General features: G+C 46.4%; 43 protein-coding genes. 22 read left to right on the top strand and 21 right to left on the bottom strand.

The window, feature by feature from the left end; genetic code table 11:
• Positions 1-125 (top strand): photosystem II protein D1 (locus QUA03_RS18310; RefSeq protein WP_333041841.1); only part of this gene is annotated, 125 nt, incomplete at its 5' end.
• A gap of 135 nt (positions 126-260) precedes the next feature.
• Here QUA03_RS18310 and QUA03_RS18305 read toward each other — a convergent pair.
• The 4 genes from QUA03_RS18305 to acpP form a co-directional block, all read right to left on the bottom strand.
• On the bottom strand, positions 261-986 hold the full coding sequence (locus tag QUA03_RS18305; RefSeq protein ID WP_333213720.1) for a DUF4276 family protein: 726 nt from the start codon (positions 984-986) through the stop codon (positions 261-263).
• Positions 974-2,281, bottom strand: a complete 1,308-nt coding sequence (locus tag QUA03_RS18300; RefSeq protein ID WP_333213718.1) for an AAA family ATPase — start codon at positions 2,279-2,281, stop codon at positions 974-976. Before QUA03_RS18300 ends, QUA03_RS18305 begins: the two co-directional genes overlap by 13 nt.
• Positions 2,282-2,454: 173 nt before the next feature.
• Positions 2,455-3,708, bottom strand: a complete 1,254-nt coding sequence (fabF, locus tag QUA03_RS18295; RefSeq protein WP_333213717.1) for a beta-ketoacyl-ACP synthase II — start codon at positions 3,706-3,708, stop codon at positions 2,455-2,457.
• 97 nt (positions 3,709-3,805) lie between these two features.
• Positions 3,806-4,060 (bottom strand): acyl carrier protein, encoded by a 255-nt coding sequence (gene acpP / locus QUA03_RS18290; protein WP_333082619.1) that lies wholly within the window; start codon positions 4,058-4,060, stop codon positions 3,806-3,808.
• A 383-nt stretch (positions 4,061-4,443) separates the two neighbouring features.
• Here acpP and QUA03_RS18285 point away from each other — a divergent pair, with 383 nt between their 5' ends.
• The 4 genes from QUA03_RS18285 (at position 4,444) to glmS (ending at position 10,216) form a co-directional block, all read left to right on the top strand.
• Positions 4,444-5,349, top strand: a complete 906-nt coding sequence (locus QUA03_RS18285; protein ID WP_333213714.1) for a CoB--CoM heterodisulfide reductase iron-sulfur subunit B family protein — start codon at positions 4,444-4,446, stop codon at positions 5,347-5,349.
• Between the two features lie 730 nt (positions 5,350-6,079).
• The gene (locus QUA03_RS18280; protein WP_333213712.1) at positions 6,080-7,291 is read left to right on the top strand and encodes a chloride channel protein; all 1,212 of its coding nucleotides are present in this window, start codon (positions 6,080-6,082) and stop codon (positions 7,289-7,291) included.
• A gap of 597 nt (positions 7,292-7,888) precedes the next feature.
• The gene (gene psaC / locus QUA03_RS18275) at positions 7,889-8,134 is read left to right on the top strand and encodes a photosystem I iron-sulfur center protein PsaC (RefSeq protein WP_015175986.1); all 246 of its coding nucleotides are present in this window, start codon (positions 7,889-7,891) and stop codon (positions 8,132-8,134) included.
• A 159-nt stretch (positions 8,135-8,293) separates the two neighbouring features.
• Positions 8,294-10,216, top strand: coding sequence for a glutamine--fructose-6-phosphate transaminase (isomerizing) (glmS, locus tag QUA03_RS18270; protein ID WP_333213710.1), 1,923 nt, complete (start codon positions 8,294-8,296; stop codon positions 10,214-10,216).
• 167 nt (positions 10,217-10,383) lie between these two features.
• On the opposite strand, the gene QUA03_RS18265 is transcribed toward glmS, so the two are convergent.
• Together QUA03_RS18265 and QUA03_RS18260 are read right to left on the bottom strand one after the other, a co-directional pair.
• Positions 10,384-11,883: an O-antigen ligase family protein gene (locus QUA03_RS18265; RefSeq protein ID WP_333213708.1), complete on the bottom strand. Its 1,500-nt coding sequence runs from the start codon at positions 11,881-11,883 to the stop codon at positions 10,384-10,386.
• Between the two features lie 43 nt (positions 11,884-11,926).
• Positions 11,927-12,772 carry a YaaW family protein gene (locus tag QUA03_RS18260; RefSeq protein WP_333213706.1) on the bottom strand — a complete coding sequence of 282 codons (846 nt, stop codon included), beginning with the start codon at positions 12,770-12,772 and terminating at the stop codon, positions 11,927-11,929.
• A gap of 478 nt (positions 12,773-13,250) precedes the next feature.
• On the opposite strand from QUA03_RS18260, the gene QUA03_RS18255 reads away from it, so the two are divergent.
• The 3 genes from QUA03_RS18255 to QUA03_RS18245 all read left to right on the top strand — a co-directional run bounded on the left by QUA03_RS18255 (position 13,251) and on the right by QUA03_RS18245 (position 15,318).
• Positions 13,251-14,003, top strand: a complete 753-nt coding sequence (locus QUA03_RS18255; RefSeq protein ID WP_333213704.1) for a methyltransferase domain-containing protein — start codon at positions 13,251-13,253, stop codon at positions 14,001-14,003.
• A gap of 64 nt (positions 14,004-14,067) precedes the next feature.
• Positions 14,068-15,135 carry an FAD-dependent oxidoreductase gene (locus QUA03_RS18250; protein ID WP_333213702.1) on the top strand — a complete coding sequence of 356 codons (1,068 nt, stop codon included), beginning with the start codon at positions 14,068-14,070 and terminating at the stop codon, positions 15,133-15,135.
• A gap of 39 nt (positions 15,136-15,174) precedes the next feature.
• Complete coding sequence (locus QUA03_RS18245; RefSeq protein WP_333167512.1) at positions 15,175-15,318, top strand: hypothetical protein; 144 nt, start codon at positions 15,175-15,177, stop codon at positions 15,316-15,318.
• Positions 15,319-15,418: 100 nt separating this feature from the next.
• Here QUA03_RS18245 and QUA03_RS18240 read toward each other — a convergent pair whose 3' ends face one another.
• On the bottom strand, positions 15,419-16,354 hold the full coding sequence (locus QUA03_RS18240; RefSeq protein ID WP_333213700.1) for a polysaccharide deacetylase family protein: 936 nt from the start codon (positions 16,352-16,354) through the stop codon (positions 15,419-15,421).
• Between the two features lie 364 nt (positions 16,355-16,718).
• On the opposite strand from QUA03_RS18240, the gene QUA03_RS18235 reads away from it, so the two are divergent.
• Positions 16,719-16,856 (top strand): hypothetical protein, encoded by a 138-nt coding sequence (locus tag QUA03_RS18235; protein ID WP_333213698.1) that lies wholly within the window; start codon positions 16,719-16,721, stop codon positions 16,854-16,856.
• Here the strand turns inward: QUA03_RS18235 and QUA03_RS18230 are convergent.
• Positions 16,846-18,462 (bottom strand): bifunctional pantoate--beta-alanine ligase/(d)CMP kinase, encoded by a 1,617-nt coding sequence (locus tag QUA03_RS18230; RefSeq protein ID WP_333213722.1) that lies wholly within the window; start codon positions 18,460-18,462, stop codon positions 16,846-16,848. The two genes, QUA03_RS18235 and QUA03_RS18230, sit on opposite strands and share 11 nt — an antisense overlap.
• A gap of 279 nt (positions 18,463-18,741) precedes the next feature.
• Positions 18,742-19,884: a septal ring lytic transglycosylase RlpA family protein gene (locus tag QUA03_RS18225; protein WP_333213697.1), complete on the bottom strand. Its 1,143-nt coding sequence runs from the start codon at positions 19,882-19,884 to the stop codon at positions 18,742-18,744.
• A 428-nt stretch (positions 19,885-20,312) separates the two neighbouring features.
• Between QUA03_RS18225 and purM the strand changes: the two genes are divergently transcribed.
• Positions 20,313-21,341: a phosphoribosylformylglycinamidine cyclo-ligase gene (purM, locus tag QUA03_RS18220; protein WP_333213695.1), complete on the top strand. Its 1,029-nt coding sequence runs from the start codon at positions 20,313-20,315 to the stop codon at positions 21,339-21,341.
• Between the two features lie 885 nt (positions 21,342-22,226).
• Here the strand turns inward: purM and QUA03_RS18215 are convergent.
• Positions 22,227-22,412: a Uma2 family endonuclease gene (locus QUA03_RS18215; RefSeq protein WP_333213693.1), complete on the bottom strand. Its 186-nt coding sequence runs from the start codon at positions 22,410-22,412 to the stop codon at positions 22,227-22,229.
• A 298-nt stretch (positions 22,413-22,710) separates the two neighbouring features.
• Positions 22,711-23,334 carry a DedA family protein gene (locus QUA03_RS18210; RefSeq protein ID WP_333179291.1) on the bottom strand — a complete coding sequence of 208 codons (624 nt, stop codon included), beginning with the start codon at positions 23,332-23,334 and terminating at the stop codon, positions 22,711-22,713.
• 349 nt (positions 23,335-23,683) lie between these two features.
• On the opposite strand from QUA03_RS18210, the gene QUA03_RS18205 reads away from it, so the two are divergent.
• Complete coding sequence (locus tag QUA03_RS18205; RefSeq protein WP_333054586.1) at positions 23,684-24,028, top strand: STAS domain-containing protein; 345 nt, start codon at positions 23,684-23,686, stop codon at positions 24,026-24,028.
• Between the two features lie 44 nt (positions 24,029-24,072).
• On the opposite strand, the gene QUA03_RS18200 is transcribed toward QUA03_RS18205, so the two are convergent.
• The 8 genes from QUA03_RS18200 to psbN all read right to left on the bottom strand — a co-directional run bounded on the left by QUA03_RS18200 (position 24,073) and on the right by psbN (position 30,961).
• Entirely contained in the window at positions 24,073-24,723 is a 651-nt protein-coding gene (locus tag QUA03_RS18200) for a hypothetical protein (protein WP_333213691.1), read from the bottom strand.
• Positions 24,716-25,270 (bottom strand): Npun_F5560 family protein, encoded by a 555-nt coding sequence (locus QUA03_RS18195; RefSeq protein ID WP_190742499.1) that lies wholly within the window; start codon positions 25,268-25,270, stop codon positions 24,716-24,718. Before QUA03_RS18195 ends, QUA03_RS18200 begins: the two co-directional genes overlap by 8 nt.
• A gap of 262 nt (positions 25,271-25,532) precedes the next feature.
• A complete protein-coding gene (locus tag QUA03_RS18190) occupies positions 25,533-26,165 on the bottom strand; it encodes a class II aldolase/adducin family protein (RefSeq protein ID WP_333213689.1) in 633 nt (210 codons plus the stop codon).
• A gap of 454 nt (positions 26,166-26,619) precedes the next feature.
• A complete protein-coding gene (locus QUA03_RS18185; RefSeq protein WP_333213687.1) occupies positions 26,620-26,880 on the bottom strand; it encodes a hypothetical protein in 261 nt (86 codons plus the stop codon).
• Between the two features lie 133 nt (positions 26,881-27,013).
• The gene (locus tag QUA03_RS18180; protein WP_333213685.1) at positions 27,014-27,937 is read right to left on the bottom strand and encodes a hypothetical protein; all 924 of its coding nucleotides are present in this window, start codon (positions 27,935-27,937) and stop codon (positions 27,014-27,016) included.
• A 634-nt stretch (positions 27,938-28,571) separates the two neighbouring features.
• Positions 28,572-29,483 carry an MBL fold metallo-hydrolase gene (locus QUA03_RS18175; protein WP_333213683.1) on the bottom strand — a complete coding sequence of 304 codons (912 nt, stop codon included), beginning with the start codon at positions 29,481-29,483 and terminating at the stop codon, positions 28,572-28,574.
• Between the two features lies 1 nt (position 29,484).
• Entirely contained in the window at positions 29,485-30,585 is a 1,101-nt protein-coding gene (gene aroC / locus QUA03_RS18170; RefSeq protein WP_333213681.1) for a chorismate synthase, read from the bottom strand.
• A gap of 244 nt (positions 30,586-30,829) precedes the next feature.
• Positions 30,830-30,961 carry a photosystem II reaction center protein PsbN gene (gene psbN / locus QUA03_RS18165; RefSeq protein WP_190742515.1) on the bottom strand — a complete coding sequence of 44 codons (132 nt, stop codon included), beginning with the start codon at positions 30,959-30,961 and terminating at the stop codon, positions 30,830-30,832.
• Between the two features lie 213 nt (positions 30,962-31,174).
• Here psbN and psbH point away from each other — a divergent pair, with 213 nt between their 5' ends.
• From psbH to QUA03_RS18145, 4 genes are all read left to right on the top strand, one after another.
• The gene (gene psbH / locus QUA03_RS18160) at positions 31,175-31,378 is read left to right on the top strand and encodes a photosystem II reaction center phosphoprotein PsbH (protein WP_333082642.1); all 204 of its coding nucleotides are present in this window, start codon (positions 31,175-31,177) and stop codon (positions 31,376-31,378) included.
• Between the two features lie 151 nt (positions 31,379-31,529).
• On the top strand, positions 31,530-31,793 hold the full coding sequence (locus QUA03_RS18155) for a TatA/E family twin arginine-targeting protein translocase (protein ID WP_333213679.1): 264 nt from the start codon (positions 31,530-31,532) through the stop codon (positions 31,791-31,793).
• Entirely contained in the window at positions 31,794-32,456 is a 663-nt protein-coding gene (gene pth / locus QUA03_RS18150; protein ID WP_333213677.1) for an aminoacyl-tRNA hydrolase, read from the top strand.
• Positions 32,453-32,719, top strand: a complete 267-nt coding sequence (locus tag QUA03_RS18145) for a DUF3146 family protein (RefSeq protein WP_332958583.1) — start codon at positions 32,453-32,455, stop codon at positions 32,717-32,719. Before pth ends, QUA03_RS18145 begins: the two co-directional genes overlap by 4 nt.
• Positions 32,720-32,800: 81 nt before the next feature.
• Here the strand turns inward: QUA03_RS18145 and QUA03_RS18140 are convergent, their stop codons facing one another.
• Both QUA03_RS18140 and QUA03_RS18135 read right to left on the bottom strand, forming a co-directional pair.
• A complete protein-coding gene (locus tag QUA03_RS18140) occupies positions 32,801-33,175 on the bottom strand; it encodes an S-layer protein (RefSeq protein WP_333213675.1) in 375 nt (124 codons plus the stop codon).
• 81 nt (positions 33,176-33,256) lie between these two features.
• On the bottom strand, positions 33,257-34,090 hold the full coding sequence (locus QUA03_RS18135; protein WP_333213673.1) for a CPBP family intramembrane glutamic endopeptidase: 834 nt from the start codon (positions 34,088-34,090) through the stop codon (positions 33,257-33,259).
• Between the two features lie 215 nt (positions 34,091-34,305).
• Here QUA03_RS18135 and QUA03_RS18130 point away from each other — a divergent pair, with 215 nt between their 5' ends.
• The 7 genes from QUA03_RS18130 to QUA03_RS18100 all read left to right on the top strand — a co-directional run bounded on the left by QUA03_RS18130 (position 34,306) and on the right by QUA03_RS18100 (position 42,205).
• Positions 34,306-36,414: a hypothetical protein gene (locus QUA03_RS18130; protein ID WP_333213671.1), complete on the top strand. Its 2,109-nt coding sequence runs from the start codon at positions 34,306-34,308 to the stop codon at positions 36,412-36,414.
• 114 nt (positions 36,415-36,528) lie between these two features.
• Positions 36,529-36,951, top strand: a complete 423-nt coding sequence (locus tag QUA03_RS18125; protein WP_333213669.1) for a hypothetical protein — start codon at positions 36,529-36,531, stop codon at positions 36,949-36,951.
• A 179-nt stretch (positions 36,952-37,130) separates the two neighbouring features.
• The gene (locus tag QUA03_RS18120; protein WP_333213667.1) at positions 37,131-38,600 is read left to right on the top strand and encodes a GTP-binding protein; all 1,470 of its coding nucleotides are present in this window, start codon (positions 37,131-37,133) and stop codon (positions 38,598-38,600) included.
• A gap of 90 nt (positions 38,601-38,690) precedes the next feature.
• A complete protein-coding gene (locus QUA03_RS18115; RefSeq protein WP_333213665.1) occupies positions 38,691-40,085 on the top strand; it encodes a 3' terminal RNA ribose 2'-O-methyltransferase Hen1 in 1,395 nt (464 codons plus the stop codon).
• Positions 40,086-40,151: 66 nt separating this feature from the next.
• Entirely contained in the window at positions 40,152-40,490 is a 339-nt protein-coding gene (locus QUA03_RS18110; RefSeq protein ID WP_333213663.1) for an AbrB/MazE/SpoVT family DNA-binding domain-containing protein, read from the top strand.
• The gene (locus QUA03_RS18105) at positions 40,484-40,807 is read left to right on the top strand and encodes a type II toxin-antitoxin system PemK/MazF family toxin (protein WP_333213661.1); all 324 of its coding nucleotides are present in this window, start codon (positions 40,484-40,486) and stop codon (positions 40,805-40,807) included. The genes QUA03_RS18110 and QUA03_RS18105 overlap by 7 nt, the downstream gene beginning before the upstream one ends.
• Positions 40,808-41,059: 252 nt before the next feature.
• Positions 41,060-42,205: an AAA family ATPase gene (locus QUA03_RS18100; protein ID WP_333213659.1), complete on the top strand. Its 1,146-nt coding sequence runs from the start codon at positions 41,060-41,062 to the stop codon at positions 42,203-42,205.
• Positions 42,206-42,271: the final 66 nt, after the last annotated feature.

The raw sequence follows: 42,271 nt of genomic DNA, 5'->3' as shown, positions 1-42,271 counted from the left end.
TGATCAACCGCGCTAACTTGGGTATGGAAGTAATGCACGAGCGCAATGCTCACAACTTCCCGCTTGATTTGGCTGCTGGTGAAACAACTCCCGTAGCTTTGGTTGCTCCTTCTATAAACGGTTAATTTTTAACTTGAGATTAACAAAAAGCGCTCCTAGAAATAGGGGCGCTTTTTGTTTGGGGAAAATCTAATTTAGCACTACTAATGCTTGGCAAAAGTTGGCTTACAGTTTACCTAAATAAATTTTTATCTGACCCTTTATGGACAACGACAAAAATTATTGAGATAGTTATAAAGTTCGCGAAATAAGGGACATTTTTTCTGGACTTCATTTGGATCGATTTCCCTCAATAGCAAAGGAGTATGATTTCCTTTAGAAAAGCGTGCTTTATCGCGATCGAGTTCATCTTGAACACTTGACTCAATTAAATATTCTGATATTTTTTCTCGACAGCAATCTTTTTCAGCATCGTATTCACTAAATGCTTCTGGATTCTCAAAAGAAACTTTTCTTTGTGTACTTAGCCACCAACGCATCCGTTCATGTCTTTTGCCTCGACGAAAATCTGAATGTTTAGCTATTGAATTATTCCAATCAGCAATAATCCAAGCTTCGATTTCCGGCGCGGCAAACCCAACAAATTTTTCGATGTCAGCACATTCGGGTATTTTTGATAACTCTGCCAATATTTTTGATTTTTGTGTCTGAGAATCGCGGCAATCCAAATCGTCAAAAACTAAAATCAAGTCGCATTTATTTGCTTCCGCTTTTAAGGCGATCGGTAATTCTTGCTTTATTTGCTCGATTAAGCTTTGACCTGTTCTTCCATAACTACCTGCTCTATTAGCTTTAGGGCCGGGTTTTTGGCGAACTGGTGTTTTTCGTTCAAATCTACAGCCCGGAAAAGTTTTTTCTAAAAAAGGAAAGAATCCTCTAACCTCAGCCTCACCGCCACCAGAGAAAACCCACACTACCACGGCCATCCTCCAATACTTGGATCACCAACACGGTATAAGTCGCCCAATTGCCATCCCTCTTCAAGTTTTGGCTTCAGCAGTTCTTTTGAAAGAGATTTGACTGAGAAATACGTTCTGTTTTCGGGATAAAAACAAAGAACATTCTCTAAACGATCGGTAAAGTGATCTAAAAGGTCGGGACTATGCGTGGTAATAATTATCTGAGTTCTGGTGGCAGCTTTTTTAATCCACTCAGCTAAAATTGGCATCCACGAGACGTGCAATCCTAATTCAGGTTCATCAATGACTATCAAAGAAGGAAGAAGTGGAGAATGTAATATAGTTGCCCAACAAAGCATCCTGACAGTTCCATCCGACATTTCATTTAGGTAGAATGCTTCATCATCAATACCTTCAAAATACCATTCTACAGTGAGAGATAGGCGACCAGAAGGTAAAGCTCTAAGGCGACGAGTTTTTGGCAGGATGGACTTCATTGCCTCGTTAATGCTATCTTCAAAATTGATAGATTTTTGGTTTAAATTGTACAATACTAAAGGCAGATTATCTCCCGATGCAGATAAGTAAATATCACTTCCACCTATTTTAGGTTCGGCGGTTCTAATTGAATTCAAATTCATGTTATTGGCATTATAAAATTGCCATTTTGAAATAAATTCAATTAATTCTCTTCTAATTTTGTAAATAGGTGTAGTTTCTGGTGGTAATAGACTATTTTCAAGCAGTGTCGGAATTGTCAATAAACCAAAGGAATTGGTAGGAATGTTATCTAAAGGTTCAAACTGAGTTGGCTCTTGACCGAGAGACTTGTAAACAGATAAAACTCCTTGCCCTAATTCTCTGTTATGCAATTTATAGTAATAGAAAGGTTGCCTGCTGGAAGTTTCCTGCAAATCTTCTCCGCCATATAGATATTCTTCAGAGATGCTCGCCCTTACTTTTTGTCTATCGGTATAAAGTTTGAAATCAAGAATTGCGCTGTCTTTTTGAAGATTACCAGTGTGGTTAATTTGCGAAAAACAACAAGCTATACTGACCTTGGCTGGACTTTCAACATTGACATCTAAAATTCTACCACCACCAATTTTAGAAATAGCATCCTCAAAACTACTCACGTCCCGATTTGCGTCAGGAATAGCTATTAGGCAATCTTTTAAAAATTTTAAACAACTGATGAAATTGCTTTTGCCTGAACCGTTTGAGCCGATAAATATATTAAGGTTGTTTAAATTTACAGATGGATCTAAGTGCAGATTTTTATAATTCTTTGTTGTCAAAAATCGAATAATTGGTTGATTCATACGATCGCTCCGGTTATACTTCAGAAAGTTAGGGTAGGCAAGATGCCTACCCTACAATAATTTAAAATTTGCACCTACAGCTAATAGCCGATCGCCAAATCTAAAATTTATCTAAAAATTAAAAGGTGAAAAATTAATTTTTCACCTTTTAACTCTCGATTTTGGATTAGCCGTTACCGAACAAACTTCTTGAATGCCAGTGTGACGTTGTGGCCGCCAAATCCAAAAGAATTCGACAGCGCCACATCAACTTTTAGATCGCGACTTGTATGAGGAACATAGTCCAAATCGCACTCAGGATCGGGATTTTCCAGATTAATTGTTGGCGGGATTTTGTCATTGGCGATCGACATTACCGTCGCCACCGCCTCAATTCCCCCAGAACCGCCCAAAAGATGGCCGGTCATTGACTTGGTAGAACTAATTGCTACTTTGTAAGCATGGTCTCCCAAAGTCTTTTTAATCGCTTTCGTTTCCGTAGAATCGTTGGGAAGCGTGCTTGTGCCGTGAGCGTTGATATAGCTCACCATATCCGGCGTCAAACCCCCATCCTTGAGCGCTAAAGCCATTGCCCGCGACGCACCCTCTCCCCCCGGTACCGGAGAAGTCATGTGATAGGCATCGCAAGTTAAACCGTAGCCGACGATTTCTGCGTAAATCTTCGCGCCACGCGCCAGAGCGTGTTCCATTTCTTCTAGAATTAGAATGCCAGCACCTTCGCCGACGACAAAACCATCACGATCGCGATCGAACGGACGGCAAGCATGAGTCGGGTCATCATTGCGAGTCGAAAGCGCCCTCGCCGCAGCAAAACCCGCCACGCACAAAGGTGTCACCGCAGCTTCTGTACCGCCACAAATCATGGCTTGGGCGTAACCCGCCTGAACTAAGCGAAACGCATCGCCCACGGCATTTGACCCGGCAGCGCAGGCCGTCACCGTGCAAGAGTTTGGCCCCTTAGCACCCGTTTGAATCGCCGTCAGGCCCGCGGCCATATTCGCAATCATCATGGGAATCATAAACGGGCTGCACCGATCTGGGCCGCGAGTCAGATAGATCTCTTGCTGATCTTCCAAAACCTTTAAGCCACCAATGCCAGTGCCAAGAATGACACCCACCTGTTCTGCGTTCAGGTCATTAATCTCCAACTTTGCATCAGCAACAGCTTGTTTGCTCGCTGACACCCCAAATTGAGCAAAGCGATCCATCCGCTTTGCTTCCTTGCGCTCTAAATAGTCGTGTGGGTCGTAACCCTTCACCTCTGCGGCAAAGCGGCAGTCGTGCCGCGACGGGTCGAATAAGGTGATCGGGCCTATACCATTCTTCCCGGCAAGCAACCCGTCCCAATATTCGGACAAGGTATTGCCGATCGGTGTAATCGCGCCTAGACCCGTGATAACAACGCGCTTACGCTCTAAATTTGTCATGATTTCAGTTTCAAAAAATTAAACACCCAGAACGCAGAACTAAAGAGGAGTTTCCAGTTTTATAACTTCTCTCCTCTTAGGGGAAAAGACAGGTATTTTATGCTTTTGGAGCTGCAAGTTGGCTGCTGATGTAATCTACACAAGCTTGAACCGTAGTAATTCCTTCGGCTGCTTCGTCGGGAATTTCAATATCAAACTCTTCTTCCAAGGCCATTACCAGCTCTACTGTATCTAAGGAATCTGCTCCTAAATCATTAGCAAAGTTGGCTTCCGGCTTGACTTCGCTCAGCTCGACTTCCAGTTGCTCTTTCACAATTTTCTGGACTCTAGCAAAAATGTCGTCTTGGCTCATAACATCGTGTCCTCATTGGTTGCTGCGTATCTAATCTTATCCGAAAGGGGGATCTGCAGGACAAAGGCTGGCCGCTTTTCTAAGTGACACGGGCCAGGGACAATTGGGACACGGACGATCGCAGCAACTCTAGGACTCAGGCAAAAAAACCCAATAGCCCAAAATCAATCATCTCGTTTAGCCACCTGATAACGTTGAGGAAGCGGATTTTTGGTCGATGGTGCGTCAGTCATCAACTCAAAATGCTTGAGAAAAGCTGACAATTGGCTCTTAGCTAGGCGGTGATCGGTTAATTATAAAGAGGGAAAACTAAGCAGGAAGCCTCCCGACTTCGATCGCTCAAGTTTCTTTTCCCGAACCTTGTGTCCCCAGCAGAAACGATTATGCCATCCCAAAATCTGAAATATGCTTATTTTCCCGGTTGCGTTGCCCAAGGGGCGGCCCGCGAACTTTACCTGTCTACAATGGCGCTCACTCAAGCGTTGGGGATTGAACTGGTGGAACTCAAAAAAGCTTCCTGCTGCGGTTCTGGCACTTTCAAGGAAGATTCGCAGTTACTCGAAGATACTGTCAACGCCCGCAATATTGCTTTAGCCGAGGAACTGAATTTGCCTTTGCTGACGCATTGCAGCACTTGTCAAGGGGTAATCGGTCATGTGGACGATCGCCTCAAGGATTGCCAGAAAACCGATCCTAACTACATAGAAAAAGTCAACGGTTTACTGGAAAAACAAGGCTGTTCGCCTTATCAAGGCAGTACCGAGGTGAAACATCTGTTGTGGGCGATCGTTGCAGATTACGGCCTAGAGGAGGTGCAGAAGCGAGTCACCCGCAAGCTTTCGGGTTTGAAGTGCGCGTCTTTTTACGGGTGCTATCTGCTGCGAGCTCAGGATAAGCTGCTTTACGATGACCCGCACCAACCGGAATCGATGGAAAATGTGTTTCGGGCGATCGGGGCAACTCCGGTTTACTATCGAGGGCGGACGCAGTGCTGCGGCTGGCCCTTGGCGAGTTATGCCACTAACCAATCTTTTCAGATGGCAGGCAAACATATTCAAGATGCTCTTGACAATGGCGCTGATTGTATGGTAACGCCTTGTCCGCTTTGTCACTTGAATTTGGATTCGCGACAGCCGGAGGTGGAAAAAGTAATAGGGCGCAAGTTGGGTTTGCCCGTGTTGCATTTGTCGCAATTGGTGGCTTTGGCTTTGGGTGTGGAGCCGAAAAAACTAGGACTCGATCGACATATCGTGTCAACTAAGCCCGTGTTAGAAAAATTAGGCTTTTAGTCGATCGATTGGCGCGGGTTTGTCGTAAGGGCTTTAGTCCTTTCTCGTGTTAAATCCAGGTTGGTAGTAAAGACTTTAGTTTTTTCTCACATCAAATCCGGGTATCCGCTCAATAATCCGGGGTAAATCGCTCAACAATGCACATCAAATGACGCAAAATCGTTCCTGAGTGGGTAGTCCGCCCCGAATTATTGAGCGGATACAAATCCGGTTAGAGCGGAATTATAGCCGAGTGCTAGCGGGACGATCGCTCGCGCTCATACACTCTTGAGTTGATATAAGATACCGTCCACAATTTGTCGTTTTGCTCCCAGAGGTGGTCTAGTCTTCTTCTGGTGGGGCAGCAATGGCGCTGCGGAGTGATCACTCTTTGTCGGTTAAGTTGCGCGACAATGCCATTTATTTCTGATCTTAGCTCGTCATCAGAGAGCCCAAATGGTTCTTTAAGCTATTGACACCACCAATAGAAGAATCGGTCTAACGGCGAGGGCTTCAGCGAACGGCGTTGCAAGGTGGCTACACCACTGATAACCTATGCCTCAGTTCCGTTGCCAGTCCTTGTTAGACTGCGATTGCTCTCTTCGCATTCCATAGCCCGGATCTACACTCCAAAGCAAGTGTGGTGGTTGGTAGGTTAATATGCAGACAATAGAAACAGAAGTTGTATACAATTACACAAAATAGTTTTTTAAGACTTCCTAACTGCCTAGTTATGGATAAGGGATCAGCAATGAAACGAAACCCAGTAAATCTCACACGTTCGGTATTCCTATGGGCAATGCTAGGAATCATTTGTGGTTTGTTTGGTGCAATTTATTGGATATTTTTGTCTTACATAATGTTGGGATTTGAATATTTTAGTGGACATTCTCTACTAATCATCATGCCGCTTGCGGGTTTACTCATCGGTTTGCTCATTCATTGGCTGGGAAATCCTGGCGAAATAGGGTTGATTATTGACAATATTCATCTCAATGGTGGGCGGTTACCAATGAACGAGAATCCTTCGATGATTCTGTCGTCGCTCATCAGTATTGCAAGTGGAGGCAGTGCTGGTCCAGAAGCACCAATGGTGCAAGTCACGGGTTCAATTGGTACGTGGTTAGCCGATCGCTTTCAATTGAGCGGAGAGGCACTACGAACTTTGAGTATTGCTGGCATGGCATCTGGTTTTACAGTTTTGTTCGGGGCTCCATTGGGTGGTACTTTTTTTGCTTTAGAAATTCTGCATCATCAGAATGTTGTGGAGTATTTTGAAGCAATATTGCCTGCAGTCGTGGCAAGTTGTGCAAGTTACACCATCTTTGTAGCAATTACCCAGCTAGGAATTAGTCCTACCTGGCATTTTCCTCAATACAATGTGGACAGCCTTTATGACTTTGCCGCAGCGATTGCTTATGGAATCGTAGGTGCGATCATGGGGTGGCTTTTTATCGCTGTATTTCGCAGTGTAGGTCGCTTGTTTGATTCGATACCCAGTCCAATCTATGTGCGTACTACTTTAGCTGGGCTAGGACTTGGTGTTTTGTCAGCTTTATTTCCGCTCACTCGTTTCTTTGGTGAACATCAAATTGAAAAAATTGTTGAGGGAAATTTTTCTTTGGGATTTCTCTTAACTTTAGTTATTGCTAAAGTGTTTGCCATTAGTACGACTGTAAATGGAGGCTGGCGGGGAGGTATTATCATCCCACTGTTTTTTATAGGAGCCTGTTTAGGAAAGGCAATCGCTATCATTAATCCCGCATCCAACGAGACTTTGGCAATGATTTGTGTAATGGCTGCTCTGAATTCAACAGTTACTCGAACTCCAATTAGTACAACTCTGCTACTCGCCAAATTGACAGGATTTAGCACTTTTACACCGATTCTCTTCGCTAGTCTTGTGGGTTTCTTCTTGGCTCCCCGCTCTCCCTTCATTACCTCACAGCGTAAAATTGATTAACAAACGGCTAGAATTCCTCTAATAGCTCCGTGTAGCGATGAAAAATACGTGAATTTGCGAGGGTAGAGTCTTAAAGATTTTGTGATTACAAATGCACCAATGGCATCAAACCATATCTAGCCGTTGATACTATTCAGCTTGCCGTTTTTTATCCATTCCACAAAAGCCAGGGTGTCCGATGACTATGGCTTGATTGAAATGTTGAGTCACAACCTCGATTATTTTCACAATCGGGCCCGTCAATATTCCGAAGATTACCATTCTGCAAGGGTAAGGGGTATCACCCGCATAAAATCATCGCAGTTTGGTCAAGAACTTTGGGCCCACTCTCACCAATCCTAATGCCAAACTCAATTTGTATTTAATCAGGCTGATGCTCAAACGGTTGGCGAATGACAGAGAGCCCAAAAGGGTTCCATAAGACTCTCCGCGTGAATAACTGTGAAGTTTTGTCGCTTTTTCGCGAAGTGCTTCCAGGCACTGCGGTAGACTAACCTTTAATTCTCTGTGCAGGCTATAGCGGTGGCACTTCGCCGTCAAATCTGTTCACTCGCAGAGGCAGCAAATTTTTAGTGACTCGTTGGGAGCCTTTATTCAATGTCTCATTCAGTCAAAATTTACGATACTTGCATCGGCTGCACTCAATGCGTCCGCGCTTGTCCGACTGACGTTTTGGAGATGGTGCCCTGGGATGGCTGCAAAGCAGCTCAGATTGCCTCATCTCCCCGCACCGAAGACTGTGTAGGCTGCAAGCGGTGCGAAACTGCTTGCCCCACCGATTTTCTGAGCATCCGGGTTTACCTGGGAGCAGAAACTACTCGCAGTATGGGTCTAGCCTACTAAATATCGATCGACACACCGATCGAATTACGGGTACAAAAGAGGGGGCGATTAAATTGCCCCCTCTTTTTTGTCGCGGAATCTGCATTCTGGGGCCGGAAGAAGGTAAAAATGATAAAACTTGAGTTTTATTGCGATCGCTAAGCAGGAGTAGTACGTTAAATGTGCGGAATCGTTGGCTATATCGGCACGCAAGCAGCAAGCGAGATTTTGCTAGCAGGATTAGAGAAACTAGAATACCGGGGCTACGATTCAGCGGGCCTCGCTACCATCTCCGAAGGAGAAATTACCTGCATCCGAGCCAAGGGCAAATTGCACAACCTCCGGGAAAAGTTAGCAGAGATAGACTCTCTGGCTCCCATCGGCATCGGACACACCCGCTGGGCAACTCACGGCAAACCAGAGGAATATAACGCTCACCCTCACCTAGATAATAGCGGGCGAATTGCGGTAGTTCAAAATGGAATTGTCGAAAATTATCGCGAGTTGCGGGAAGAATTGAAAGCAAAGGGACATAAATTTGTCTCCGATACCGATACAGAAGTTATTCCTCATTTAATAGCTGAATTCCTGAAAGAAGCAAGAAGGGAGAAAGAAGAACAAAAAAATAAAAAAACAGAGAAAATTGCTGATTTATCGTTCTTGGAAACGGTTTTAAAGGCGGTAAATAAATTAGAAGGAGCTTTTGCAATCGCCGTTATTTGTGCAGATTTTCCAGAGGAAATTATTGTCGCCAGACAGCAAGCTCCTTTGGTGATTGGCTTTGGTGCTGGCGAATTTTTCTGTGCTTCCGACACGCCCGCCTTAGTATCTCACACCCGCACTGTTTTGTCCTTGGAAAATGGCGAATTGGCAAGGCTAACTTCGATGGGAGTCGAAGTTTACAGCTTTGCAGGAGAAAGGCTGAAAAAAAGCCCGCGCATCCTTGGTTGGAGTCCTGTTTTAGTCGAAAAGCAAGGCTTCAAACACTTCATGCACAAGGAGATTTACGAGCAGCCCGCCGTAGTCAGAGCGTGTTTGGAGGCTTACTTAGACAGCGATTGGCAGCCAGGAAATCAGCGTTCTCCTATCAATCTCAACTTGCCCAAGGAACTTTGCGCTGATGTCGAGCAAATTTCAATTCTCGCCTGCGGAACGAGCTGGCACGCCTCGCTAATTGGCAAATATTTGTTGGAACAATTAGCTAATATTCCGACTGCGGTGCAGTACGCTTCTGAGTACCGCTACGCACCGGCACCGCTGACAGCAAATACTTTAACTATTGGGGTAACTCAGTCGGGAGAAACGGCGGACACGCTGGCTGCTTTGGGGATGGAACAGCAGCGCCGCGCGGGTTTTACTGATAAATTCCGGGCGAGAATGTTAGGCATTACTAACAGGACTGAAAGTTCTATCGCCCACATGATGCCACAGGTAATCAACACCCACGCTGGTATAGAAATCGGCGTTGCTGCCACTAAAACTTTTGTCACTCAGTTGATGGCCTTCTATTTCTTAGCTTTGGATTTGGCGCACCAGCGGCAAACAATCAGCACGGAGAGATTGGCAGAAATTATTACGGGTTTGCGCCAGTTACCCGCAGAAATTGAGAAGTTTTTGGAGATTCAAGAACAGTATGTGGAGGAATTGTCCCACCAGTTTACAGACACCCAAGATTTTATATTTTTGGGAAGGGGAATTAACTTTCCGATTGCTTTGGAAGGGGCGCTGAAACTGAAGGAAATTAGCTACATTCACGCCGAAGGATATCCGGCGGGAGAGATGAAACACGGCCCGATCGCCCTTTTGGATGCGAAAGTGCCTGTAGTGGCGATCGCCATGCCCGGAAGCGTCTACGAAAAGGTGCTTTCCAACGCTCAGGAAGCGAAGGCGCGTGACGCCCGTTTAATTGGCGTTACACCCAAGCAAGGTGCGGCGGAAGCCGATATTTTTGACCACATTTTGCCGGTGCCTTTGGTGGATGAATTGTTGTCACCGATTGTGACAGTGATTCCGCTGCAATTGTTGGCTTATCACATTGCAGCCCGTCGGGGTTTGGATGTGGATCAGCCACGTAATTTGGCTAAGTCTGTGACGGTAGAATAAAAGAATTCAGTTGCCAGTTGGCAGTTGACAGTTGACAGTTGACTGTTGACTGTTAGCTGTTAGCAGTTGTTATTGGTTATTTGTTATTTGTTATCAATAACCTTCCAGACTCAAACTCCAATGCCCGATGCCCGATGCCCGATGCCCGATGCCCGATGCCCGATCGCCTATTCCCTCTGGCTGACTCCGCAAATTGCGGCTAACAGCAACCAGCTTGTAGTATTGACTCGAAAATCAAACAGCGTCACATCTACAGTGTTAAAAAGCGTACAGGCGGCGAAGGCTAATAAATAACTGAAAAAAATTAGGCGATCGGTTGCTCTTACATCTTGACAAACTACCTGATTTTTGCTAATAATTATAGACTGTTGATTGATCACTAAAGCATTTTCCGCTTGTTCCTGTGTTGTTATTTGCTCGTGTTTAATATCCCCAGAAAAAAGCGGCAAATTCGCTAGCACCAAAACACCTCTAGCCAAAACCCAACCAACTAAACTAAACAAAAAAAGCGTTGCGGGTATTCCCGTTTCCGCAGTCAACATCAGTATCAAACTGTGAGGATGACCGAGCCATTCTTGCATCTGAGCTTGATAGAGAGGCGTAAAATTTCGCAATCCCCAACCAGTCCAAGGACGCTGCTGAGTCATCGACCAAGCAAATTCCCACTGAGTTTTTCTTAAAGTAGCTGTCGGTCTATTTGGGAACATCTCGTCGGTGAGTCTCGCCCAGAAAAAAGCCGGGATAATTCTTTGCAAATACTGCCGTAAAGGCTCCGGGCCAAAGGCAGACAAAAAAACTGTGCTAGCCACACTCAAAACCGCAGCTAATAATTTTTTATAACCTGCATAAAGTGCAAAAGCCAAAACTGCCAAAACTGCCAGTCCCCAAGCATTGCGAGAATTAGTAAAAATCAAAGCAACAGCATTTCCGATCACTGCCAAACTTAAAAATAGGAATTGGGAATTGGGCATTGGGCATTGGGCATTGGGTATTGGTAAGCGGTGATGACTGACAACTGCCAACTGACAACTGCCAACTGACAACTGACTTCTGACTTCTGACATCCACAGTCCCAGTGCTAAAATAAAAGCAATTGTCAGATAGCAAGCTAAAATATTAGCGTACATAAATACAGAAGCCATACGGCCGGGGGGATTGCCTTGGGATGCCAGTACCCAGCCAAAAACAGGCTGCAATTGATCGATGCCGTTCCAGCCTAAAAATTGCTGTCCCAGACCTAAAATTATCACTGGAATTGAACTAATTACAATCATCCAAGACAATTGCCATAATTGAGCAGAAGTTTGAATTAAACTGCTGAAAGCGGCAAACAATATAAAAAACGGCAAGAAATTGTACAACCCTATAAAAGCCTCGATGCGGTTGTGGGCAAAAACGGCTGTGATGACTAGCAGCGCGCTCAGAATTGCGAATCCTCGATTCAACGGGCGGCGACTAATTTGACGGAACTTTTGTTTGCAAGTGCCGGCCAATGCCAGGAATAAACCTAAAGCTCCCAAAATCGGAATTAAGGGAAAAATCAGCATCCCCACTTGGGCGAAATTCCAAGGGATTTGCAGGTGGGGATCTGGATGTTTTTGGAGACGAGACTTGAGATTTTCGGCTGTCTGTTTGGCAGCTAATTTCAAGCGATTTTTGATATTCACCCACACTCCCAATCTCAAATCTAAAATCTACAATTTACCATCGTTAAGCTAGTTCCCAAACGCATTCCGATCGCGTTAATCGAATTTGAGCTAGGGCAAAAATAGTCGGGATAATGCGACCGTAGTTCGTGGAAATCGATCGCCAACCCAAATCCGCTAAAAACCAAGTCCACATCACCGGGCCAACCAACGAAAATACACTCCGCGTTGCACCGTAACGAGCCGCACTCACCGCCATACCACGCCGCGCCGTCTGAATTGCGACATAATTTTGAAACTGGGTTGCGGCAGTTGCAGTGCCTGCAAGCACTCCTTGTTTTGCCATTTGATAGGTGGCAAAATGCAGCGCAAATTGATTTGCCATTAGTTTGAGCAGCATTGGTTTTAAGATGGAACTAACAGCTAAAGCGCTGCCGCCTTTGAACAGTAAACCCAGCGGGTCTTTTTCAGCAGAAATTGGCAGGGGTTCTGAGAGTTTAGAATCAACGATCGCTCGCTGTACGCGCAGTGTCAGCGCTTGCTGTTCGTCTGCTGGTAAACGCTTCCACGCGCGACCCATTAAGTGCAGAAATACTTCTGCCTCTAAGTCGGTGGTTGACAACTGTCTGGGATAAGGGATTTTGAGATAGCGACAAACTTGAATTAGTGCTTGTCTGTAAGTTACTTGTTGGCTTCGCCCTCGGAGTACCGTCAACCCGTCCGCTGCAAGATAGCGAAACCGCTGTTCTACGGCGTCGATCCATGCTTCGCGATCGCGACTTTGTACATCTATCGGTGCGGGGGTTTGCACATAATCTAAAGGGTTAAACTTGCGGCTGAACAGAAGTTCTGTTAGTTGCTGCAATTCTTCTTCTGTTGTCAATTCGAGTGCTACTCTGAGTTCGTCCAAAATTTTGCCCTCCCGTATTCGATTTTAGATTTTAGATTTTAGATTTTAGATTGCTGCTGATTGACAACCAGTGGGATTTAGTATTTACCTACAGTGGCTTTTTTTATTTTGTCTTAATCATGGATTCGTGCTGTCCCTTATTCTACTACCTGGCGCAGGACGATCGACAGGCTTTGCACAAAATATCCGACTGCTAGAAGCCATAACCTCAGCAGCTACATTGATAAGCGGACGCGCATCTAAATTTTAGAGTCAAGTTTGGGGTGTCCCGCCCGCCCTAAAAATACAATTTAGATGCCTAACCGCAAACCCGGAAACCCTCGGTACGTCTGCAACCCCGCAGCTTGAGGAGTCAAACCGTCGCCCTGAACCCCCACTATTTTATTCGCTATAAACAAAAGAAAAATAATTTAGTGTAGTTCTGTTCAAAAATGTCAGTTAATCCTATAATAAGTTTGGGTTTTTTAGAAAAAAGTAAATGATGTCTTCTTCTGTCGCACCGTCTTTTTTGCAGGGATATTGGCAAGATACTTTCAATCTCAAGCAGCATCTACAGGATTTTTTAAACTTAGATTTAGAAACAATTGAACAAGAGTTGGCACTCGGTCAACAATCCCTAAAAGAAATAGGTCATCGGGATTTTGATTGGGAAAAAGCTAGCGAGTTTTATCGCGAGGGAGTCGGACAAGCTTACCTATTTGACCTCGGAGCTTGGCATATGTCCAATCAGGATTACATAGGAGGTACTTTAACATTAATATCAGATATGGCTGTCGGTCGAGTTTTAGATTTTGGCGGCGGTATTGGCACTCATGCTATTGCAGCAGCTCTTTGTCCTCAAGTAGAACAAGTAGTCTATTGCGATCTTAACCCCATAAATTGCAATTTTGTTCAAAGCCGAGCTGCTAAGTTAGGATTGAGTGAGAAAATTTCTTGTAGTCTGGAAGTATCTCCCACAGAGGTTTTCGATACGATTATTTGTTTAGATGTGATGGAACATTTAGTCAATCCCAGTCAGCAACTGATGGATTTTCACCAAATGCTGGCTCCGTCAGGGAAGATTATCCTTAACTGGTATTTCTTTAAAGGTTTTAATCAAGAATTTCCTTTTCATTTAGAAGATAAGCAAGAGATGAACACATTTTTTAGTAAACTTCAGTCTAATTATATGGAGGTTTTTCACCCTCATTTAATCACCGCTCGTTGCTATCGCAAATTAACTGCAAGTTAAGAAATCAGCTTAAGGCTTATTTCCTAGAAAAAGTCCGGTAAGTAATGTATCTGAAAGTCCAATTATGTTCGATGTTGCGGTGATTGGTGCGGGTATGGCGGGGCTCAGTTGCGCTCAACGGTTGCGTCAAGCTGGTTATTCTGTGGCTGTTGTTGAGAAATCTCGGGGCGCGGGGGGGCGTGTTGCTACCCGCCGCGTACAGGGTACTAGGGCCGATCACGGGGCGCGATATCTGGAACCGCAGGGGGATGCGGTGCAGGGGTTAATTGAGGCTTTGGTCGATCGCCACATCCTCACACTCTGGACTGATACAGTCTGGGAATTCAGACAGGGAAAACTTTCTACTATTCCTCGTTGTTGTTATGTCGCACCTGCAGGTATGAATGCTATCGGTAAGTATTTGGCCCAGGATTTAGAGATTTGGTTTGGCCGCCGCCTACAAGCTATTTCTACTACAGATAACCAAATGTGGCATCTTTCCCTAGAAGTCACTGACAGCAATTTAGAGACACCTCAAGAATTGATTGCTAAGGCTGTGGTTGTGGCAATTCCTGCTCCTCAAGCTTTAATGTTTTTGAATTATGAAATTGGTTTAAAATCTGATTTTATTGACAAATTGCGCTCTGTGGAGTACGACCCTTGCATTACGGTTATGGCTGGCTATTCTGCGACAAAACAACAAGATTTAAGTAATCTAAATCCCCAGTGGAAATCTGTTTCTTTTCCCGATAATTCTGATTTAGCTTGGGTTGGTTTAGATAGCAGCAAGCGGCTTGAGTCCCAGCAAGCGGTGTTTGTGGTTCACAGCAGCGCAAATTTTGCAGAACGCTATTTAGAAGCTGCTGATTTGGATACTGTCGGTCATGAATTGCTCGATCGCACTTCTGAATATTTAATCCCTTGGCTGAAAGAGCCGGAATGGTTGCAGGTTCACCGCTGGCGCTATGCTTTTTGTCGAAATCCTTTGCCTGTTTCTTGTTTGCCTGCTGGGGGGAATTTGCCGCTGGTTTGTGCGGGGGATTTGTGCGGGGAAGGTCAAATAGAGGGTGCTTTGCGATCGGGTTTGGCGGCGGCTAATTGGGTGAATTCTCAGTTGCAAAATTTGCCATTAGATTCCAGCCTAAATTGGTAATATGGCTACAGTTAAGGTATCGATTTTGCCTCTAACGCTATGGCCATCCCGTCTGGGTTTAGCCCCGAAGATTACCTTGCCCTCGAACGTGATCATACCGTCCGGCATGAATATCGGCGCGGTTTGGTGTACGCGATGGCGGGAGTAGCGATGACCACAGCCGTCTCTGTATTAATTTTATAACTGCGATTAACCTTCACCTGCGCGATATAGTTATGAAAAATCCATCTAACTCCTTACAAAAAAATGGAAAAATGGTGTAATCTCCCACTTTTTCAAATTTTTATTTTTGTGCTGTTGTCTGCTGTTTAGACTCTTGTTCTTGCATCTGCAATAACTCGGGAACTGTTACGAAACTGTACCCTTCCTTTCTCAATCGAGCAATAATATCCGGCAAAGCTTTGACAGTTCTTGCTCGATTGCCGCCACCGTCGTGCATCAGCACAATGCCGCCGGAATTTGCCTGCCTCATCACGTTCTCGATTAAAGACTCCGTAAGAGTGCGCCAATCAAAAGAATCAGCAGACCAAATCACAACTGCATAATTTTTCTTTTGAGCGTAAGCTGTCAATCCATTGTTTAAAATGCCTCCGGGCGGCCGGAACATCGATGTTTGGATGCCGGTCAAGTCCTCAATTAAGGATGAAGTGCGATCGATCTCGCGAGCAGCACCGTCTTCGTTATACTGAAGGTATTCATGGCTCCAACTGTGATTGCCGATCGCGTGACCGGCTTCTGCGACCTGTTTGCCAATTTCGGGAGAATTTTGCAGGTATTTTCCTACCCAGAAGAATGTAGCCTTAATATTATTTTCCTTGAGAATATCTAGGATTTGTGTAGTTGTTTTTGGCCAGGGGCCGTCGTCAAATGTCAGGGCGATCGCCTTGTGCTGGGAGTCGAGTTTCGCGTGACGAATGGTTGTACCTTGAAACTGCGACGGTACGGCTGATTGAAATCGGATTGCCTGCAATTGGGTTAGAGCATTTTGGGAAAAGTCAACTCGATGGGCGATCGCCTCGGAGAACTTATTAATATTGGACATCGGCGGTTGTTCTTGCGACTGGGATACGGCCAAGACTTGCGCCTGAATCGGTTGCAATGGCTGACTGGCCCGCAAGTTAATGGGCCATGTCACACCCAGCAGAAAACTTCCTGTTGCTGCCATAAAAGCAATGATTAAAGTTTTTCGCCGCCTCCACAGCAGTTTCAATTTTGTCACGTTATTCTCTCCTTCACACGTTATACAGTTAATTTGAGATTTTATGTTGATATCAAGTTAATCCACTTAAGAGGATAATCTTAAATTGGACAGTCCGTAAAAATGCTACTGGAAATAACCGATCGTGGGGAAGTCCATCCGGATAAAAAAATTTAAGATTTGTATGCCAGAAATCCCCTAACCCATGAAAACGCGGGATGGTTGAAGTTTTTCCCCAGCCAGGGGGACGGCGCTCAAATCGGATTCATGGCACGATATTGTGAGGGAGTCAGCCCGCATCGCCCCACGTCCCTACCTGACACTGCAAGTTGGTTTAACGTCAGATGTTGCACTATTGTCAATAAGCTTTTTAGGAACAGGCAAGATGCCTGTTCCACAAGAAAATCTAGTCTTTGTGGAACAGGCATCTTGCCTGTTCTTGAGAATAGTGCAAGATGTGAGGTTAACCGCATTTGATATGAGGGCGATCGCGCGCCCCCAGCGTCGTAAAATTAACTTTTAAGGCCGATTCTCTCGTTGTACAAGCCGACAATCTGATCGATAACTTCGGCAACAGTCAGATTGTCTGTTTGAATTTCCACAGCATCAGCCGCTTTACGCAAAGGTGCAACCTCGCGGGTGCTGTCTTTTTCGTCCCGCAGGGCGATGTCTTGTTCCAATTGCGCCAAGCTAGTATTAGCCCGATCGCTATCTTTAAGTTCTAACAGCCGCCTGCGCGATCGCTCTTGTACAGAAGCCGTCAAAAAAATCTTCAGTTCTGCATCAGGAAACACGTTAGTGCCGATATCGCGGCCTTCTGCTATAATCCCGCCTTTTGTGCCGCACCGCCGCTGTTCCTCCAGCAGAAACTGTCGCACGGCGGGAATTGCCGCCATTTCCGAGACGCGGGATGTCACTTCCAAACTGCGAATTGCCTCGGTTACGTCTTCACCATTAATCTTCAACATCTTTGATGCGGGATCGAGGTTGTATTCCAAATAACTGGAACTGATTAATTCGGCGATCGCGCATTCGTCGGAAATCGGTGTTTCTGTTTTCAATGCCAGCCAAGTCAGCGCCCGATACATCGCGCCGGTATCCAGATAAAACAAGTTCAAAGCTGTTGCTGCAAGGCGAGTTACGGTAGATTTGCCAGCTCCCGCCGGGCCGTCGATCGCCACAATGGGCCGGCGATTCCTGAGAATTATATTGTCAATCAAACGAGTAGAGCCAACTCTGGCGGCCACGGCTAAAAGTCCCGCTGTTTCCACAACCTGCAACGGCGTCAGAGTGTCGGGATCGACGATTTCGGCGTATTCGAGCTTGACTGCGGGCTCTCCTGCGACTGCTGCGTGGGCGGCAGCGAGTGCGGCTGCTGCGGTGCGGTCGCCTGAAGAAAAAGTTTTCGAGGCTTGTTGCAGCGCGCGGTAGAGTACGGAGGCTTGCTGTTTTTGCTCTACTGTTAAATACTGATTGCGAGAACTCATTGCCAGTCCCGACTCTTCGCGGACGATCGGACAAGCGACTATCTCTACAGGCAAGTTAAAATCCAAGACCAGCTTCCGAATAATTGCTAGCTGCTGGGCGTCTTTTTGACCGAAATAAGCTTTTGTCGGCTGCACCAAACTCAAAAGTTTAGTAACAATTGCCGCGACGCCCTGAAAATGACCTGGCCTTGCTTTGCCGCACAAAACCGATGTCATCGCCGGTGGCGGCACTACTTGAGTTAAGGATGAAAGGTGAATCTCTATCTGTTTTTGGGCGGTTTGCTCTGTTTCTGTACGCGCGGCGAAGCTATCCCGTAAGGAATCGAGCGCTTGGTTGCCGAACATTTCCTTTGCTGAGGGAGCAAATATGGCATCAACCCCAACTTGTTCGCACAACAGCCGGTCTTGCTCGATATTCCGAGGATAATCTTGAAAATCCTCTGTCGGCCCAAATTGCAGCGGGTTGACAAAAATGCTGACCAGGGCGATCGCATTTTCTTGCTTTGCCCGCTGGATCAAGCTGAGATGCCCTGCGTGCAAAGCTCCCATCGTCGGCACCAAACCGACTGTCAAATGAGGTGCAGTAGATTTTTGTGAATTTAAGTAGCAGCGAAGTGCTGCAATGGTAGTAAACAGGCGCACCGGTAGAATCTCCTGAAGGCATTCGGCAGAAGGCAGAATTTGTTTGTCGGAATTTGTTCGACTTGACATCTTGCATCATCCTCAAGAACAGGCAAGATGCCTGTTCCACAAAGAATAGTGCAAGATGTCAGTTTTATCTCACATCTTGCACCATTCTCAAGAACAGGCATCTTGCCTGTTCCTAAACAAGTAATTGAGAATGGTGCAAGATGTCAGTTTTATTCTACTTTCTGCCTTCTACACTTCGGATAACTTTTGTATTCGGCCTTAGACTACCGTTCAGCGTCCAACAGTTGTTTGCTGCGGCGGTTCGATCACTTCGATTTCCACTCTGGCTACGCCACTGCTGATCATTCCTAGCACGTTGGCGGCGCCGGCGGACAAGTCAATGAGCCGATCGCCCACATAGGGGCCGCGGTCATTAATGCGGACGACTACGGTGCGGCCGTTGTCGAGATTTCTCACCATGACTCTCGTTCCAAAAGGCAAATTTGGGTGGGCTGCGGTCAAATCATTTTGGTTGAAACGCTCGCCGCTGGCGCTGAGGTTGCCATCAAATCCCGGACCGTACCAGGAAGCCCAGCCGCTGAGGCGCACTTGAACTGGGCCCAGAGACAGCACGGGGGGTTCTGGTTGGGGTTTGCCTGCGACTTCTTCGAGGGGTGGGGCGTTGCCCAGAAGCCGGCGGAGGCGATTGGTTGCTTGCAGGGCGTCTCGGCTAAAGTTGCTGGTGGTGTCGGGGAGGATTGTTTCGGCGTTGATATTTACCAAGTCCTCGCCGTTTGCCTGGATAATGTAGCGATCGCCTTTTTCCCACTTCACGGTAATGCTATTGGGATCGATGTTGTTGCGGGCTAGCTGATTGAGTCTTGCTGCTAAGCTTGATGCCCGCCAAACTGGATCGGGTTCTTGGTTGCTAGAGTTGCTGGCAATGTTTCCGACTTTGGGATTGTCTTTTGCGCCCGCTACTTTTGACGGACTGCTAGCACCGGCTTGGCTGTTGCCAGTTTCTCCCAAAGGCGTGTTTTTTTCCGGATTCGCGTTCAGAAAGGTGATGACTGGAATGTTTCGCACGTAGACTGTCGCTGCTTGTCGCCCGCCTAAGTCGTGGGGCTGAATTTTGGCGATCGAGTCTCGGGCAATTTCAGCTCTTGCTTGATACTGATACTGTCCGACTTTTTGCGCTTCGACCCGAGTAGCGTTTAACTGCCGGGACGCTTGGGTGGCAATTACTTGCTCGGAAACCTGAGAGTTTTGGTTGTCGGCACCTGTTGCTTGTGCGTGACAAGAGGATGCCGTTCCTACCATAGGAACTAACAGGACAGCGAGTAGACCACCAACAAATTTTTCCTTCATACGTCCATTTTTGTGAATAGCCATTGCCAACCGAGATTGGAGGATTGGCCATTTGGCGGCGGGCATCAAGGATTTCTCTCTTGCCCTTCGCCATTCCCCCGTGAGTCAAAGCAAAGTATCCGGGTGCGTTTTTGCTTTAATGCTCCTACCCAAAAAAAATTGGCGGAAACTTCCCTGACACTTGACAACTCATACTCGATTCGCAATTTGTGTTTTGTTCACGAACTGCAACAGACTACCACAAACTTTTGTGCTTGGGGATCGCTGGGATCGCGATTTTCACCAAATCTTCATCAAATTTTCTCAAAACTCTCTATCATAAAATCCTTTAGTGCCAGCGGTTACAGCCGTTTCAGCCATTACGGAAAAATTTACAAAAATTTACAAAACTTTAGTGTATTTTGTGGGCTGCGGAATGGCTAGTCTTAAAAAAGCTGTTTGTCAACTGTTATGGGAATAAACTAAAAATTAGAAGAAATCGATTTGGCGGACTTATGGATTATCGAGAAGCAGGTGTGGATGTTGAGGCGGGCAGAGCTTTTGTCTCGCGCATCGGGAGTATGGTTAAGAGCACGCACCGATCGGGAGTTTTGGGCGGATTCGGCGGGTTTAGCGGGTTTTTCAGCGTTCCGGAGGGTTTAAAAGAGCCGATTATGGTTTCGGGTACTGACGGCGTTGGGACTAAGTTGAAATTGGCCCACAATCTCGATCGGCACGACACGGTAGGTATCGACTTGGTGGCGATGTGCGTCAACGACGTGCTGACATCCGGGGCCGAACCCCTCTTTTTTCTCGATTATTTAGCCACGGGAAAGTTAAATCCCGAACAATTAGCTGCGGTGGTGGCCGGGATTGCTGACGGTTGCAAGCAAGCGGGCTGTGCTTTACTCGGAGGGGAAACGGCAGAAATGCCCGGTTTTTACCAAGCGGGTGAGTACGATTTGGCGGGGTTTTGTGTGGGAATTGTCGAAAAGAGCAAATTGTTGGACGGTTCGCGGGTGCAGGTGGGAGATGTGGCTGTGGGGCTGGCCAGTTCGGGCGTGCACAGCAACGGTTTTAGTTTGGTGAGAAAAATTGCGGGCGATTTAGGTTTTGATTGGAATTCCCAACCCGAAAAGTTAGGTGGCAAAACTTTAGGAGAAGTGCTGCTGACTCCGACTACAATTTATGTTAAACCAGTTCTCGAAGCAATTAAGAGCGGTCTAGAAATTCACGGCATGGCTCACATTACGGGCGGCGGTTTGCCGGAAAATTTTCCCCGCTGTTTGGGAGTTAATCAATCTGTGAAAATTGACAGCAATAGCTGGCCAAATTTGCCAATTTTCCAGTGGATTGCTGAAGCGGGCCAAGTTGCCACAGCCGATATGTTCAATACTTTTAATATGGGGATTGGCTTTGTGCTGTTGCTTGATTCCAGGGAAGTAGAACAGGCTGTTAAATGGTTTGAATCTCAGGGAATTGGTGCTTGGGCGATCGGGGAAGTGATTGAGGGGAACGGAGAATTGATCATGGATAACGGTTAATTGGTAATTAGTAGAAAGCAATCGCATGGGGTGAAGATTGCTTCGCTTTGTTTTATGCGTTAACAGACACTCTCAAGCTGCATTCATCTGTGTATAATCTGCGGTTAAATTTATACTTTTGAAAGTAACCGCAGAGGACGCAGAGGACACAGAGGAAAAAATAGAAAAAGAACTTCACAACTGATGACTCGTTGCTTTAATTTTAACTGAAATTGAAATAAGCTCTTGTGCCTTTAAGTACGGTATAAGCGGTTGTGCTTTTAAATAGGGTGTGAGGATTTGGTGAAAGGGAACAGGAAACGGGAAACAGGGAACAGACAATATGTAATTTAAATGCTCGACAGCTTAATTCCAGATTATTTCCGTCAATGAGTGCAAAACTAGCCGTTCAAAAGTATCGGAATCCCAAACAAATATAGCAACTGCAATAAGCATTAAAATAAAAAAAGGAGATAATAGAGGAAAAAAATATGATTTTGTTATTGCTAAATAACCGAAATAATCAATCAAAAATTGGTATTTTTTTTTGCTATATCGTAAATAATGTGTTTCATTGGTGTATTCAGGGATATCCATAGAATCTAGAGACTTACTACTATTTTATGTCCGAAGAGAACCTAGTGAAGCAATCTCAAACCCTTGATTACGTAAGTCCTGAATATATTGCTAATGGACTGTTTAAAGTAATTGAAGAGCTGTAATATTTATTACATCGCCTTTCAGCGAACACGCTGATTATTGCGATCGCACTTCTTCTCCTCCCTTGTTTGCAGCATTCTGTGATTTATAATTATAGCGATCGAGTTTTTGAAATCCTATTTCATTCAATCCAGGAACCTCCTCATACTAAACAGAGATTGGACAGTGAAAATTCATACTAGCCAACTATACACATTTCCCCTCGCCGCAGGAAGAAAAAACCCAACGTTCGGTCACATCACGACGGTAGCAATCCACATTTATCATTGGGTGACTGATGAATACATATTCTTGTATAGTTGAGAGCGATCGATAATCCGCAAATTTATCTCCTCTGTGAAACGCCTCAGTAGTGGGAGATAAGACTTCCACTTTATATGATGTTATTTTAATTACCAATAAAACAGGTTTGGAGTAAGGAATTTACCCATTATTGAGTAATAGTTTCGCTATTAAGGACAGAATTACTCACTACCAAATTGATTGTTTTACGGGCATAAGTTATCGCTACAAATTGGATGATTTTGAGGACAGAAGTCCTGACTTATTAATAGGCGATCGCCAATCATTAGACTTTTTGCAAAAATAGATAATATCTGCGTTCATTTGCGTTGATCTGCGGTTAAAAACAGAAAATCCAGAACTCTTGCAAAAAGTCTAACCACTAATCTTACTTAGTCTTGTCCAAACTCCGCGATTCCAACCAAATAGGAATTGCAATCCAAGCAACTGCTAACAGCAAAGCAAATACCGCAAATTGAGCAGCCCAAGCTACCAATTTCTCTAAAGACACAACTTGTCCCAAGAAGTAGGATAAACTTACCATTACAGATGCCCAGCTTGCAGCACCCAGAACATTGAACAGCGAAAATTTCCAAAAAGGCATTTCTGCGATACCCGCTAGGGGGCTAGCAAAAATTCGCAGCAATGCGATGAAACGGCCCAAAAATACGGCTTTAGCTGCATTTTTGCTAAACTGTTCTTTTAGGTCAAACAGTTGTTCTTCTCGGAAGCGGAAAAATTGTCCCAGCTTCAGCAGCAGTGGCCAGCCGCCGTACCTGCCGATCGCATAACCAAAATTTCCCCCCAATGTAGCACCAGCGATCGCACTGCCGAGCACAAACCAGTAATTCAGTTCACCGCTGCCAGCTAAAAACCCGCCAGCAATCGTAATTGTCTCGCCTGGAAGAGGAACTCCCAGATTTTCCAGCAAAATTCCCAGAAATACTGCCCAGTAGCCGTAATCGCGCGCAAACTGCTGAATAGTCTCTAACGATAAAAACTCAAAAGACATTCGATACTGCCTTCGTAAACTTTTGCAAAGCTCAATACATTTATATATTGGCTCGATTCAGGCAATAGTGCAATCTTTCGCTGTGATGAAGAACACACTGTTGTCGCGATCGCTGGTCTAACTAAAAATTAGCCTTTCAGGCATACTAGAGGAATAGAGAATTGTTGCGGTTGCGTTCCGCGCGATCGCTAGCCAGTTTTCCTACTAAATTTATCACAACGGCTCTCCCCACCAATTCCCAGAAGCGCGATCACGCATCCTAAAACATACGCTGAAATCCCCTGAGTCTCTCAAGAGAGTCAGCAACTAAACTAACTTATTTATACTTTACGCTCGTAGGATAACTGCTATGGAATCTCCCAACTTCAACCCACCCATTGTCCTTCAACCTCACAACTGCCTCGACTCCCAAGCCGGCAGCCTCCTCCAGCAACAGCTAGCCGAGATTGTGCCCGATCGCCACAAACTCTGGGTAATAGACATGGCCGCCGTAGATTTCATCGACAGTTCCGGGATCTGCGCCTTAGTCGGGGGACTCAACGCCGCCCGCCACCGGGGATGCCGCCTCGTCATCTGCAACCTCTCAGCCACAGTCAAGCTAATTTTTGAAATTACTCAACTCGACCAACTCTTTGAAATCTTCGACAGTTTCGAGCAAGTTATCTCCACTGAAACTCCGGCTTTAGTTGCTTGATTAAAATTAGCTGCCCAGTTCAAATCTCAAGTTTCCAAAAGACTTCAAGCAACCGCAGAGCTAATTTGAATATCATAAATAGGTTTATTTGTCAAGCAATACCAATGACAAAGAAATAAATCCGGCACTTGAACGCCGACAGAAGCGATCGCAGGTGCAGCCGGAAAAGGCCAAAGTCGATCGAAACAAATCCTTTCCTCCACAAACCCGAACTGCATCAAATAAGTCGCCGGCGGCGCATTTAAAAGATTAAGCAAGCGGTAAGCCAACTCATACAACTGCTGTCGCCAAACATCCGACAAATGCACCGGTTGAGAGTAACTCATCTCGCCAGACTGCTTGTCAGGTTCGCCACCGATCACCTCAGCATACAGTGGGCCCTTTGCAGTCAACACCACAGGCAGCCAAAAATTGCCACCGCCGACGGGAAAAAGCAACTCCTGGGACACTCGATCGCGCGCCCCCGAAACATTGGCACAAAATCGAAACACATCTTGAGCCGGAAAAATCAGATTTTCTGGTACATCCAGCGTCAAAGGACAAACGATCGCCCCACCCGGAGCGATCGCGCCCGAATTGAGTTCAGAAACCCCACAAATATTGACTTCAGTTAAAGGATCAGATTGAGCGATCGCCGCCTTGAGACTTGCGGCCGAATCTTTCTCACCACCCGCCACAATCAAAACCTTAGACATTGCCAAAGCTCGGCATTTGAATTCCCCGATCGTCCTCAGCATCGACGCTCGGCAGATCCAGGCCCTTAGCCTTGCGGCTCCGCACAGCGAGACGGTAAGTTACGCTTTGCAACTCAGTGTGCAACTGGCGGTTTTCCTTTTGCAATTGATCCAACTTTTCCTTAATTGGCTCGATGCGCTCGGCAAACTTTTGGCGGTAAACCCCTGGCAATTCCTGAACCACCTGTTCCAGCATCCGAGAGCGATCGGTCAATTCTTGCACCGACTGCCGCAGTTGGTAAACCTCAGCATCCCGCTCAGCGATTTGTTCTTGATAAAAACCCACCTGTTCTTCAACAGCTTGGAGTTGTTCCCGCATTGCCTGCATTTGAGCTTGGTGGCGATCGGAAACTTCCGGCGCAGGCACAAAACTAGAATTGCCCTTCACCAGCCTGAAAAGTTCTTGAGATAACTGCTGCACCAATTGGTCGCGCATTTGCAGCTCTTCGGTGAGACGAGATACCTCTGATTGCAATTCTTTTGAGCTTACAAGTTTAGTTTGATTCACGATGACTCTCAGCTTTTGTTATATAATCTGTTTCTCTTTAAAAATATCTTTCCCTTACCGCAGAGGCAAGAGGCACTTCAAAAGTTTTGAACCCATTAGGCTAAATCGAGCCAGCGGCCCGAGGTCAAGGGTAAAACTCAGTCTAACTCAAATCAGGCATCCACGTCATCACCTTAGTTTCTTGCCATAGAAAGACGTAGAATCCTAGGTTATTTATCCATAAACCCGGTTTCTTAGCTTTTTCTGATAATAGTGCAAGCTCTCATGTGTAACCAATCACAGCCGAAAGCACTTTGCCAGCTTCGTCCACGGTGCTGCCAAAACAGATAATGCCGTCCTCGTGACCGGCCATCGCCAGAATTTTGCACTCTGCCAAGTTCTCCTCCTCAAAAAGTCTAAACATTTCTAAGGCCATCTGGGGAGTGCCGTAAGGTATTTCTTTTCTAGTAGTAGGAATCTTAAACAGCAGTTGCTGCCATAGCTTAGGATTATGGACGTGAATTATTCCGCCCACCTCTTCTCTCTGAACGTACAGGGCCCCGTGAGTCAGGGACTCCGACGAAGCTTGTACGGGGCCCCGGCAGCCGAGGTAATTTTTTTCTAAGTTAAATTCGGTAACAGTACAGTAGAATTCAGGTCCCAGAGTCCTCAAGTGTGCAGTCTGGGTTCCCGAAATCACGAATTGGCCGGAATTGCCGAGTCTGACACTGACGTTGCCAAACCCTATGCCATTTTCGTAGACGCCAATTAATCCCCAAGCGTGGAGCCGATCGCGCCAGTCCATCAAATCTGCTATGTTCCGAGCAGCTACAGGGTCTGCTTCTTCCCAGTCACAGCGGTACTTAACGACTCCTTCATCCATCCATTTTTTTGTCCGAGCTGACACGACAGACATAGCCCAAGCTGAGACTTAATCGAAGTTCTCAAGAAGTTGTCAAACAGCTTTTTTTGCCTGCTGCCTTATGTCTCGGTGCATAAGTTCCTTAACTAATTTACATTCCAGTGTCGCCGTAATTAGCGACCGACATTAGCAAAAAGTAAGCTAGGAAAGAAGAACCAATTATTCCTAAAATCATGATTTAGCCTCTAGGTGATTACAAAAGTTCAATATGAAAATGTAAGCTCTCAGTTGGGGAGTTTGATCCCAGGCTTTTTCCCGATCGAGTTTCTGATGTGAAACTACATAACATCCTTGAATCGCTTATTGTTCTATACTACAGCATTTCTACTGAGTTGAGCTCTACCTTAATAAATATTTAAGGAGCAAGTACCCTTGATCCGGTAACTCCTGTAAAAAGCAACCGTACATTTACTTATTTTTTACGATTATATCTATATTTAAGGAAGAATCAAGCGGAACACAAAAAATATTTTTTAGCCAGGCTGGGACGAACTGGCCCAATCTTCGGGTGTTCTACGTTAGTCCACACCTCGGTCGATCGAGCAATTTTTAGCTCCGGGGCATCATACAAGCTAAGAAACCGGGTTGAGGGTAAGGTAATATCATATCGAGTAAAATCACCGCCACGCCAGATCGCGTCGGCGGGTTTACCAAAATCTGTAGTAGTAGTATAAGTTGTAGTAGTAGTATAAGTTATAGATCCCGTCAACCCGCGCCTACCGAAAGGGGGATAGTTGATGACCGAGCCTGATATAAGTCCTATTAAGAAAAAAACAAGCCGATCGAGCAGTGATGACTTGATCGGCTAAATTTTTCTGTGAAGCGCGCTCGCCCCCAGCCCTTTAAATGTGGAAGTGATACAAGATGCTGCCGTCGTCTTTAATTTCGCAATTGGCATTAAAGACTTCAGCCTGTTGGTTCAAAAAACGCTGAGCCACATCCGGCGACAGCCGCGTTTCCATCGCAAACCGCACCAGAGTTATTTCGCCGCGGCCTTCTTTAATCAGTCGGTACAAAGCACTTTGGAGCCTTTCGCTCTCTTCTCGTTGAAAAGCTGCTTTGTACTTCCAATCCGCCACCGAAGGAATCAAACCCCGGCTGACCAAAATCGCCAACAGCAAGCCAATTCCCAAAATTAGAGGCACTGTCGGATCACTCGTGGGCGTCGCCACAATTTGCGGCACTGTAGCGGCGGCCAAACTGCTGACCATTTCTTTTTCCGAAGCTTGCGTATCCGCCATTGCAAGCTGAGTTTTGTTGTAAAAGTCTTGCTGAAGCTTCATTTGCTGCAACAGCCGAGCGCGTTCTCTTTCGTATTGGTCGAGTTTTTGCTGAGCTTGTTTCAGGTCTTGAGTGACTTGTGCCAAGCGTTGGTTGAGCGACTGATTGACTGATTGCCACCGATATCTGTTAATCAGGCGGCTTTTTTCAACCATGCCCTTCATCAACATATCCGCCGTTTGGATTGCTTGATCTTGATCGAGCGAGCGATACCCAACCACAATTTCTAGGGGTTGTTCCGGCTTAGAAATTTTGACACTCGCATTTTGTCGAACTTGCTGGGGCGACAGCTTAACTGCATCTGCCACTGCTTTGACAACATTATCTGCTAGGAGAACCTCCGGGGTGAGTTGCTCTCCCTGCTTGAGAATTGTCGTGCCCGTGGTCGAAAATTTGACTGGCGGATTATTAGAAGTGAGAGTGCCTTGAGCCATGAATCCGGGGGGCGGGGCGAGGCGGTAGGCCAGGGCGCCTGAAATACCCATAATTACAGCAAAACTGCCTAACGCAATCCATCTGTATTGATGTGCTGAAGATCTAAAACGTAAATTTCCCATTTTGATAGTCAAGTCATAACATTCGCTTGCCGCAGCTACTGCCAAACCCAAGAGCGATCGTTTCTTTCTGGTTAGTCAAATTGACTGCTGAAAATTTTCTCAGTTTGTACCTAAAAGCTCTTAGCTTTTGAGAGTTGTCAATATTCATGAACCCAAAAAACCGATCGCGCTTTTATTTGATCCGAGCTATAACTTCAGTTTTTGTCCTTAATAATTAATCTGTAACAAGGCTTCTGGAAGTCTACTGGCATCAGACTAGCACTCAGGCGTGCGAGATCCTCGCCTCCCCGTGTTTGTTGACATTCAAAAGTGTCACCTTTTCACCCTTGGCAATCCTCCAATTATCTTACGTCTTGGCGTCTTGCGGACGCGGTTGAAGAATAAAAAAAACCTTAAATAATCTGCCTAAAAACTTAACAAGCAAGAATTATACCATGCAGTTAAGAGTTTGCTGCATATTAAAAAAAATTGTGGCTCTGGGCGCGAGACCAGATCCACATATTCACATAACAATTATGGTTCGATCAGTTGATGGTTCGATCGAGCTCGCCTAGGCGAATGTTCACAAGCCGATGGGCAAAATAAGACCCTCGCGGGCCATGACAGCCTTCGGAAAAGCGATTTGCACGTCTTCAGCGATGCGATCGAGAAAATCGTCAGTATGAGCCGGATCATGGTGAAAAATCACCACTCGTTTCACCCGCGCCTCCTTAGCCATTCTCACCGCTTCCTGCCAAGTCGAGTGTCCCCAACCCACCTTTGGAGATTTGGGGTTGTGATATTCCTCGTCTGTGTACATCGCATCGTAAATCAGCACATCAGCGTCGAGGGCTAAATTGTAGACATTCTCATCTAGGCGATCGGGAAAATGTTCAGTATCCGAACAATAAACAACAGATCGTCCCTGCCAAGTCACCCGATACCCCATAGCAGTATTCGGGTGATTCAGAGAACCCGTCCTAATCTCAATATCATCCAGCATCATCGTCTGGTTGTGATTGAGTTCGTAGAAATTCAAATCTGCCTGCAAACCCATCAGCGGCACCGGCGAATTCGAGTGCAGTACCCGTTCGACAAAGTGCCTTTTCATGCAATCTCCATCCGGCGGAGTCGCGCCGTAAATATCAAAGCTATTGCCGCGGATGAAAGCTGGGGCGAACAGCGGGAAACCCTGAATGTGATCCCAGTGATAGTGAGTAAAAAACATATAAGCTTGCACGGGCATTTCTTGCACCAACTGGTCTCCCAGCATCCGCAAGCCTGTTCCGCCGTCAAAAATCAAGCGTTTGCCAGCGACTCGCATTTCCAAACAAGAAGTATTGCCGCCGTAGCGAACAGTTTCCTGTCCGGGTGTCGGAACACTGCCCCGCACGCCCCAGAACTGTACTACAAAATCATCTATACCTTTTATTGATTCGGAGGGTTGAGGGCAATCAACGGGAGTTGCCGCTACAGAGGACAAGCTGATTTCCATTTTAAAATTCAGGCTTTAAGGTTCCACATTGTCCGTGATGGCGCAGCAGATGATCGCACAACACTAAAGCTACCATCGCTTCCACCATTGGCACAGCTCTTGGCAAAACGCAAGGGTCGTGCCGTCCTTTGGCAGCCAGCAGCGTTTCTTCGCCTTCTCGGGTAACGGTGCGCTGCTGCTGGCGAATTGTCGCAGTCGGCTTGAATGCCGCCCGCAAAATGATATTTTCGCCGTTAGCAATCCCACCCTGAATTCCGCCAGAGCGATTCGTCACTGTACGAATTACACCCTTATCATCAGTATAGTATTCATCATTATGTTCGCTGCCCTTGAGCAGAGTCCCGGCAAACCCGGAACCAATTTCAAAGCCTTTGCTGGCGGGCAAGGACATGATGGCTTTGGCCAAGTCGGCTTCGAGTTTGTCGAATACTGGCATTCCCAGGCCTTTGGGGACATTGCGGGCGACGCATTCGACTACACCGCCGATCGAATCTCCGCTGTCACGAACTTTTTCGATCAGTTCAATCATTCTTTCGGCACATTCGGCATCTGGACAGCGGACGATGTTGCTTTCTACTTGTTCTAAGGTAACAGTGTCCGGGTCGGCGACACATTCTAAGTCTTTGATGCGTTTGACGTAGCCGACTATTTCGACTCCTGCTGCTTGTTTGAGAATCTTTTTAGCGATCGCCCCTGCTGCTACTCTACCTATTGTCTCTCTCGCCGAACTGCGACCTCCGCCTTGCCAGTTACGAATTCCGTACTTAGCATCGTAGGTAGCGTCAGCGTGAGAAGGGCGGTAGGTAGTCGCCATTTCTTCGTAGTCTTGGGGGCGAGTGTTTTGATTGCGGACTAAAATTGCGATCGGCGTTCCCAAAGTTTTGCCTTCAAACACCCCGGACAGAATTTCGCAGGTATCTGCTTCTTTGCGGGGCGTAGTAATTTTGCTTTGGCCGGGGCGACGGCGATCGAGTTCTGCTTGAATTTCCGATGCGTCGATCGACAGCAGAGGCGGGCAACCGTCAATTACTACTCCGACACCGCCGCCGTGAGATTCCCCAAATGTCGATATCCGAAATAAATGCCCAAATGTGTTCCCCATGATGCTTTAGCCTGACACCTAATAATTTTTAGCTTAAATGGAATAGAGATTTACTGTATTTATGAAAAATATACCATTGACGAGTAGGCGACCGGCGATCGCCTCACAGCATCACTCCCTTCCCACCCCTAGAAGAATATCTACCAGGGAGAGAGGGAGAGACAGAGAATAGGAGATATCTGGAAACAAACTTAAATTCATTCGTATATCCGTGTCCGAATCCGTGTTGTGCCTTCCTTCTTCTTTAGTCTTCGTGTTCTTCAAAAGGATCTCTCAATTCCTTAGCGGGAGGGCCGAAAGCCGTGTAGATCGAGAAACCGGTGATGGCCACCAGACACACACCGAGAGAAATGCCGAGAACTGCTGCAGGTTCCATATTTGTGATCGATTATGAGTGTTCCACTCTATAATATTACAAAAAATAACAATCCGTCTGAAAGTCTCGTGATTTTAGGCGCTGTACGGTATGGCAGCCAACCCTCACTCCCCCTTCTCCCAGTCCCCCATGCGGCATTTCTGAGAAATTGCGATCGCAATTAGCGGTAGAAATATGTCAAACTTTTCTGTAGAGATTCATTGCAGGTGACTTATGGCACAACGGACTTGGTTAGGAGATATACTCAAACCCCTTAACTCGGAATACGGCAAGGTAGCCCCCGGCTGGGGAACCACGCTGTTGATGAGCGTGTTCATTGGACTGTTTTTCGTGTTCTTGTTGATTATTTTGCAAATCTACAACTCTTCTCTGATTCTGGAGAGTGTGGATATGGATTGGTCGAGTCTCGACCGCTAAAAATTGATCGCAAAACAGTAAGGCTAAAAGTAAAAGCTGAGGGTGGAGGAGAAAGGGTAAAAGCTAAGTTTTCCCGTTTTTCCTTACCCTTTCCGATTACTTTTGCCCTAAATAAACAAAAACTAACTAAACAAATTGCTGGAGAAAAACCATGAATATTTTTGGCATTGGTTTGCCCGAAATGGCAGTTATTTTTACGATCGCCCTATTGGTATTTGGCCCGAAAAAATTACCTGAAATCGGTCGGAGTATGGGGAAAGCTATTCGGGGCTTTCAAGACGCTTCGCGGGATTTTGAGTCGGAGTTCACGCGGGAAGCTAAGCAGTTAGAAGAAGCAGTAGCAACTAGCAGCAAACAGGAAACTGAAAAACTCGCAGCCGCTACTCCTAAGAAGGAAGATAGCACAGACAGTTAAATGAACAACCCTCAGAAGTCGGAAACACCAGCGGAGTTAGTGATTCCCCAGCTAATAGTTGGGTTAGGCAATCCCGAACCTAAATACGATCGCACCCGACACAACATAGGCTTTAATGCTGTCGATGCCTTGGCTAAATCTTGGCAGATTTCGCTGTCGGAAAATCGCAAATTTCAAGGCATATTTGGCGAGGGAAATCGGCCGCGGGGACAGAAAATCCGCTTGCTGAAACCGCTTACTTACATGAATCTGTCGGGTCAAGCGATTCGGGCGGCGACGGATTGGTACAAGATACCTGCTGAGTCGGTATTAATAGTATACGATGATATGGATTTGCCGATCGGGAAATTGAGAATGCGGCTTGCCGGTTCAGCCGGCGGGCACAACGGCATGAAATCGACAATTTCTCATTTGGGCACAGACAAATTTCCCCGCTTGCGGATTGGCATCGGCAAACCTCAAAACGATGCTGCTAAAAATGAGAAAGATACGATTTCCTTCGTGTTAGGAAAATTTTCCTCAGAGGAAAGTCAGTTAGTAGAGAAAGTGCTTAAACTGGTTGTAGAAGCTGTGGAACTAAGTCTGCACCAAGGAGTAGAAAAAGCCATGAGCCTTTACAATAGTCGCACAATTGCAGAAACAAACGCGGAAACAAAAAGGTGAGTTCGAGACGTTTGCCTGAAACAACTGCATATGTCCGGGTTACTGGCCAATCTTGGCAAAAAGGCACGATTGAGGGTGAAGTGACTGCCGGCAATTTTGAGTGGCAGTTTCAGTGGCGTTTCACGTCAGAAAAAACACTGATTCTTGAGCCTTCTCAGGGTAGGGCATTGATTCAGGAACCGCTGCACCGTTTTCTGGAAAAATGGGATTATCAGCTTGAACCGGGCGGGGATTATTCGTTTACGGTTCGGGCTGAGTTTTAAAATCTTGGTAATGGGAAATGTGGAAAAGGCAATCGGGAATAAAAACTTCCTCTCGTAAGATATCCCGATTCCAGTAATTCTTTAATTAATCACGGGAAAAGGCTGTAATGGGAAATTGGGAAATGGCGATCGGGAAGGCAAACTTTCTCTAATAGGAGGTCCCGATTCCAGTGATTCTTTAATTAAAGCAGGTGGCGTCCCTTCTCGGTAAGCCCCGCAATAATACATTGTCAAAACAGCTTTGTAAGCCCAGTGATTGGAAGGTACATCGGTAAAAGGATTTGGCAGGGTTTCAACCTGATTCTGGATGCAAGCATCGAGAACTTGTTCTCGCGTTGGCTGCACTTGAACTAAAGAATTATTTGGCTTGACTTGTGCGGTATTTTGTGCGTTTGCCGGAGCTAACAAACCTGTATACATTAACAGTGTAGCAGTGCCAAAGATGCTGAGTTTCATAAGTTTATAAATTTCTCAATAAGTTGGGTGGTAGTGAGGAATTTAGTCCTCAAAGTTGTGGCAAATAAGGAATCTTCGTCCTTACTCAAAACCTTTGGAATGTTCAGACATTTTTCGCATTCCCAAGGCCAAGACACTCAAAAACAACAGCCCGATCGCCCCAGCTAGCGGATTGCCGTTAACTCCTGTCACCCAGTCGGGAACAGATGCCGAATATCGCACTAACTGCCCGATGTTAATTATGTAATATCCCCAGACTAAACCTGCATGAAGCCCGATCGACAAACCGAGGCGATTTTGGCGCGCTCTTTTTCCCAAAACCAAAATCAAACCCAGCAACAACAACCCCGGAAACTGCGGCCAACTCCGCAGCATTGCTACCACAGGCTTGATAAAATGAGATAGGGCAAACACCAGGCTATTTGCCCACAGAGATATTTTATAATTGTAATCCCGCTGCAACTCGTCCAGCAACCAACCACGGAATACCAACTCTTCCGCAAAACCGACTCCAAGGGCGCTTAACAGCCCTTCTGCGATGATTCTCGGCACATTATCAGAATTTTGCCACGCGACTAAGCCGAACAGCCCTTGCACCGCAAATAAGCTGAAAGTGAGCAAAAGCCCGATCGCCAATCCGATTAAAAGCTCAAAACCGTTTTTTCGCGTATTGATTAAACCGTAAGTTTTGAGTAATTGGGTTTGTCCGTAAACCTGTTTTCCCCAGCGCGGCACTAGGAACAGAAACTCGGTAAACAACAATCCCATTGTCAGAATAGTTGCTAGGTTACTATCTTTAACTAAGAGATAAATTGGTGCTGCTAGCGGCAGCCAAATTGCTAGCAAGATTAATAGGAAAATTATCACACGTAAAGGAAATGGATAACTGGCTATTATTTGGAGGCGGTTAATCATTGGTTACAATTTACTTGCTGAGACATTTTAATTTTTAGTAAAAATAAACATAGCACGGGTCGGACGCATGAGTGAAACAGTCAACAACACTGTCGCTTAAATGAGTGACACTCAAATGGTGTAGCACAAATAAGTGTCACTCCAAAAAGCGACTGTAAACTCTCCAATACTGCCACTTATATATGGAGTATCAGAATATGAAAGGATAAATAAAAATGTCTCAGCAAGATCCTACAAGTATCGATTTAACCAGTAGTGATTTTTCGTTTGGAGAAATGTCAGTCGATGACATAGCTGCGATCGCAGCAATAGAGGCTGGAATTAGCGATCCAACACATCCAATCGAGGACGAAACCGCACCAATACCTAGCATCCCACCGCTACCGATCGCACCGACCGCAATTGTGATCGCCAAACGGCCGGTCAGTGGGCGCTACCGCGGTACATTAGGCAGCTTTCAACTCGAACTCCGGGTTGACGTTGACCGCACTCGACCAATGAAGCGGTTAAGCGGCGACTTCTTCCAAATTAGCGGCGGTACTACCACCTATTTTGGCTCCTTTATCGTCGATGCGCCGACGATAACGGTAACAGCTTCTCAAGTCGTCATCAAGGGCCTCGGAAGCTTTACCTTTGCCGCCGGAGCTCCCGTAATACAGGTGACAATCCAGCGCAAGTTCATCTTCCAGCCGCAGGCGCCAGCAACGGTGGAATTTTTCACAAAGGGCGGAGTCGCCGGAGCAACTTACACTTGTGTCTTCGAGTCTGTCTATTTCCGCAGTCTGCGACTAGAAACAGACCAGGTTTCCGATGTTGTCACTCCCATATTCAGCAGCTACAACACGGGTTCGCTGCCGTCGGGGGGGCCAGCGCGCAACCTCAGCGTCGTCAGTTCCTATGCAGAAGCTGGGATCGAGATGATCGCAACAGCAGGAAACAACGTCATCAATATCGATGAAGCTGGTGCTGGGGCTAAATGGAGCAACGCAGAATTGCACGCTTCGATGCAGAAACATTTCACCTTGTGGCAGGATTTGCCGCAGTGGGCTGTTTGGCAGGTAGTTGCTCAACTTCACGACCTGGGCCCAGGGCTCTACGGCATCATGTTTGACCAGCAAGGGAAGCAGCGGCAAGGCTGCGCCGTTTTTCATCAAGGTATAGGCGGAGAAACTGCCGAAAAGCTGCGATTGCAGCTCTACACTTATGTTCACGAGCTGGGGCATAGTTTTAACTTGCTGCACTCGTGGCAAAAGTCCTTGGCGACGCCCCCCGGTACGAATCGCCCGCTGTCGTTGTCTTGGATGAACTATCCCTTTAATTACCCAGCACCGGGTGGCGAGGCTACCTACTGGAGCCAGTTTGCGTTTCAGTTCGACAATGAGGAGGTCATCCATCTCCGCCATGCGTTCCGCAACAATATTATTGTGGGTGGAAACGACTTTGCGATCGGCTCTGGTCTGGGGCAGGAAGTGATGGCAGATCCGATTCGCGATGAGTCGGGACTGACTTTCAGGATCTCAACCAACCAAAAGAGCTTCGCCCTCGGTGAGCCTGTGGTACTGGAATTAATGCTGGGAACGACGGCTGCAGGCGGGCGCCGGGTGCATACTTGGCTGCATCCGAATTGCGGCTTGGTCAAAATCGTGATTCGCAAGCCTAGCGGCGCAGTTGTGGTTTATGAACCGCTAATCGATCATTTAGTCGGTCAGCGAGAAAGCACGATCGCGCGCGATGATGTAATTCCAGAAAGCGCATATATCGGCTATGGCAAAGACGGATTTTATTTCGATCAACCCGGAAATTACCGGGTACGGGCGGTCTATGGGGCTTTGGACGGTTCAGAGGTATTCTCGGATATCATCACTATTCGCGTTCGCTATCCTGTGACGCCAATTGAGGAAGAACTGGCCGCTCTGTTTATCGGCGACGAACAGGGTTCTTTGTTCTATTTGCTGGGTTCGGATGATGAGTCTTTGCGAAGCGGTAACGATGCTTTTGAGGAAGTTCTAGCAAAATATCCGAAACACGCGATGGCAAACTATGTTCGGATGGTGAAGGGTATCAACGCTAGCCGTGACTTTAAAACGATTACCGACGATCGTGAAACCCGGGTGATTGTACGCCCTGCGGAGTTGGATGAAAGCGCCAAGTTGCTGACAGCAGTCGCCGATTCCAATATTCTCGACCCTGTTTCGGCACAGATGTCCCTTTCCTGTTTAGCTGAGGTTCAGGCTAAAACCGGCGATGAGGATGCTGTTAGCAAAACTTTTAGCAAAATCTCAGCAATGGAAGTCAAGACATTGCGAGCGGCAGCCAAGAAGTAAAAAGTGAATTGGTGAATTACCCTGAAGATTGCTTTACTTTATTTTAAACTAAATGAGTAAAGCAATTTTTGTTAGTTTGTACAAAACACTGCTAGCAACAACTTCACAGCATTAATGATAAGTCTGTTGTTGGTTCGACACCTGATAATTCTGTTGGCACTTTTGGCGATCGGGTCTACCTGCGTACCCGATCGCCCCCAGGCAGATTTTTTGACCCCTTACCATTACCAAGTGAGTACCACTATGCGTTTATTTATCAAACTTCGCGACGGTTTCAGCAATAACACCGTGACTGTAGAAGTGAATGAACAGGAAGTCTATCGCAAGTCTGGCGTGACTACGGATTTGACGATTTCCTTCGCGGATGCGGTGGAAGTTCCTGTTGAGGAATCCACAGTTAAGTTGAAGGTAGCTGTGGAGGGTGGCCAGACGCAGACAAAGGAAATTCGGGTGCAAGAGACTCCTTTTGTTGATGTCTGGATCGTGGGCGGAAAAATGGAGTTGCGAGTATCCAAGGAAGAGATGCCGATGCTTTAGCAACTCGCCGATTCCACGGGAGATTAAACATTGAAATCTTGCGGTTATTTCCTAATTGTGCAAAGCAGATTTTTGGGCGCTGCGAACTGGTGCGGGCTGTACACAGCAGACAGAAACAGGTACAATAGCATTGTATCTGTTGCAACTTTAGGTAAAATAAGTTAAAAAGCCAGGTGACAATGACTGAAGCCTCCGATTTTTCAAATGTCGATCGAGAATTAGATGACACAATTTTAAGCTTCGCAGACATTCAGGCAGAACTCAACCTGCGCCACGCTAAAGATGCTCTGCGAGATATAGTAGAAAATCTCGACTTGACTGTTCAAGAGCGAACTGGACTAGAACCGGAAATTGGTGGGTTAGAGAAAATGCTCGACAAGCTAGAGCGCGCTTGCGTGCAAATAGCTGTGTTTGGGATGGTGGGAAGGGGAAAATCTTCGGTTTTGAACGCGCTGCTAGGTCAAAATGTGTTTGAAACTGGCCCGACTCACGGGGTGACTCGCACGACGACTATCGGCCAGTGGGATGTCGGAGAGGGAATTGATGAGAATTTGCCCGATGGCTTACGCCCCCCTACGCTACGACTTTCGCCAGTTATTTACCGTTTGTCGCAAGTTGAATTAGTCGATACTCCGGGAATAGATGAAGTTGACGGAGAAACTCGCGAACTTTTAGCCCGCCGCGTTGCTCAACAAGCAGATTTGATTTTGTTTGTGGTTGCTGGCGACATTACGAAGGTGGAATACGCAGCACTTTCGCAGTTGCGAGAAGCGGGAAAACCGATGTTATTAGTGTTTAATAAAATTGACCAGTATCCTGATGCAGACAGGCTGGCAATTTATCATAAAATTCGAGACGATCGCGTCAGAGAATTGTTGTCTCCCGATGAAATTGTGATGGCGGCGGCTTCGCCTTTGACAGCGAGGGCGGTGCGCCGTCCCGACGGCAGTATGGGTGTGCAAATGACTCGCAGTTTGCCACAAGTGCAAGATTTAAAATTAAAGATTTTGGAGATTTTAGACCGAGAAGGCAAGTCTTTGGTGGCGCTGAATACGATGCTGTGTGCGGGGGATATTAACGAGCAGTTGGTGCAGCGAAAAATGGAGATTCGAGATGACGCGGCTAATCGAATTATCTGGAACGGGGTAATGACTAAAGCGGTGGCGATCGCACTTAATCCAATTACTGTAGTTGATATTCTTAGCGGTGCGGTAATTGATGTGGTGATGATCTTAACTTTATCTAAAGTTTACGGCATTGCGATGACGGAAGCGGGCGCGGTGGAATTGCTGCAAAAGATTGCGATTAGTATGGGGGGAATTACTGCGGGTGAATTGTTGGCTAATTTTGGTTTGAGTTCTTTGAAAGGCTTGTTGGGTTTGGCGACGCCGGCGACGGGGGGTTTGGCTTTAGGGCCTTATTTGTCTGTGGCGGTAACGCAAGCTGCGATCGCGGGGGTTTCTTCCTACGGAATCGGTCAAGTTACTAAGGCTTATTTGGCTAATGGTGCTTCTTGGGGAGATGATGGGCCAAAGGCTGTGGTGAGCAAGATTTTGTCTTCTTTGGATGAGGATTCTATTTTAAATCGGATTAAGGAGGAGTTGCGGGCTAAGTTGGATTTGGGCAGTGTGGAAAAACAGAAATCTTAGTAGTCGTTAGTCATTAGTCATTAGTCATTAGGAGGAATTACAAATTGCCAATAGCTGATGCCCTATGCCCGATGCCCAATTCCTAATATTATGTTACTAACCATCTCTACAACTCGCGTCCCTGCTACAGATTTGGGTTATTTGCTGCACAAACATCCCGATCGCCATCAATCCTTTCCGATGACTTTCGGGCAAGCCAGCGTGTTTTATCCAGAGGCAAATGCAGAAAGGTGCACGGCGGCTTTACTGTTAGATGTCGATCCGGTTGGTTTGGTGCGGGGCAAGTCGAAATCGGGCGATCGCCCCCTCGAACAATACGTGAACGATCGCCCCTACGTTGCCTCTTCGTTTCTGTCTGTCGCCCTCGCCAAAGTCTTTAGTACAGCTCTATCCGGTCGCTGCAAAGACCGCCCAGAACTCGCAGAAACAGCTATTCCTTTGACAGTTAATCTGTCGGTTTTGCCCTGTCGCGGTGGCGAGAAGTTCCTGCGGCAAATGTTTGAGCCGCTGGGCTATCAAGTCGCAGCAAAACCCCTGATTCTTGACGAGCAATTTCCCGAGTGGGGCGCGAGTCCTTACTTTTCTGTAGAACTGCAAAATACAGTTCGTTTGGCGGATTTGTTAAGCCATCTTTACGTGATAATTCCCGTGTTGGATGACGACAAACATTATTGGGTGGGCGATGAGGAAATCGAGAAGTTATTGCGTCACGGCGAAGGTTGGTTGAACGCGCATCCCGCCCGCGAACAAATTGCCAACCGCTATCTGAAACGCCAGCGCCGTTTGACGCGAATTGCTGTGGCACAGTTAGGAGAAGAAGATAATATTTACCCTGATGAGCTCGAAGTTTCTCATCAGCAAGAAGAGGAAGTTTTAGAACAGCGAATTAGCTTGAATCAAGAGCGTTTGGAAGCTGTGACGGAGGTTTTAAAGGAAAGTGGTGCTAAGCGAGTGGTAGATTTGGGCTGCGGTGAGGGAAAACTGCTGAAATTGCTTTTGAAAGAAAGCTCGATCGAACAAATTACAGGCGTCGATGTGTCCTATCGCGCATTGGAAATTGCCAGGGAACGTTTGCAAATCGATCGGTTGTCTCCCGCACAACAATCTCGGATTCAACTAATTCAAAGTTCGCTGATTTATCGGGACACCCGCTTGACTGGTTTTGATGCGGCGGCGGTAATTGAAGTGATCGAACATCTGGATTTAGAACGGTTAGCTGCTTTTGAGCGGGTTTTGTTTGAATTTATCCGACCCAAAAGTGCGATCGTCACAACTCCAAATATTGAATATAACGTTAGGTTTGAAAACTTGCCTGCGGGCAAATTTCGCCACCGCGATCACCGTTTTGAGTGGACGCGCGCAGAGTTTCAGACTTGGGCGAATGGGGTTGCTGAACGGTTTGGTTTTGGGGTGGAGTTTCGCTCCGTTGGATCGGAGGATTTGGAAGTGGGTTCGCCTACGCAAATGGCAGTATTCGGTCAGTGAAAATAATACCCACGGTCTGTTTGTGCTTACAATATAGTTAAACTTGGAAAAATTCAGGCTTCCGCTATGAGTAAATCTATTCAAACCCAGATCGTTGAAATTGACAATTCTCAGGGCATTCGCATTCCCAAATCTTTGTTAGAGCAAATTGGTATTAGCGAAGCAGTAGAAATCGAAGTTCACGGCGATCGGATCGTCATTCGTGCAGCCCAAAAACCGGGTGCCGATTGGTACGTCATTGGTTCAGCCCAAAAACCGCCTGCCGGTTGGATCGTCATTTCTGGAGCCCAAAAACCGCGTGCCGGCTGGGAGGAAGCGTTCGCAAAAATGGCAGAGCAACATGATGATGTCCTTCTTGATGATGTCACCACTACGGAGTGGGAGGAACTGGAGTGGCAATGGTAGTCAAACGTTTTGATGTTTTTCGAGTTAACCTTGATCCCACTGTTGGCAGTGAAATTCGGAAACCTAGACCTTGTTTGGTGATTTCACCAGATGAGATGAACAAGCGCATTGCCACTGTCATCATTGCTCCAATGACAACGAAGGGGCGACCATATCCCAGCCGCATAGATTGTCATTTTCAAGGCCAAGATGGGCAAATCGTCCTCGATCAAATTCGGACTGTTGACAAAAATCGATTAGTTAAATATCTCGGTCAAATCAGCGCTGACGAACAAAAAGCAGTTTTAGATACTTTGGTACAGATGTTTGCTGAATAATAATATTCACTGGTTCCCAGGCACAGCCTGGGAACCGATGCCCAGAGGCTCTGCCTCGCGAGGTTCGATGAGAATTCGAGGCAGAGCCTCTGCATATGCGTTACCAAGCAGAGCCTGGTAACGAGTAAAACGAGTAAACCGATGCCCAGAGGCTCTGCCTCGCGAGGTTCGATGAGAATTCGAGGCAGAGCCTATGGATCTGCGTTACCAAGCAGAGCCTGGTAACGAGTAAAAAATCTATATTATTAAACAATGAAAATTACTTTTCCAGAACTATCTTTAGTCGTTCTCATCGGTGCATCCGGTTCAGGCAAATCCACCTTTGCGCGGCAGCATTTCCTACCTACAGAAATCATTTCATCGGATTACTGCCGCGGTCTGGTTTCCGACGACGAAAACAATCAAGCGGCCACCGCTGATGCTTTTGAAGTATTGCATTTAATCGCTGCTAAACGTCTGGCCGCAGGTAAGCTAACTGTGATTGATGCCACCAACGTTCAGCCGGAAAGCCGCAAATCTTTGGTGGAATTAGCCCGAAAATACCATTGCTTTTTGGTTGCTATTGTTCTAGATTTACCAGAAAAATTGTGTGCCGATCGCAATCAACAACGTGCAAACCGCAATTTTGGAAATCATGTAATTCGCCGCCACGTTCAGAATTTAAAGCGATCGCTCAAATCTCTAGATAGGGAAGGATTTCGCTACGTTTACGTCCTCCGTTCCCCAGAGGAAATCGACGCCGTAGAAGTCGAGAGACAACCTTTGTGGAACAACCGCAAACACGACTGCGGCCCTTTTGACATCATCGGCGACGTTCACGGATGCTGCGACGAATTGGAACAATTGCTGCAACAGTTGGGCTATCAAATTATCGAAAAATCCAGCGAATCCGATTTGGGAAATTTTCCCGCTTACGCGCACCCGGAGGGCCGTAAAGCCGTGTTTTTGGGCGATTTGGTCGATCGGGGCCCGCGCATTCTCGACACCCTCAAACTCGTGCGAAACATGGTACTCGCAGAAACAGCTTTGTGCGTGCCTGGAAATCACGACATCAAACTGCTGCGAAAACTCAACGGCAAAAATGTCAAAATCAACCACGGACTCGAACAAACCTTAGCAGAAATTGCCGCTTTACCCGATGAATTGCGCGAATCAGCAGTACGAGAAATTAGCCAATTTTTAGATAGTTTGATCGGGCATTACGTCCTCGATGGCGGAAAATTAGTCGTCGCCCACGCCGGGATGAAAGCTGAATTTCAGGGACGCGCATCGGGCCGCATTCGAGATTTCGCCTTGTACGGAGAAACAACTGGCGAAATCGATGAATTCGGCTTGCCCGTCCGCTACAACTGGGCCGCCGAATATCGAGGTCAGGCAGCAGTTGTTTACCATTGGTGACAAGTTAAGGAAAAAGGGAAATTGTCAAGGGTAGTATTTGCATGGGTCTGGGATCGTGGGAAACTT

The sequence above is a fragment of the Microcoleus sp. S36b_A4 genome (assembly GCF_036700645.1).
Taxonomy (GTDB): Bacteria; Cyanobacteriota; Cyanobacteriia; order Cyanobacteriales; family Microcoleaceae; genus Microcoleus.
The sequence above is the reverse complement of the archived record's forward strand: the minus strand, read 5'-3'. Positions and strand labels throughout refer to the sequence as shown.

Coding starts and splice junctions, on each gene's coding strand:
- QUA03_RS18305 (WP_333213720.1), bottom strand. CDS start 986: ATGGCCGTGGTAGTGTGGGTTTTCTCTGGTGGCGGTGAGGCTGAGGTT.
- QUA03_RS18300 (WP_333213718.1), bottom strand. CDS start 2,281: ATGAATCAACCAATTATTCGATTTTTGACAACAAAGAATTATAAAAAT.
- fabF (WP_333213717.1), bottom strand. CDS start 3,708: ATGACAAATTTAGAGCGTAAGCGCGTTGTTATCACGGGTCTAGGCGCG.
- acpP (WP_333082619.1), bottom strand. CDS start 4,060: ATGAGCCAAGACGACATTTTTGCTAGAGTCCAGAAAATTGTGAAAGAG.
- QUA03_RS18285 (WP_333213714.1), top strand. CDS start 4,444: ATGCCATCCCAAAATCTGAAATATGCTTATTTTCCCGGTTGCGTTGCC.
- QUA03_RS18280 (WP_333213712.1), top strand. CDS start 6,080: ATGAAACGAAACCCAGTAAATCTCACACGTTCGGTATTCCTATGGGCA.
- psaC (WP_015175986.1), top strand. CDS start 7,889: ATGTCTCATTCAGTCAAAATTTACGATACTTGCATCGGCTGCACTCAA.
- glmS (WP_333213710.1), top strand. CDS start 8,294: ATGTGCGGAATCGTTGGCTATATCGGCACGCAAGCAGCAAGCGAGATT.
- QUA03_RS18255 (WP_333213704.1), top strand. CDS start 13,251: ATGATGTCTTCTTCTGTCGCACCGTCTTTTTTGCAGGGATATTGGCAA.
- QUA03_RS18250 (WP_333213702.1), top strand. CDS start 14,068: ATGTTCGATGTTGCGGTGATTGGTGCGGGTATGGCGGGGCTCAGTTGC.
- QUA03_RS18245 (WP_333167512.1), top strand. CDS start 15,175: ATGGCCATCCCGTCTGGGTTTAGCCCCGAAGATTACCTTGCCCTCGAA.
- QUA03_RS18235 (WP_333213698.1), top strand. CDS start 16,719: ATGCCTGTTCCACAAGAAAATCTAGTCTTTGTGGAACAGGCATCTTGC.
- QUA03_RS18225 (WP_333213697.1), bottom strand. CDS start 19,884: ATGCCCGCCGCCAAATGGCCAATCCTCCAATCTCGGTTGGCAATGGCT.
- purM (WP_333213695.1), top strand. CDS start 20,313: ATGGATTATCGAGAAGCAGGTGTGGATGTTGAGGCGGGCAGAGCTTTT.
- QUA03_RS18210 (WP_333179291.1), bottom strand. CDS start 23,334: ATGTCTTTTGAGTTTTTATCGTTAGAGACTATTCAGCAGTTTGCGCGC.
- QUA03_RS18205 (WP_333054586.1), top strand. CDS start 23,684: ATGGAATCTCCCAACTTCAACCCACCCATTGTCCTTCAACCTCACAAC.
- QUA03_RS18200 (WP_333213691.1), bottom strand. CDS start 24,723: ATGTCTAAGGTTTTGATTGTGGCGGGTGGTGAGAAAGATTCGGCCGCA.
- QUA03_RS18190 (WP_333213689.1), bottom strand. CDS start 26,165: ATGTCTGTCGTGTCAGCTCGGACAAAAAAATGGATGGATGAAGGAGTC.
- QUA03_RS18180 (WP_333213685.1), bottom strand. CDS start 27,937: ATGGGTATTTCAGGCGCCCTGGCCTACCGCCTCGCCCCGCCCCCCGGA.
- QUA03_RS18175 (WP_333213683.1), bottom strand. CDS start 29,483: ATGGAAATCAGCTTGTCCTCTGTAGCGGCAACTCCCGTTGATTGCCCT.
- aroC (WP_333213681.1), bottom strand. CDS start 30,585: ATGGGGAACACATTTGGGCATTTATTTCGGATATCGACATTTGGGGAA.
- psbN (WP_190742515.1), bottom strand. CDS start 30,961: ATGGAACCTGCAGCAGTTCTCGGCATTTCTCTCGGTGTGTGTCTGGTG.
- psbH (WP_333082642.1), top strand. CDS start 31,175: ATGGCACAACGGACTTGGTTAGGAGATATACTCAAACCCCTTAACTCG.
- QUA03_RS18155 (WP_333213679.1), top strand. CDS start 31,530: ATGAATATTTTTGGCATTGGTTTGCCCGAAATGGCAGTTATTTTTACG.
- pth (WP_333213677.1), top strand. CDS start 31,794: ATGAACAACCCTCAGAAGTCGGAAACACCAGCGGAGTTAGTGATTCCC.
- QUA03_RS18140 (WP_333213675.1), bottom strand. CDS start 33,175: ATGAAACTCAGCATCTTTGGCACTGCTACACTGTTAATGTATACAGGT.
- QUA03_RS18135 (WP_333213673.1), bottom strand. CDS start 34,090: ATGATTAACCGCCTCCAAATAATAGCCAGTTATCCATTTCCTTTACGT.
- QUA03_RS18130 (WP_333213671.1), top strand. CDS start 34,306: ATGTCTCAGCAAGATCCTACAAGTATCGATTTAACCAGTAGTGATTTT.
- QUA03_RS18125 (WP_333213669.1), top strand. CDS start 36,529: ATGATAAGTCTGTTGTTGGTTCGACACCTGATAATTCTGTTGGCACTT.
- QUA03_RS18120 (WP_333213667.1), top strand. CDS start 37,131: ATGACTGAAGCCTCCGATTTTTCAAATGTCGATCGAGAATTAGATGAC.
- QUA03_RS18115 (WP_333213665.1), top strand. CDS start 38,691: ATGTTACTAACCATCTCTACAACTCGCGTCCCTGCTACAGATTTGGGT.
- QUA03_RS18110 (WP_333213663.1), top strand. CDS start 40,152: ATGAGTAAATCTATTCAAACCCAGATCGTTGAAATTGACAATTCTCAG.
- QUA03_RS18105 (WP_333213661.1), top strand. CDS start 40,484: ATGGTAGTCAAACGTTTTGATGTTTTTCGAGTTAACCTTGATCCCACT.
- QUA03_RS18100 (WP_333213659.1), top strand. CDS start 41,060: ATGAAAATTACTTTTCCAGAACTATCTTTAGTCGTTCTCATCGGTGCA.